General features: G+C 41.0%; 59 protein-coding genes and 1 pseudogene (1 of these 60 running past the window's edge). 38 read left to right on the plus strand and 22 right to left on the minus strand.

The features are described 5' to 3' along the window. Window positions 1-398 precede the first annotated feature (398 nt). The 3 genes from ACQKL5_RS18370 to ACQKL5_RS18380 all read left to right on the plus strand — a co-directional run bounded on the left by ACQKL5_RS18370 (window position 399) and on the right by ACQKL5_RS18380 (window position 2983). A complete protein-coding gene (locus tag ACQKL5_RS18370) occupies window positions 399-1322 on the plus strand; it encodes a hypothetical protein (protein ID WP_427610322.1) in 924 nt (307 codons plus the stop codon). 104 nt (window positions 1323-1426) lie between these two features. Continuing rightward, entirely contained in the window at window positions 1427-1996 is a 570-nt protein-coding gene (locus ACQKL5_RS18375) for a TetR/AcrR family transcriptional regulator (protein ID WP_427610323.1), read from the plus strand. A 51-nt stretch (window positions 1997-2047) separates the two neighbouring features. Then, entirely contained in the window at window positions 2048-2983 is a 936-nt protein-coding gene (locus ACQKL5_RS18380; RefSeq protein ID WP_427610324.1) for an SDR family NAD(P)-dependent oxidoreductase, read from the plus strand. A gap of 41 nt (window positions 2984-3024) precedes the next feature. Here the strand turns inward: ACQKL5_RS18380 and ACQKL5_RS18385 are convergent, their stop codons facing one another. Together ACQKL5_RS18385 and ACQKL5_RS18390 are read right to left on the minus strand one after the other, a co-directional pair. Continuing rightward, window positions 3025-3810: a glucose-1-dehydrogenase gene (locus ACQKL5_RS18385; RefSeq protein ID WP_427610325.1), complete on the minus strand. Its 786-nt coding sequence runs from the start codon at window positions 3808-3810 to the stop codon at window positions 3025-3027. Between the two features lie 25 nt (window positions 3811-3835). Further along, window positions 3836-4687, minus strand: coding sequence for a GRP family sugar transporter (locus ACQKL5_RS18390; protein WP_427610326.1), 852 nt, complete (start codon window positions 4685-4687; stop codon window positions 3836-3838). Between the two features lie 206 nt (window positions 4688-4893). Here ACQKL5_RS18390 and ACQKL5_RS18395 point away from each other — a divergent pair, with 206 nt between their 5' ends. Then, a complete protein-coding gene (locus ACQKL5_RS18395; RefSeq protein WP_427610327.1) occupies window positions 4894-5454 on the plus strand; it encodes a thioredoxin family protein in 561 nt (186 codons plus the stop codon). A gap of 43 nt (window positions 5455-5497) precedes the next feature. On the opposite strand, the gene ACQKL5_RS18400 is transcribed toward ACQKL5_RS18395, so the two are convergent. From ACQKL5_RS18400 to ACQKL5_RS18415, 4 genes are all read right to left on the minus strand, one after another. Beyond that, window positions 5498-6715 (minus strand): MFS transporter, encoded by a 1218-nt coding sequence (locus ACQKL5_RS18400; RefSeq protein ID WP_427610328.1) that lies wholly within the window; start codon window positions 6713-6715, stop codon window positions 5498-5500. Window positions 6716-6870: 155 nt separating this feature from the next. Beyond that, the gene (locus ACQKL5_RS18405) at window positions 6871-7461 is read right to left on the minus strand and encodes a TetR family transcriptional regulator C-terminal domain-containing protein (RefSeq protein WP_427610329.1); all 591 of its coding nucleotides are present in this window, start codon (window positions 7459-7461) and stop codon (window positions 6871-6873) included. Between the two features lie 168 nt (window positions 7462-7629). After that, window positions 7630-9039 (minus strand): hypothetical protein, encoded by a 1410-nt coding sequence (locus tag ACQKL5_RS18410; RefSeq protein ID WP_427610330.1) that lies wholly within the window; start codon window positions 9037-9039, stop codon window positions 7630-7632. Window positions 9040-9302: 263 nt separating this feature from the next. After that, window positions 9303-10133, minus strand: a complete 831-nt coding sequence (locus ACQKL5_RS18415) for a TetR/AcrR family transcriptional regulator (protein WP_427610331.1) — start codon at window positions 10131-10133, stop codon at window positions 9303-9305. A 95-nt stretch (window positions 10134-10228) separates the two neighbouring features. Between ACQKL5_RS18415 and ACQKL5_RS18420 the strand changes: the two genes are divergently transcribed. The 3 genes from ACQKL5_RS18420 (at window position 10229) to ACQKL5_RS18430 (ending at window position 16268) form a co-directional block, all read left to right on the plus strand. Then, window positions 10229-13312, plus strand: a complete 3084-nt coding sequence (locus ACQKL5_RS18420) for an efflux RND transporter permease subunit (protein WP_427610332.1) — start codon at window positions 10229-10231, stop codon at window positions 13310-13312. Window positions 13313-13793: 481 nt separating this feature from the next. Beyond that, window positions 13794-14858: a C45 family autoproteolytic acyltransferase/hydolase gene (locus tag ACQKL5_RS18425; protein WP_427610333.1), complete on the plus strand. Its 1065-nt coding sequence runs from the start codon at window positions 13794-13796 to the stop codon at window positions 14856-14858. 240 nt (window positions 14859-15098) lie between these two features. Then, window positions 15099-16268, plus strand: a complete 1170-nt coding sequence (locus tag ACQKL5_RS18430; RefSeq protein ID WP_427610334.1) for an MFS transporter — start codon at window positions 15099-15101, stop codon at window positions 16266-16268. A gap of 65 nt (window positions 16269-16333) precedes the next feature. Here the strand turns inward: ACQKL5_RS18430 and ACQKL5_RS18435 are convergent, their stop codons facing one another. Beyond that, window positions 16334-17092: a CPBP family intramembrane glutamic endopeptidase gene (locus ACQKL5_RS18435; protein ID WP_427610335.1), complete on the minus strand. Its 759-nt coding sequence runs from the start codon at window positions 17090-17092 to the stop codon at window positions 16334-16336. Between the two features lie 298 nt (window positions 17093-17390). Here ACQKL5_RS18435 and ACQKL5_RS18440 point away from each other — a divergent pair, with 298 nt between their 5' ends. The 6 genes and pseudogenes from ACQKL5_RS18440 to ACQKL5_RS18465 all read left to right on the plus strand — a co-directional run bounded on the left by ACQKL5_RS18440 (window position 17391) and on the right by ACQKL5_RS18465 (window position 21736). After that, window positions 17391-18572 carry an LL-diaminopimelate aminotransferase gene (locus tag ACQKL5_RS18440; RefSeq protein ID WP_427610336.1) on the plus strand — a complete coding sequence of 394 codons (1182 nt, stop codon included), beginning with the start codon at window positions 17391-17393 and terminating at the stop codon, window positions 18570-18572. 66 nt (window positions 18573-18638) lie between these two features. Continuing rightward, on the plus strand, window positions 18639-19667 hold the full coding sequence (locus tag ACQKL5_RS18445) for a DUF2332 domain-containing protein (RefSeq protein ID WP_427610337.1): 1029 nt from the start codon (window positions 18639-18641) through the stop codon (window positions 19665-19667). A gap of 53 nt (window positions 19668-19720) precedes the next feature. Continuing rightward, a pseudogene (locus ACQKL5_RS18450) lies at window positions 19721-19915 on the plus strand (site-specific integrase); the annotation flags it as partial. A 64-nt stretch (window positions 19916-19979) separates the two neighbouring features. Then, complete coding sequence (locus tag ACQKL5_RS18455; RefSeq protein ID WP_427610338.1) at window positions 19980-20627, plus strand: uridine kinase family protein; 648 nt, start codon at window positions 19980-19982, stop codon at window positions 20625-20627. 150 nt (window positions 20628-20777) lie between these two features. Further along, entirely contained in the window at window positions 20778-21215 is a 438-nt protein-coding gene (locus tag ACQKL5_RS18460) for a MarR family winged helix-turn-helix transcriptional regulator (RefSeq protein WP_427610339.1), read from the plus strand. Between the two features lie 95 nt (window positions 21216-21310). Next, the gene (locus tag ACQKL5_RS18465) at window positions 21311-21736 is read left to right on the plus strand and encodes a DoxX family protein (RefSeq protein WP_427610340.1); all 426 of its coding nucleotides are present in this window, start codon (window positions 21311-21313) and stop codon (window positions 21734-21736) included. Window positions 21737-22091: 355 nt separating this feature from the next. On the opposite strand, the gene ACQKL5_RS18470 is transcribed toward ACQKL5_RS18465, so the two are convergent. Continuing rightward, complete coding sequence (locus ACQKL5_RS18470; RefSeq protein ID WP_427610341.1) at window positions 22092-22331, minus strand: hypothetical protein; 240 nt, start codon at window positions 22329-22331, stop codon at window positions 22092-22094. A 175-nt stretch (window positions 22332-22506) separates the two neighbouring features. Here ACQKL5_RS18470 and ACQKL5_RS18475 point away from each other — a divergent pair, with 175 nt between their 5' ends. The 4 genes from ACQKL5_RS18475 (at window position 22507) to ACQKL5_RS18490 (ending at window position 24972) form a co-directional block, all read left to right on the plus strand. Continuing rightward, window positions 22507-23223: a hypothetical protein gene (locus ACQKL5_RS18475; protein ID WP_427610342.1), complete on the plus strand. Its 717-nt coding sequence runs from the start codon at window positions 22507-22509 to the stop codon at window positions 23221-23223. 24 nt (window positions 23224-23247) lie between these two features. Continuing rightward, window positions 23248-23655 carry a GntR family transcriptional regulator gene (locus tag ACQKL5_RS18480; RefSeq protein ID WP_427610343.1) on the plus strand — a complete coding sequence of 136 codons (408 nt, stop codon included), beginning with the start codon at window positions 23248-23250 and terminating at the stop codon, window positions 23653-23655. After that, window positions 23652-24503, plus strand: coding sequence for an ABC transporter ATP-binding protein (locus ACQKL5_RS18485; RefSeq protein WP_427610344.1), 852 nt, complete (start codon window positions 23652-23654; stop codon window positions 24501-24503). Before ACQKL5_RS18480 ends, ACQKL5_RS18485 begins: the two co-directional genes overlap by 4 nt. A gap of 196 nt (window positions 24504-24699) precedes the next feature. After that, window positions 24700-24972, plus strand: coding sequence for a phage holin (locus tag ACQKL5_RS18490; protein ID WP_427610345.1), 273 nt, complete (start codon window positions 24700-24702; stop codon window positions 24970-24972). Window positions 24973-25053: 81 nt separating this feature from the next. Here ACQKL5_RS18490 and ACQKL5_RS18495 read toward each other — a convergent pair whose 3' ends face one another. Continuing rightward, window positions 25054-25491, minus strand: a complete 438-nt coding sequence (locus tag ACQKL5_RS18495) for a DUF5391 family protein (protein WP_427610346.1) — start codon at window positions 25489-25491, stop codon at window positions 25054-25056. A 188-nt stretch (window positions 25492-25679) separates the two neighbouring features. Here ACQKL5_RS18495 and ACQKL5_RS18500 point away from each other — a divergent pair, with 188 nt between their 5' ends. Continuing rightward, window positions 25680-26162 (plus strand): C40 family peptidase, encoded by a 483-nt coding sequence (locus ACQKL5_RS18500; RefSeq protein ID WP_427610347.1) that lies wholly within the window; start codon window positions 25680-25682, stop codon window positions 26160-26162. Window positions 26163-26219: 57 nt separating this feature from the next. On the opposite strand, the gene ACQKL5_RS18505 is transcribed toward ACQKL5_RS18500, so the two are convergent. Next, complete coding sequence (locus ACQKL5_RS18505; RefSeq protein ID WP_427610348.1) at window positions 26220-26768, minus strand: GDYXXLXY domain-containing protein; 549 nt, start codon at window positions 26766-26768, stop codon at window positions 26220-26222. After that, window positions 26758-27819 carry a DUF2157 domain-containing protein gene (locus ACQKL5_RS18510; RefSeq protein WP_427610349.1) on the minus strand — a complete coding sequence of 354 codons (1062 nt, stop codon included), beginning with the start codon at window positions 27817-27819 and terminating at the stop codon, window positions 26758-26760. The genes ACQKL5_RS18505 and ACQKL5_RS18510 overlap by 11 nt, the downstream gene beginning before the upstream one ends. 211 nt (window positions 27820-28030) lie before the next feature. On the opposite strand from ACQKL5_RS18510, the gene ACQKL5_RS18515 reads away from it, so the two are divergent. The 3 genes from ACQKL5_RS18515 to ACQKL5_RS18525 are packed head-to-tail and all read left to right on the plus strand — an operon-like array spanning window position 28031 to window position 29683. After that, complete coding sequence (locus ACQKL5_RS18515; protein WP_427610350.1) at window positions 28031-28351, plus strand: PadR family transcriptional regulator; 321 nt, start codon at window positions 28031-28033, stop codon at window positions 28349-28351. Beyond that, a complete protein-coding gene (locus ACQKL5_RS18520) occupies window positions 28348-28902 on the plus strand; it encodes a DUF1700 domain-containing protein (RefSeq protein WP_427610351.1) in 555 nt (184 codons plus the stop codon). Before ACQKL5_RS18515 ends, ACQKL5_RS18520 begins: the two co-directional genes overlap by 4 nt. Then, entirely contained in the window at window positions 28895-29683 is a 789-nt protein-coding gene (locus ACQKL5_RS18525; RefSeq protein WP_427610352.1) for a DUF4097 family beta strand repeat-containing protein, read from the plus strand. The genes ACQKL5_RS18520 and ACQKL5_RS18525 overlap by 8 nt, the downstream gene beginning before the upstream one ends. Before the next feature lie 924 nt (window positions 29684-30607). Here ACQKL5_RS18525 and ACQKL5_RS18530 read toward each other — a convergent pair. Together ACQKL5_RS18530 and ACQKL5_RS18535 are read right to left on the minus strand one after the other, a co-directional pair. Continuing rightward, window positions 30608-31957, minus strand: a complete 1350-nt coding sequence (locus ACQKL5_RS18530; RefSeq protein WP_427610353.1) for a hypothetical protein — start codon at window positions 31955-31957, stop codon at window positions 30608-30610. 273 nt (window positions 31958-32230) lie between these two features. After that, the gene (locus tag ACQKL5_RS18535; RefSeq protein WP_427610354.1) at window positions 32231-32680 is read right to left on the minus strand and encodes a GNAT family N-acetyltransferase; all 450 of its coding nucleotides are present in this window, start codon (window positions 32678-32680) and stop codon (window positions 32231-32233) included. Window positions 32681-33007: 327 nt separating this feature from the next. Between ACQKL5_RS18535 and ACQKL5_RS18540 the strand changes: the two genes are divergently transcribed. Both ACQKL5_RS18540 and ACQKL5_RS18545 read left to right on the plus strand, forming a co-directional pair. Next, entirely contained in the window at window positions 33008-34201 is a 1194-nt protein-coding gene (locus ACQKL5_RS18540) for an MFS transporter (RefSeq protein WP_427610355.1), read from the plus strand. A 452-nt stretch (window positions 34202-34653) separates the two neighbouring features. Beyond that, window positions 34654-39375 carry a hypothetical protein gene (locus ACQKL5_RS18545; RefSeq protein ID WP_427610356.1) on the plus strand — a complete coding sequence of 1574 codons (4722 nt, stop codon included), beginning with the start codon at window positions 34654-34656 and terminating at the stop codon, window positions 39373-39375. A 66-nt stretch (window positions 39376-39441) separates the two neighbouring features. On the opposite strand, the gene ACQKL5_RS18550 is transcribed toward ACQKL5_RS18545, so the two are convergent. After that, the gene (locus ACQKL5_RS18550) at window positions 39442-40368 is read right to left on the minus strand and encodes a hypothetical protein (RefSeq protein ID WP_427610357.1); all 927 of its coding nucleotides are present in this window, start codon (window positions 40366-40368) and stop codon (window positions 39442-39444) included. Between the two features lie 292 nt (window positions 40369-40660). Here ACQKL5_RS18550 and ACQKL5_RS18555 point away from each other — a divergent pair, with 292 nt between their 5' ends. The 6 genes from ACQKL5_RS18555 (at window position 40661) to ACQKL5_RS18580 (ending at window position 45844) form a co-directional block, all read left to right on the plus strand. Continuing rightward, window positions 40661-41665 carry an Ig-like domain-containing protein gene (locus ACQKL5_RS18555; protein WP_427610358.1) on the plus strand — a complete coding sequence of 335 codons (1005 nt, stop codon included), beginning with the start codon at window positions 40661-40663 and terminating at the stop codon, window positions 41663-41665. Between the two features lie 136 nt (window positions 41666-41801). After that, window positions 41802-42035, plus strand: coding sequence for an excisionase family DNA-binding protein (locus ACQKL5_RS18560; protein ID WP_427610400.1), 234 nt, complete (start codon window positions 41802-41804; stop codon window positions 42033-42035). A 203-nt stretch (window positions 42036-42238) separates the two neighbouring features. Next, window positions 42239-43267 carry an AI-2E family transporter gene (locus ACQKL5_RS18565; protein ID WP_427610359.1) on the plus strand — a complete coding sequence of 343 codons (1029 nt, stop codon included), beginning with the start codon at window positions 42239-42241 and terminating at the stop codon, window positions 43265-43267. 306 nt (window positions 43268-43573) lie between these two features. Then, complete coding sequence (locus ACQKL5_RS18570) at window positions 43574-44392, plus strand: basic amino acid ABC transporter substrate-binding protein (protein WP_427610360.1); 819 nt, start codon at window positions 43574-43576, stop codon at window positions 44390-44392. A gap of 76 nt (window positions 44393-44468) precedes the next feature. Further along, a complete protein-coding gene (locus tag ACQKL5_RS18575) occupies window positions 44469-45125 on the plus strand; it encodes an amino acid ABC transporter permease (protein WP_427610361.1) in 657 nt (218 codons plus the stop codon). Continuing rightward, a complete protein-coding gene (locus tag ACQKL5_RS18580) occupies window positions 45122-45844 on the plus strand; it encodes an amino acid ABC transporter ATP-binding protein (protein WP_427610362.1) in 723 nt (240 codons plus the stop codon). Before ACQKL5_RS18575 ends, ACQKL5_RS18580 begins: the two co-directional genes overlap by 4 nt. Window positions 45845-45901: 57 nt before the next feature. Here ACQKL5_RS18580 and ACQKL5_RS18585 read toward each other — a convergent pair whose 3' ends face one another. The 3 genes from ACQKL5_RS18585 to ACQKL5_RS18595 form a co-directional block, all read right to left on the minus strand. Beyond that, complete coding sequence (locus tag ACQKL5_RS18585) at window positions 45902-46273, minus strand: hypothetical protein (RefSeq protein WP_427610363.1); 372 nt, start codon at window positions 46271-46273, stop codon at window positions 45902-45904. A gap of 147 nt (window positions 46274-46420) precedes the next feature. Then, complete coding sequence (gene cidR / locus ACQKL5_RS18590) at window positions 46421-47308, minus strand: cidABC operon transcriptional activator CidR (RefSeq protein WP_427610364.1); 888 nt, start codon at window positions 47306-47308, stop codon at window positions 46421-46423. A 166-nt stretch (window positions 47309-47474) separates the two neighbouring features. Further along, window positions 47475-47900 (minus strand): universal stress protein, encoded by a 426-nt coding sequence (locus tag ACQKL5_RS18595; RefSeq protein WP_427610365.1) that lies wholly within the window; start codon window positions 47898-47900, stop codon window positions 47475-47477. A 162-nt stretch (window positions 47901-48062) separates the two neighbouring features. Here ACQKL5_RS18595 and ACQKL5_RS18600 point away from each other — a divergent pair, with 162 nt between their 5' ends. The 6 genes from ACQKL5_RS18600 (at window position 48063) to ACQKL5_RS18625 (ending at window position 53567) form a co-directional block, all read left to right on the plus strand. Continuing rightward, window positions 48063-48443, plus strand: a complete 381-nt coding sequence (locus tag ACQKL5_RS18600; RefSeq protein WP_427610366.1) for a MerR family transcriptional regulator — start codon at window positions 48063-48065, stop codon at window positions 48441-48443. A gap of 15 nt (window positions 48444-48458) precedes the next feature. Further along, a complete protein-coding gene (locus tag ACQKL5_RS18605) occupies window positions 48459-49250 on the plus strand; it encodes a 3-hydroxyacyl-CoA dehydrogenase (protein ID WP_427610367.1) in 792 nt (263 codons plus the stop codon). A 55-nt stretch (window positions 49251-49305) separates the two neighbouring features. Next, window positions 49306-50451 (plus strand): acyl-CoA dehydrogenase family protein, encoded by a 1146-nt coding sequence (locus ACQKL5_RS18610; protein WP_427610368.1) that lies wholly within the window; start codon window positions 49306-49308, stop codon window positions 50449-50451. 29 nt (window positions 50452-50480) lie between these two features. Then, window positions 50481-51632 carry a thiolase family protein gene (locus ACQKL5_RS18615; RefSeq protein WP_427610369.1) on the plus strand — a complete coding sequence of 384 codons (1152 nt, stop codon included), beginning with the start codon at window positions 50481-50483 and terminating at the stop codon, window positions 51630-51632. A 96-nt stretch (window positions 51633-51728) separates the two neighbouring features. After that, window positions 51729-53294: a fatty acid--CoA ligase gene (locus ACQKL5_RS18620; protein ID WP_427610370.1), complete on the plus strand. Its 1566-nt coding sequence runs from the start codon at window positions 51729-51731 to the stop codon at window positions 53292-53294. Window positions 53295-53375: 81 nt separating this feature from the next. Next, complete coding sequence (locus tag ACQKL5_RS18625; protein WP_427610371.1) at window positions 53376-53567, plus strand: hypothetical protein; 192 nt, start codon at window positions 53376-53378, stop codon at window positions 53565-53567. A 284-nt stretch (window positions 53568-53851) separates the two neighbouring features. Here ACQKL5_RS18625 and ACQKL5_RS18630 read toward each other — a convergent pair whose 3' ends face one another. The 3 genes from ACQKL5_RS18630 to ACQKL5_RS18640 all read right to left on the minus strand — a co-directional run bounded on the left by ACQKL5_RS18630 (window position 53852) and on the right by ACQKL5_RS18640 (window position 55228). Further along, a complete protein-coding gene (locus ACQKL5_RS18630) occupies window positions 53852-54034 on the minus strand; it encodes a YfhD family protein (protein ID WP_427610372.1) in 183 nt (60 codons plus the stop codon). A 109-nt stretch (window positions 54035-54143) separates the two neighbouring features. Beyond that, window positions 54144-54266: a YfhE family protein gene (locus ACQKL5_RS18635; protein ID WP_427610373.1), complete on the minus strand. Its 123-nt coding sequence runs from the start codon at window positions 54264-54266 to the stop codon at window positions 54144-54146. 53 nt (window positions 54267-54319) lie between these two features. After that, entirely contained in the window at window positions 54320-55228 is a 909-nt protein-coding gene (locus tag ACQKL5_RS18640) for a TIGR01777 family oxidoreductase (protein ID WP_427610401.1), read from the minus strand. Window positions 55229-55353: 125 nt separating this feature from the next. On the opposite strand from ACQKL5_RS18640, the gene recX reads away from it, so the two are divergent. Next, window positions 55354-56151 carry a recombination regulator RecX gene (gene recX / locus ACQKL5_RS18645; protein WP_427610374.1) on the plus strand — a complete coding sequence of 266 codons (798 nt, stop codon included), beginning with the start codon at window positions 55354-55356 and terminating at the stop codon, window positions 56149-56151. Window positions 56152-56225: 74 nt separating this feature from the next. After that, window positions 56226-56537 (plus strand): YfhH family protein, encoded by a 312-nt coding sequence (locus ACQKL5_RS18650; protein WP_402966175.1) that lies wholly within the window; start codon window positions 56226-56228, stop codon window positions 56535-56537. Between the two features lie 44 nt (window positions 56538-56581). Here the strand turns inward: ACQKL5_RS18650 and ACQKL5_RS18655 are convergent, their stop codons facing one another. Beyond that, on the minus strand, window positions 56582-56737 hold the full coding sequence (locus ACQKL5_RS18655) for a small, acid-soluble spore protein K (protein ID WP_402966173.1): 156 nt from the start codon (window positions 56735-56737) through the stop codon (window positions 56582-56584). Window positions 56738-56853: 116 nt separating this feature from the next. Here ACQKL5_RS18655 and ACQKL5_RS18660 point away from each other — a divergent pair, with 116 nt between their 5' ends. Beyond that, window positions 56854-57120 carry a YfhJ family protein gene (locus ACQKL5_RS18660; protein WP_427610375.1) on the plus strand — a complete coding sequence of 89 codons (267 nt, stop codon included), beginning with the start codon at window positions 56854-56856 and terminating at the stop codon, window positions 57118-57120. A gap of 56 nt (window positions 57121-57176) precedes the next feature. On the opposite strand, the gene ACQKL5_RS18665 is transcribed toward ACQKL5_RS18660, so the two are convergent. Continuing rightward, window positions 57177-57671 carry the 3' portion of a metal-dependent hydrolase gene (locus tag ACQKL5_RS18665; RefSeq protein WP_427610376.1) on the minus strand. 483 nt of this gene lie beyond the right edge of the window, so 495 of the gene's 978 nt are visible here — the last part of the coding sequence; its start codon lies off the right edge, out of view; its stop codon occupies window positions 57177-57179.

Raw genomic sequence — 57671 nt, forward strand, 5'->3', positions numbered from 1 at the left:
TTACAAGAAAAGACGGTTTTTTTGTATGCTTTTTTCAATAGAAAAAGGGCTGCCCTCAAAAGTCATTTTCCTGACTTTTGGGACAGCCCCTTTTTTGTTTTGTTTGACCGATATAGTAAGAGAAATGACCGATAAAAGCGGCATATAGACCGATATATTCCGCAATTTGACTGATAAAAAGTTCAAACAGACCGATAAAGCAAGAATTAACCTGGAAGACTACATTTATAATCTATAGCTCCCATTTTCTTACTCCAAATCAGTTTGTTTCCTCTATAATAAGAAGATGAATATCAAAATATTGGACGGTCTGTAAGTCTATAGAGAAGCTATACATAAATATCAAAAAGAAGGTGATTTGATTGAGGAAAGTGGAGAGAATTTTTAGCATTAATTCCTTGGTTAAGGAGTTATGGGAAAGCCAGCCGGATATGAGATTTTTTCAATTGTTGGATTGGATAGAATCTGAGTACTCCAAACAGAATGATAGATTAGAGCAACAGAACTTGTTCAAGCGAGATTCTTATCATGTGGAAGAGCCTTTTTCTTATATTGATTTATTTTACCTTGAGGATGATCAGTTGGAGAGCTTTCTAAAGCGTTTTGTTGAGGAGAATAAGACGAGACAAGTACTTGAGATGGGCCAGGCGAAAAAGGGAAGTCAATATTGGCTGCAGGAATATGTGAATAACAGGCAAGAGGAGTTGAACAACCTTATTTTGATGAGTTCGCCTTCCTTATTGACATTTCTTGATAAAGAACGGTCCATACAGTGGAAATCCCCATTACGGGAAACGGGCTATCAAGAGTATAGAAATGAATTTTTAGAGCTTGAAAATGTGAGGAAGGGTAGAAGGATAGAACTTGAGAAATATTGGCCAAGGATGGGACCCCAATGGGATGGATACGCTGCGGCGGTAGGGAAAAATGGCCAAAAAGGGTTCGTGCTAGTGGAAGCGAAAGCCCATGTCAAAGAAATGAAATCCTCGATACGGGCAAAGGACCTGGAAAGTAGATTTATGATAGAGAACACGATGAAGGAAACAATGGAGGCAATGGGATCCAGGGCTCCTATAGAAGTATGGCAAAATCGCTATTACCAGTTGGCCAACCGTTTGGCTTATTTATATATACTGAATGAGAAGATGGGGATTCCAACCTGGCTTGTCCTTGTGAATTTTCTAGATGATGGCACCCACATTCCTACTGGTTCTCTGGAATGGGTCGAACATTATCAAGAAGTCTTTAGTGAGATGGACATTAAATCTGAATTGAATCACTTATTTGATCGAATCGTCACGGTTTTTCCGAAAGGCCATTGAAAGGGAGGGAGAGCTTAAACCATGGCTCTCCTATTTTTATATATTGACAATAAAAGGAAGATTGCGTATATTATAATTAACCAGTGGTCAATAAGGAGGAAATCATGTCACCTAGAAAATCCGTAAAACAAGAATTAACACGAGATATGATCATGGATGCTGCCCGGAATCTCTTTGTGGCAAAAGGGTATCAGCATGTTTCCATGAGGCAGATTGCAAAAGAACTGGAGTATAGCCATGGCGCCCTTTATTACCATTTCAAGAATAAAGCGGAGTTGTTTTACGCGTTAGTGGAAGAACATTTCTCCATGCTTGATCAAAAGTTAGAGGATATAATGCATCAAGACATCCCCAATAGAGAAAAACTGGAGAACATTCTTTTGGGCTTCATTGAATTCGGGCTTACAAACCAAAATCATTATGAAATCATGTTCTTGATCAAGGATGAAGAAGTCCAAAACTTCATCAATCAAGGTCCACACAAAACCTATGAAAAATTCGCCCACATTATTTTTAGTTTATGTGACAACAAAGTCTCCATCCAGGATGTTTACAGCATTTTTTTATCATTGCATGGTTTTGTCACGCATTATTGCCGACATGTCACTACGTATGAGGAAGTAAAGGGTCTGGCTGAGTTGCACGTGAAATTTTTAATCAAATCGATCGAATGATTTTTTTTACGATATATTGACCAGTGGTTAATTAAAAGGGGGATGTCGAGTATGAAAAAAGCATTGGTAATAGGCGCTTCAGGTGGAATGGGGTATTCGGTCGTAAAGGAATTATCAAGCAGGGGAATTTCTGTGACGGCCTTCGCACGCACCCGTGATAAGCTGGAAAAGCTTTTTGGGAACGATCATAATGTGACCATCCATGCGGGAGACCTATTTAAGGTGGAGGATTTAGAAGAAGCAGCCCAAGGAGTCGATGTGATTTTTCAGGCGGCGAACATTCCCTATTCGGAGTGGGAAACGAAATTGCGAGAGATGATGTCCAATATTATGGAGGCGGCGAAAAGGAGTAAAGCGAAACTTGCGTTTGTCGATAATATTTATGCCTATGGACGCAGCACGGGGACAACCGTGAATGAGAAGTCCCCTAAAAATCCACACACGAAGAAAGGGAAGCTTCGTCTTCAGGTTGAAGAGCTGATCAAAACATCCAACGTTCCTGCACTGATTGCCCACTTCCCTGACTTTTATGGCCCCAATGCGGAAAGTTCGCTACTGAATTATACGCTTGTAAATGTCATCAAAAATAAGAAAGCAAGTTACGTGGGCGATCAAAGCATTGCCAGGGAATTCATATACACCCCGGATGGTGCAAAGGCCATCGTTGAATTGTCCCTTAACGAGCAAGCCTACGGACAGACTTGGAATATACCCGCACATGACGTGATTTCAGGAAAAGAGATCATCAAGACGATACGAGACATAACGGATTATCAAAAAGGCGTATCCACCGTTTCAAAGAAGATGATTCAATTTCTTGGCATATTCAACCCCCAGATGCGCGAAGCGGTCGAGATGTTTTATTTGAATGAAGAACCGGTTGTGTTGAGTGGTGAAAAATACGAAAAGCTTATAGGGCCACTGCCTCGGACTTCTTATCGTGAAGGGTTGACCGAGACGATGGAGTACATGAAGAAGCAGGCATAAAAAAAACACGGCGTTAAACGCCGTGCCGGTAATTCTTATAATCAACCTTTTCCAGCTTGGAATCCAGGATACTTGGTCATGCCGCCATCTGCATATAGCGTCATGCCTGTCACATAGCTTGATTCTTCGGAAGCCAGCCAAACAGCACATGCAGCGATTTGTTCTGGTTTTCCGATATAGCCCATCGGAATGAGGTCGATGACTTCTTGTGTCGCTTTTGGATCATTGAATTTCTCTGCGTTGATTGGTGTATCGATTGCTCCAGGAGAAATGTTATTCACGCGGATTCCTTTTGGTGCATATTCAAGAGCAAGCGTTTCAGTCATCATCTTGACGCCGCCTTTACTTGCTGCATAGTGAACGAAATGAGGCCAAGGAATTCTGTCATGAACGGAAGACATATTGATGACATTACCTTTGATATTATGTTCTAGCATATAGCTGATTGCTTCACGACTGGCTAAAAACATGCCCGTCAAGTTTACGTCGATGACTTTTTGCCAATCTTCCAGTGTCAGTTTTTCACTAGGCACTTCATTTTCAATGCCGGCGTTATTGATCATGACGTCGATGGTGCCGAATTTCTCCACGGCATATTCCATCAATTTCTTCACATCTTCTTCTTTTGTAACATCTCCTTTAATGGCTACGGCTTTTCCACCAGCCGCTTCAATGGTTTGGATGATTTCCTGATAGTCGCTGTCATCTTTAAGGTAATTTAAAACGACGCGCGCCTTTTCCTTTCCAAAACGTTCGGCCATAGCTTTTCCTAATCCTGTTGAAGCTCCGGTAATTACTACTACTTTGTTTTCTAAGTCTTTATACATGTATGTTCTCTCCCTTGTTTATTATTTATTCTTTTGTAAATCCGATCATGACGCCACCGGCGATGACAAAGACACAACCGATGATGACAAATATCATTTGTTTTTTTGATTTTTTCTCTCCTAGAAGGAAGATTCCTCCTAACGTGGAGATGACAATTCCCATTTGCGAGAATGAAAAGGCAATCGCGACGCCCACTTTCGGGTTAGCGAGCAGGAGACCGATATTCCCGGTCGCCCACATGATCCCGGTAAAGATATTACGTGCAGCATATTTGTTGAACGGTTTATGCTTGATGGATAATAGAAAGGCTGCGATAAACATCCCGATGGCTTGAGGCAGGATCGCTGACCAGCCATCAATGTCAAACCATCTGACGACGATGACATAAGTCACAAAACCGGCAGTCGAGATAATCAGGTAAACGATCCCTTTCTTCATGCTACCTTCATTTTTTCCTTTACTACCCTCATAGCTTGTCAGCAATACGCCGGCAATCAAGAAGATGATGGCAATCACGCCAAGGATGATCGTTGATGTAGTATTCCACTCTTTAAAGACGACAACCGCAAAAACCGTATTTCCTAAAATCTGTAGGCCGGTTGAAATGGGAACGGTTTTAGAAACTCCCATTTCCTTGACACTGTTGAACTGAAAGAGTTGTCCAAATGCCCAGCCAATTCCTGAAATGATACCGACAATCCAGATAAGTGCACTCCATTCAGGAGGATTGATGGTCGACATGACAATCGCAAATAATAAAGAACCGATGGTAATGCCCAGCGTTTGATTATAAGAATTGCCTCCAAGTTTTTCGGAAACAAGCACCAAGCTTCCCCAGGTCAATGCGGGGATAAGTGCATAAAGAAAACCTTCCACAAAATCCATCTCCTATGTTAAAAACATTTTTATTTTAATAAATAGTAGTTAATTAGTTAGCTCTTAATAATTTCCCCCTATTTTCAAAAATGAAAACATTTTTTTAATATATTAATTAAAAAATGTAAAATATTATTCCTAATTCAATTGGCTGAAAAATAAACCTGTTTATGGTACTTTTAATTAAATTAGAGAGGAGTGGGAGTATGACAACATTACAGGAATGGTTTGAAAAGGGGATTCCTGCAAAGGAATTTATAGAGACGATGAAAGTGAACAAGGAAGGTTTGCAATCCGTTTATGAACGGTTTTCCGTTTCAGAAGAAGATCGGGCATTTTTCCAAGAGGTAGAAGCGAAAGAGCTTCGTGCGATTGTCATTACCGAAGATTGGTGTGGCGACGCAATGATGAATATTCCGATTCTACTGAACATCGCAGAAGCAACGAATATTGAAACGCGCATGGTTTTACGAGATCAAAACCTTGAACTGATGGATCAATACTTAACGAACGGTACGGCGCGTTCGATTCCTATCTTTATCTTTATCGACAAGGAAGGAAAAGAAAAAGCGGTTTGGGGTCCAAGAGCTCCTAAGGTACAGGAGTTCGTAATGGAATTGCGCAAGGATCTGCCGGCCAAGGATGACGAACATTTTGAGGCGGCACAAAAAGAACTGTTTAAGAAAATAGGGCAATCTTATTCAGAAAATGAAGAGCTTTGGCATGAAGTGTACGTCAGCATTAAAGAAACATTGGCAAAGGCCTAAACAAAACCATCCCCTTTTTTTTTCGCGGGGATGGTTTTTTATCTTACAAAGTATGTGCCATATCTTCTTTCTTTTTAGTGGGTGGTGCGACCACCATCCCGAATACAGGAATGGCGGCTAAAGCGATGATGAGGGCGGACAACCCGAAAACGATGAACAGTGAGGACATTTTCAGCAACAGACCTGATACTGCCGTCCCGATTAAGAGAAATAGGATGAAAATGGGTGTGATAATGCCGTTTGTGCGGCCAATGAATTTTTCCTCGACGAGCTTAATCATCATGGTGCTTAAGAGGATTTGCATGAATGCCATCATGAAAGCTGTAATGAATCTCATTGAAGCTGTTAAAAGAAAGGAAGTGGACATCACCTCGATTACCGTAGAGAGAGCCAACAAGACGAATGTACCAACAAACGTCACCTTCACATGTAGCCGATTAACGAAAGTGGCTGCAAGGATTCCCCCTATGAGCATCCCAACCCCCGCAGTGGAGGTTAACCATTGCAAAGACTCTTTCGGCAATTGTAGCCTGTCAGTGATCAGGAAAACCTCGAGCGGTTGCACCAGGCCTGATCCGAGTCCCAGAAAACAGAAAATCACGGCAATTCTTTTTAAATGGTGGTTGCGGAGTACATAGTGAAAGCCTTCTTTAATTTCTATTAGGACCGTAGAGTGAACCTGCTCTTGCTTTGCGGCTTTCGGTAAAAACAGCGTGATGGCAGTGGATATACCGAATGTGACAATCAATAACGTAAGTGAAGCGGTAATGCCGAAGTTCGAGTAAACAGCCGTACCGATTACCGGTCCTAGAATCAAGAAGAGGGAACCTAGACTCTGTATGATACCGATTGCCGGGCCGACTTGATTCTCTTCTATGTGCCGTTTGAAGACCTTTGCGGAAGAAGGCTGTGAAAATTGGGAAACGATTGCTGATGCGAATGTGGCAAAGAAAACGGCTTCCCACATCCCGAATGAGATGAAGATGAGGATGATCATGATGGACGCCATGCTCAGTAGTCCGCCACTTATGATGGTTTTCCTCGGATCCAAACGGTCGGCAAACATTCCGCCTATGAACGAAAACAAGAAGATGGGAGCATATTCGATGACTGTGATAAGTGATATTGCGATGGGATCTTGATTCGTTTTTTCAATGATGTAAAACAAAACGGCCATATTTCGGATCCATATGCTGATTTGATCAAGCAAATCCGAACTTAAGATGATCCAAAAAATCTTATTATTCAATAATTGCTTCATTCGTACCCAGTCCCTTCTTTAATAATCTGACCGTTCGGTTTACAAACTTGCAAAAAAAAATGGTTCTAACCGAGGCAAACGAAAAAAGCATAGAGAGCGGAGATACATCCTTTCAGCTTAAACAGGCTAAGCGTGAAAGGGATTGTATGCTCCTCTTACTGTTTGGAGATGCCTTTTAAAAAGACATCCACGCTTTTATGATACAGTCTCCTGATCTCAGGAAAATCCATCTCATAATAAGCGGCATTTAACCCGGCGTGCATGCCAAAGAGAATGTACATAAGATCTTTAGGGTTATCTTCGATGAAGGCGCCTTCTTTTATCCCTTGATCTATTACGGCTTCATACGTGTCATAATACTGACTCCGATAAATCTCTAAAATATGGGCAAAAATTTCTGGGTCAGCCGTTTCGCTCCCGCCAAATTCTTCAGCAGCTCTGATTAAAGGACTCTGCAAGTCTTCAAGATAATGGTCTGCCAAGGCATATAACTTCTCTACACTCGTTCTGTAGTTATGTTGCTTGATGTTCCAGGCACGCTTCCACTCGTTGGCGTTATTCTCGACTATGTACAAAAACAGTTTTTCCTTGCTTTTGAAATGATAATAAATGCTGCCTTTACTGCTTTCGGAGACATTCGTGATGTCCTCCATCGAGGTAGCGGCGTATCCCTTTTGGGCAAACAATTTTTCTGCTTCTTTAGCTATCTTAAGCTTAGTGGGAGAGGGGGTACTTTGTTGATTCATGTCAGATAAGCCTCCAATATATAAACTGAACGTTCGGTCTATATTTAGGATATACGAATTACCTTTAATTGTAAATGCTGCATTTTCATTTTTCTTAATGAAAAAATGTCAGCGTGCACTAGGACTAAGCCTGAGCTCGCTGACACGGGTATGTTTTTTTCTTAGTAGTTAAATCAGGAACATCGCCACAATCGTGGTCACGAACAATCCAATGCATACCGGAAGCAGGTTTCGACGGGCCAGTTCGAAGGGGCTGACGTTGCAGATGGCCGCCGCTGGAATGAGTGCCCATGGAATTAAGGTACCGCCTCCCACCCAGATGGCCGTGATTTGCCCGAGTGCAGTCAGTGTCGCAGTGCCACTTCCAATCGCCGTTCCGAATAGATTTGCGACCGAACCGGCCAGGGAAATACCAGAAAACCCGGAACCATCCAATCCGGTGATGGCACCGATGCCTGTCAGGGTAACGGCGGCGATCTCTTTCGTCAATGGAACCGTGACAGCGAGTGCAGCGCCAAGATCGTTGACGATACCGAGCGAGGCTTTCGGTAAGTAGTCTCCAATGATCTTAGTAAAGCCCGAATCGCCCAGATAAAAGAAAGCAGCAATGGGGATGACCGGTCCGAAAACCTTGAAGCCGAATTGAAAACCTTGAATCAAGTAGCTCGTTGACTTTTCAAGACCGTGATGGCCATGGGCAACGAGAGATAAGATCAGCAAGATAAAAACCGCAGTCCCACCAACCAATGCTGTCGCCTCTCCGCCTTGTAGTTTTAAAACCGAGAGTGCGACAACATCCAGTAAAAAGGCCAATGGGATGAATAAGGCGAAAAACTTCTTTTGTCCCATCGTCAGTAATTCTTCATTCATTTCATCATCGTCCTGGTTGCTTTCTTCTTGTTCCGGAGGCAGGATTCGTCCAAGCCGGATATCACGTTTTAAAAAGAGGAATGCGGAAACCGTGGTCACGACGCCCATTGTAATGACGAGCGGGATACTGGCTGAGATGACGTCACCGACTGGAAGCGAAGCGGCATCGGCCGTCAGTTTGGGTGCCGCCTGAATGACAAAATCGCCCGAAAGAGCGATGCCATGACCGAATAAATTCATCGCCATCGCCACGCCAAGTGCCGGTAGCCCAGCCCGTAATGCGACCGGAAGCAGCACGGCCCCAAGTAAAGCGACTGCAGGAGAAGGCCAGAAAAACCAGGAAATGCCCACCATTACGATTCCAATGATCCAAAAGGCGAGCGTGGGGTTTTTTATGAACCTAGCAAAAGGGGTAATCATGACATCATTGATACCGGATTTCGTCAAGACCGTGCTCATGGCAACAATGATGGAGATAATCAAAATGGTCGACATTAATTCTGTAATGGCAAAAGTAAAACTATTGAACACTCCGCTGATGGAGGAAGCCAAACTGCCTGTAGAGACAAGCGCCAAAATGAAGATGCCAACGATGCAAATGAGGGTGGTATCCCGACGCTTTACCATAAACCCAATGATCAATACGATGAATAATACATAAATCCAATGGAGAGCCGTCAATCCCATGCCATAATCCATCTCCCTCATAATCTTCCTCATACAGATTATGAAGGGGAGCCCAATTTGTGAGTTGTTTTAAAAAAGTCATAAATTGGACTTGTGGGTTAGCTGTCCAAGCCATTGTTGAAAAAATGACAAGAATGGAGAACATTCAAATGAAAGAAAATTGGAAACACATGATAAAATAAATAGAGGGTATTAATAATTGCACCTAAGGGTGAATATAAAGAGGAAGTGCATAGAAAAAAGGCAGGAGAGCTTCATTCAAAGCGTTCCCACCTTCTTTAGAGTTAAAAATTATAATACTGACGTAGTAAATAGGCTAGGTACTTGCAATGTGGATGAGCATGAAGGTTCTCCAGTAATCCTTTTATGATGGCCGGTCCGAAAGTTTGTTCAACCAGTTGCTCCTTAAGAAGAAGTAAGGATTCTTTTTCAATGGATTCTTCGATTTCCTCCATCTTATTTTCCATAAGATCGAGTAGCTGCTCCTTTGTCATTTCTTCGCACATGACTGGACTGATTATTTCCGTCAATTCTTGTGAAATGAAAGGAATGGTCGTATGTCTTGCCAGTATATCTGTTTTTTCTACAAGGGATTGTGAGAGTCGGACTAAATCCAAGGGTATATTATAGAATAAAAATAAAACAGAGTATTGTTGCAAAAACCCTTTTATACAGTAAGTTAAATCATATTTCGTTTGGATGATATCGTTCCCGTACAGCCGCTCGACCAACGAAAGAATATTCTTTTCATTAATTCTTTCATAGTATTGGATTTTTTTTATGAGCTCTTCATTTAAGGATTGTGCTTGTTCTTTAAAAATGATTTTAGCGAAGTCTGAATGGTTTAGATAAGATTTAAATGAGGTGTAGTAGAATTCATATAAAAGGTCTTCGTCTGCTGTATTTTTGACTACATGGTCAATATCCGAAATGAGTTGCATCATAAAATAATCGACCAGTGCTATAATCAATTCATCTTTTGATTTGAACGATAAATAAAAGGCACCCTTTGAAATGCCGCAATGATCGGTGATCTGTTGGACGGAGGTGGCGTTAAACCCTTGTTTTGCAAAGAGTTCAATTGCCGTTTCCATTATTAATTCCTTTTTAATCATTTCATTCGCTCCTAGGTCATATTGTTGACAAATGACTAATTAGTCATTAGTATAAGTAAATATGTTTGATAAGTCAATTAAGGGTAGGTGTAAAGGTGAGAGGTTTAGTCAATTTTGTTCTAAGGAATAAACTAGCAGTGTGGTTACTCACAATTATTATTACGGTATCTGGTATTTATTCTGGTACACAAATGAAAACGGAGACAATCCCAGATATTACAATTCCCTATTTAACAGTGATGGGGGTATATCCTGGCGCAACTCCAGAGAAAGTGATGGATGAGGTCTCGATACCATTAGAGGAAGCGGTTGAGGGGCTTGAGGACGTGAAAGCCGTTTATTCCAATTCATATTCCAACATGGCCAATCTTCAAGTGGAATACGAATATGGAATTGATATGGATGAGGCGAAGCGTGCTCTAGAATCGGCAGTTGACGGAGTAAAGTTACCGGAGAACGCGGAAGAGCCGACAATTACAGCCATTAGCTTAAACATGATGCCTGTTGTGGCACTGAGTGTAAGCAGTACAAAAGAAGATATTGTTGAATTAACGTCAACCGTTGAAGACAGTTTAATTCCGAAAATCGAGAAAATCGATGGAGTTGCTTCGGCCACTACCACTGGCCAGCATATAGAAGAAGTTGAATTAACGTATGACGAAGCGAAAATGGCTAAACTGGACCTTACGGAAGATAAGGTAAAGGAAATGATTCAGGCAAGTGATTTAGCTGTTTCATTAGGCCTTTACGAATTTGAAGAAGGGGAACAGGCCGTTTCAGTAGACGGTAAGTTCATGACACTTAAAGAATTGAAGGGAATGCTTATTCCTGTAACACCATCAGCTAGCAACCCAGTACCATTTGTGAAACTTAGCGATATTGCTAAAGTGGAGCTAGTTGGGAAAGAAGAATCGGTATCACGTACGAACGGTGAAAATGCAATTGCCATTCAAATTGTCAAAGGGCAGGAAGCGAACACAGTTGACGTGGTTAACGATGTGAAAGATCTAATTAAAGAGGAAGAGAAAAAAATCGATGGCCTTGTTGTCGATGTCAGTCTTGACCAAGGGGAACCCATTGAGAAATCCGTTTCGACGATGATAGAAAAAGCGTTATTCGGCGGTTTAATTGCGATATTAATCATCCTTTTATTCTTGCGGGATATTAAATCGACGATCATATCGATCATTTCGATTCCTGTTTCAATCTTTATGGCCTTCCTAATCTTACATGGTTTAGGAATCACCTTGAATATCATGACATTGGGTGCGATAACGGTTGCCATCGGGCGTGTAATCGATGACTCGATCGTTGTTGTAGAAAATATATATCGACGCATGCATTTAAAAGATGAAAAGTTAACGGGGCGTGCATTGGTGCGCGAAGCGACAATCGAAATGTTCAAACCAATCATGTCATCAACTTTAGTAACGGTTGCGGTATTCGCTCCGCTTATCTTCGTTGGCGGTATGGTAGGCGAACTGTTCACGCCGTTCGCATTAACCATGACATTTGCCCTTTTGGCTTCGTTAGTCGTCGCCATAACGATTGTTCCGGCATTATCTCACTTCCTGTTTAAGAAAAAGTTATACGGTGAGAAGACCGAAAGCAATCATAAAGAGGCTGGTAAATTAGCCAATGGATACAAACGTGTTCTTAGATGGACATTGAACCATAAAGTGATCACATCCATCATATCCGTGGTTCTTTTAGCCGGCAGTTTGGCCTTAACGCCATTAATCGGTTTTAGTTTCCTAGGTAGCGAAGAAGATAAAGTGATGTACTTAACCTACACGCCAGAACCTGGGGAGCTTAAGGACGAAACATTAGCGAACCTAGAAGTGGTGGAAGATAAGTTATTAAAACGTGACGACATTGATATTGTTCAGTTATCCGTAACAGAGAATGGTAATTCCATGGCCGCCATGATGGGTGGGGGCGGAAGCGGTGCTCTCATGTACCTAATCTTTGACCCAGACATGGAAAACTTCCCGGAAGTACGAGAAGAGATTGAAGAATATGTCTTCAACATTGGCCAATCAGGCGAATGGAAGAGCCAGAACTTCTCGTCTATGTCTGTGGCGAGTGATGAAGTCAGCTACACGTTCTACAGTGAAGATTTAGGTAAATTAAATGACGCTGTAAAAACAGTAGAAGGCGTTATGAAGAAAAATGACGGCTTAAAAGACGTTTCTTCTAGTACAGAGGATGCCTATGTTGAATATACATTCAAAGTAGAACAAGATGAATTATTGAAGTATGGATTAACCACAGCCCAAATCGTCGGGATGTTAAGCCCTTCTACTAAACAAGAAGTTTTAACAACCATCGAAAAAGACGGTGAGGCAGTAGAAGTCATCGTTCAGCAAGATCAAGATGAACAGCCAAAATCAATTGATGATATGTTAGCCCAAAAAGTGCCGACAGCAACAGGCACGACGATGAAACTATCTGATTTGGTCACGGTTAAAAAAGGAACCACATTGAATACATTGGCCCGTAGTAAAGGTGAATACTACGCTACTGTTTCAGGAACAATCACAGATAAAGATATTTCAAAGACTACTTCTGAAGTAGATAAAGCCATTGATAAATTAGACTTACCAAAAGGCGTGACAATCGATGTAGCTGGTGTAGCCGCGGATATGTCAGAAACATTTACCCAACTTGGTTTAGCCATGATTGCGGCAATCGCAATCGTGTACTTCATCCTTGTAGTCACATTCCGTGAGGGTGTCGCACCATTTGCTATCCTGTTCTCCTTACCGTTTACGGTCATTGGTTCGTTTGTAGGTTTACTAATTGCTGGTGAAACGATCTCGGTATCAGTCATGATGGGACTTCTCATGTTAATCGGTATCGTTGTAACAAATGCCATCGTATTAGTAGACCGGATTATTCATATGGAACGTGATGGTATGAATATGCGCGAAGCCATTCTTGAAGCTGGCGCAACACGACTCCGTCCAATCCTTATGACGGCCATTGCAACCATCGGAGCACTAATGCCATTAGCACTTGGCTCAGGCGGCGGCGGTTTAATATCCAAAGGTCTTGGTATTACAGTAATTGGTGGATTGGCAAGTTCAACATTATTAACATTGCTTATCGTACCAATCGTTTACGAAGTATTATCAAAACTTTTCAAGAAAAAACGCAATGAAATAGACGAAAACTAACCAAAAGCCCTGCAGGATGATCATCATCCTGCAGGGCTTTTTTGTGGATATATATGACACTCCCGTTACTCACAGGAGCATCGGGTGCTTTGTTAGAGATGCTGAGAGTAGGTTAAGAATATCTAAAATTAACCACAATCATAAAAGCATTTTATGTTTCTTGAAAAGCGAGTTAGATATGGCACTTGTTATATTAATGAGGCTCATGATCATCATAGATAAGTCTTTAGAATTAAAGTCTCCACTAAATTACGATTGTTCAGGGCGAAGTACCATCCTTGTGAAGGTGCTTTTTATTTTGCGCAAGAGAGATAAACGTCATGAAAAATAGGATAGCCGGGAACAGTAATAATATAGGCATAAAACCATATTATGCCTAATGGTGAACGCTTTCAAAATAAAAAGAATTAGTTCCTTTATTTTCAACAATACATCGAGTATTCTTAATGGATATAAACCTAGGATAAAAGAGGGATAATTCGTGAAACACCTATACAGTGAAATCATACAATTTAGGGGTAAGCATTATGATTTTGGTTACATGCAAGGGGAGATCTTCAAGGATTCCCTGACCCTTAAAAATCGTGAAGATCAGTGGAAAGTAAGGCAGCCACGGTTTACGGTTGAAGAGGGAGAGGTCAAAAAAGCGATTACTTCATTCGCGCCGGGTATATGGGAAGAAATACTCGGGATTCAAGAAGCATTAAAATGGCCGATGGAACGTGTCCTTCAGGAGTTCGGGGGCTATAGATTGGATTATGTTCAATCAGGTTGTTCGATCATGACCGGAGATTCGTATATGGTTCGTAATTACGATTACCATCCAAAGACCTATGAAGGCCGCTATGTCCTATTCCAGCCAACCGAGCAAGGATATGCCAGCATCGGACCGAGCCAACGGGGCACGGGCCGGATGGACGGGATGAATGAAAAAGGGCTAACGATCGGGTATAACTTCATGAATCGGAAAAAGCCGGGAGATGGATTCATTTGCTGCATGATTGGCAGACTAATTTTGGAGTCTTGCGCGAATGTCGAGGAAGCTGTAGCGATGTTGAAGGAAATTCCTCATCGTCATTCATTCACGTACGTCGTCTATGATGGAAGTGGGAAGACCTATATCATCGAAACGTCCCCAAGAAATGTGGAAGTCCGGACTGCGACGGCCTGTACGAACCATTTTGAGATCCTGAAGCATGAAAATCGTCACCATCTTGTCGATTCTAAACGCCGATTGGCCACTATCCACCAACAACAAGAGAGCATTTCAGATGCATACGAAGCATTTCGTTTGTTTAACGACACCAATCAGGGCGTTTTTTCAGAGTTATATAGCAGCTGGGCAGGTACGATTCATACGTCCGCCTATCTGCCGGACGAAATGAAAGCTTGGATTGCGCTTGGTGGCAATCAAGAGCCTACGGTTTTGGATTTTGCAAAGTGGCTAGCGGGAGAAGATATAAAACAAGAAAGAATTATGGGTGTGATTGATACAACCATCCCATTTGTACATATGGATGAAGGGGCGAATTGGTTCCGTGAGTAAGAAGGGAAGCTCAATCATTGATTGGGCTTCTTTCTGATTTGTGAATGTTTATTGAGTGTATTTTTACATAACAGGGGATAATAGGAAAAAGTCAGCAGCTATAATTCTTAGATTACCTAAACGAGCATAGAAATGAGTTAGTGCTGTTTTGGAAAACGTTGTATGATAAACTATTTTTAACTTGTTTGTATTCAGGTGGTAAATGAAAAAGAATCTGCGAAATAGGGAATAGGTGAAAGTATGGAAACAAAAAAGGTATTACCTGTTCTATTTTTAGTGATGTTTTTGGTCATGGTCGGTTTTGGCATCATCATTCCCGTTATGCCTTTCCTGGCTGAAAAGGTTGGGGGCAGTCCGACAGAATTAGGACTGTTAATGGCGGTCTATTCGTTCATGCAATTGATATTTGCGCCAATGTGGGGCCGGATATCTGACCGGATTGGCCGTAAGCCGGTGATGATGATCGGTATCGCAGGCTTGGCTGTTTCTTTTTTCATCATGGCATCGGCGGATTCTTTACTCGTCCTATTCATTGCCAGGATCATCGGAGGCGCCTTATCATCAGCCAATATGCCAACTGCCATGGCATATGTAGCTGACATTACGACGCCCGAAGAACGGGGAAAAGGAATGGGTATCATTGGGGCCGCTACAGGTCTTGGTTTTATCTTTGGTCCTGCCATCGGGGGCATATTCTCGGAAACGAGTTTGAATATGCCATTTTATATTGCCGGGATTTCTTCCATCATTACGCTTTTATTAGTCATGGTATTACTGAAAGAGTCACTCACTGAAGAAAACAGATCGCATCGTACGGAAAAAAAGGCATCTATGTGGAAATCCTTTAAAGGGCCCATGAGCATCATGTTTATCCTTCAGTTGATCATTACACTTTCCATGGCAGGATTAGAGACGACGTTTGCCTATTTTGCAGCGCAAAAGGCCAATATCAGTCTTGTTCAATTAGGTTATATCTTTATGATCATGGGTTTCGGTAGTGCGATTGTTCAAGGTGGATTAATCGGTCCGATGACCAAGAAATTTGGGGAAGGGAACGTCATTCGAATCGGGATTGTTGTCTCGGCGATTGGATTTGTGCTTATCCTGTTCTCGACTAACTTCTGGACATCGGCGATTTTCCTGACGATATTCGGATTGGGTAACGGTGTCATCCGTCCCGCCATTTCGGCACTGGTGACAAAAAATGCAACCACAGGACATGGTGGTGTCACGGGGTTGCTATCTTCCTTCGATTCTTTCGGCAGGATTGCGGGTCCTCCAATAGGTGGCTGGTTGTTCTCCATCTCCATCGGTTTACCTTTTATATCCGGTGCGATCCTATCGCTGTTTGCATTGGCGCTATATCAGGTTTTCCATGCTCGGAAACAACCGGTGGAAGCAACTATGTAAAGTCATCTCAGAAAAGTTCAGGCCTTTCCAAGGTCTGGACTTTTTTGTTTTCACGATTCTTTTTGCTAGAGGATAAATCCGCTATATACCATGCCAAAGTTGATGACCAGATGAAACAGCATACTCGGATACATGCTGTTTGTTTTAAGCGTGATTACTGCATAAATGACTCCTGCAACAGAGATCAATAAACTGAAAGACATAGATAAACCGATGGCTAGATGGAGAAGTCCAAAACCGATACTCGTTACGATCATGGCATAACCTGTGGATGTGATTTCCTTAAGGGCCGAAAGCATGATTCCTCTCCAAATCACTTCCTCAAAAACTGCATTAATCAGTGAAAAAAATAAACAGAATAATAATAGCGACTGGATATCCTCTACATCCTTTCGAACAATCAAAAACGAATAGACCATTACATTTATGAAGATTCCAATCAACCAAAACCAAAGTATATTAAGTGTATGAAACGGGAAAATGATGGGGTTATTCCAATCAGGTTTTTCATTATACCAAGAAACTTTCTTTTTGAAGATTCGGTGGTTGAAGACTAGCCCTATAATGATAAAAATAAGAAAGAGACGGTTAAGAATAATCTTTGTTTCCTTTGAAATGTCAGCCATTTCAGTGATATGGTTAGAAACCATGAAAATCAGAAAACCGATCAAAAACGATAACAGTAGCGAAGTGAGAAATCGTTTTTCTTTATTAATCCATAATAAAATCGCTAATCCGATAAATACAAAAGTCGTAAAAACGCCTTGTTGATAGGAAATAGAAGCAATTCCCGTGAAAAATAGAAGCGCAAGAACAAGTAACATGAATAATCCTCCTTTCCAAATCGTGCGAACTGATAATATTAAAAGAAGTCTGGTTATATTTTTATATAATCTTACAGTAAGTGGAAAAAATCGTAAATTCTAAATGGCTTTATGATATACGTAATCTACTAATTAATGTAATTAAATGGTAAGATACTTGTAAAATATAGGTGAAAATCATCAAGGGTCTGGAGATCAACTATTCAGTTGGATACATAAAGAGGATTTATTCAACACCATATAAATTGGTGTTAACTATTCTACTAGATAAAAAAAACATGAATGAAGGGGAATGACTATGATTATCACTCCATCCAAAAAAATCGGAAAATTCGAAACAGGAATCTTTTCGGAGCTGGCGAGCCGGAAACAAAAGGCGATGAAGGCGGGCAGGGATGTCATAGATTTGAGTGTCGGAAGTCCGGACATGCCTCCTCCTGAATTTGTAAGAGATACACTGGCGAGATATGCAAAAGACCCGACTGCATATGGGTATACATTGAAGGGCATACCAGAGTTCCATAATGCTGTTTGTTCCTTTTATCAGCAGCGTTACGGGGTGGAATTAGAACCGGAAAGGGAAGTTCTGCAGCTGATGGGATCTCAGGATGGTCTAGCACATTTAGCAACTGCGATGATTGATCCCGGTGACTATGTGCTAGTGCCAGATCCGGGTTATCCCATTTATGAAGCAAGCGTAAAACTCGCGGGTGGAGAGATGTATCCGATGCCGCTTACGGAAGAGAATCATTTCCTGCCTCAGCTGAATAATATTCCGGTGGATATCTTGGACAAGACGAAAATGATGATTCTCAGTTATCCAGGAAATCCGGTTACGGCCCTTGCAGATGAATCCTTTTTTACCGAGGTTGTCTCCTTTGCAAAAAGGAACGAAATTCTGGTGGTCCATGATTTTGCCTATTCAGAGCTGATTTTCGATGATCATCTCCAAATTAGTTTTCTATCAATTCCGGGTGCGAGGGAGATTGGAATAGAATTCAATTCGCTTTCAAAAACATTCAACATGGCTGGGTGCCGCATCGGATATGCAGTAGGAAATCAGGATGCCTTGAACATTCTCGGGACAATGAAGTCCCATATCGACTATGGGGTCTTTTATCCTATTCAAAAAGCGGCCGAAATGGCACTTACATCGAACCTATCACAGTTGTCTGATCAGGTGAAAGTGTACGAGGCCCGTCGTGATGCCTTGATATCAGGGCTGGCAAAAGGCGGCTGGCACGTGCCCAAAACCGTTGCGACGATGTTTATTTGGGCGCGTATTCCTGATGGATGGAAGTCACGCGATTTCGCCTATCAACTAATCGAAAAAGCCGGGGTTACGGTCGTCCCAGGAGATGCGTTTGGAAAACAGGGTGAAGGGTTCGTTCGAATGGCATTGGTTCAGCCGGTAGAGAGATTGACTGAAGCGGCAGAACGGATAGGGGCGTTTCTAGTATCTAATTCAAATAAAGTCTGATTTTTATAAAAAGGAAGGTTATCAAGAGGCAGCTGTTCAACTAACAGTCATAAAAGGAGAATGGCAATGGATAAATCACAATTATCTTTACGTTTTAAAAATTTTGCTGAATTGGAGTGTAAGGATTCAAGTAAATTATATGAATTCTTATCTGTGAATGTATCTGAAGATGATGAATTGCTAGAATTATGCTCGGAAATTCCAAGTGGACAACCTGTGCCTAATCTATTATTAGGAGCTGTTCATTATCTCTTATTAAAAGGTGAAGAACATTGCTTAAGGGAGTATTATCCGAGTATTAATAAACAGGCAAGAAATATTGATGATGAAACATTTGTTTATTTTAAGGGGTTTTGCAAGTCTTTTAGAGAAGAAATTGTTACACTCTTAAAAAGCAAGTTGGTTCAGACAAACGAAGTCAGGCGTTGTGGTTATCTCTATCCAGTTTTTTCATACATTTATAGTAGAGTAGAAAAGCCTTTAGCTCTTATTGAAATTGGAACTAGTGCTGGACTTCAACTTTTATGGGACAAGTATAGGTATTCATATGGAACTGACGTAACGTATGGTGATGAAGATTCTAGTGTCCAGATAATATCTGAATTTAAAGGAGAAAATCCTCCCCCATTTCTTTCTGACATTCCTCCCGTAGCATCAAAAGTGGGAGTGGATCTGCATATAAATGACCTAAGAAATTCAGAAGACTATTTATGGCTTAAATCATTAATTTGGCCAGAACACCAAGATAGAATGGAGTTATTTGAGAGTGCTGTTAGGTGCTTCAAGGAGAACCCAGTCGAACTCATTGAAGGAGATGGGGTAGCCTTACTTACTGGACTTGTCGATACAATTCCTGAGGATTCGGTTATTTGTATTTTCCATACGCACGTTGCCAATCAAATGTCAGAGGATATAAAGTATACACTCTTAGAGAAAATCAAAAAAATTGGAAGTCAAAGAGATATTTTTCATATATATAATAATATGTGGGATAGAAAACTACACCTTGATTATTTTATGGATGGTTTGAAATATAATGAAACTGTTGGAGACACTGATGGCCATGGAAGGTGGTTTGAGTGGGATATTCAATAATATCAATTTGATAAGCACAATAAATTAGAAAAGCCTCACGGGTTCACAGGCAGTTTGCTGGCGTGGAACCCGTCGGCAATCATACCTATCGTAAAACGTTTGGATACTGGTTTTATAAGGCCACAAAGGATATGGCGATGTTGCAACGAATCTTGCATTATTCTCATCCTTCCGTTACCCTGCGTTATATCGGAATTACCGAAGAAGAAACGAATATCGTTTTAAAATCCTTTAGTGTATTTCACTAAGACACTGATTTGGCAATTAACTTCGTTGAAATAAGGACCGTATATAAGTAAAAGGGAGAGAGTTATGGATAAGCTTTTACAAAAAATCATAAATTGGGTCAGTATGACTGATGAGCAGATTGTTATTGGCATTTCAGGACATGGTGCTGCTGGAAAAACAACGTTTGCAAATAGACTCGTAAGCCTACTAAATCAGAATGAAGTAAATTATATCAATGCAGATCCATATATTGTTAATTCAAATATACGAAAGCATGCAATGATTGACTATACATATCAAAATGAAAATCATCGTTATAAAGTGACGGCTTGCCATCCATCAGCGCATCATTTGCCTTCTTTAGAAAGAGATGTCCAGATGGTTAGAGATGGTTTAGATTTATATACGATAGATACGCATTATATGAAAAGTGAGTTGATTTCTTCAAAAAACAAAGTAACGGTTATAGAAGGAATGAGTGTCGCATTTATTAATCCAGATTTATTTGATTTAAAAATTTACTTCTATACAGATGGTGAAACGGAATTAATGAGAAGATCGAGCCGTGATATCATTGAAAGGGGAACCAATATCAATTATTTAAGGCAATCCCATGAAGAACGTCGGATTCAGTACGAACTCTTTATGCATCCGTACAGCCAGCGTTTTGATATTATTTTCAAAACTTCTGATGAAGCAATATGTCTAGAAAAAAATACATTTGAATTTTAATGTAGCTTACATAAACCTCATTTATTTGAGACCTCAAAAAAGAGTTTTTTTACTTCAACTAACATCGATAAGGTACACTTAAAAGTAATGATATTTATGCACCATAGAGAAAAACAACTAGAATACGAAGAATGATAAGGATGTTGCTATATGAAAATTTCAATTAAAGATTACATGAGCATAATGATTCACCAAACCGATTTAACATTAACACGTTATATCAAAGCTAAGTTAGCACCCTTAAATATTGCGCCTGAACAGAACTTAATTTTGTTACTTCTTTGGGGAAAAGATGGCCGGAGTCAAAATGAAATTGCAAAGAGTCTGCTTAAAGATAAAACAAATATCACCCGTATGTTAGATAATCTAGAAAAAAAAGAATTGATTACCAGACGTGTTAATGAAAGTGATAGTCGATCTTATAACGTGTACCTCACTGAAAAAGGCATAAAATTAGGTGAAGAAGTGTATCCTATTACGGAAGAATTCAATCGTATTGTGTGTTCTGGAATTACTAGTGAAGAATTACAAATAGCGAATAAAGTTCTTTTGAAAATCCAAAAAAATATAGAGTCGAATACCAAGTAAAATGTACCAAGTAAAATGGGTTGCAAAGAACAACGAACTCCTTTATTATATAAATCATCAACATTTAGTTGCTATAGCAACTAAATGTTGAATTTATGGAGGTGTTTATATTGGAAGGACTCGGTCTTTTAATTATACGAGTAATTGTTGGTCTATATTTTGCTGCACACGGAACACAAAAAGCATTTGGATGGTTTGGTGGTGGCGGACCTGCAGGAACAGGCGCATTTTTCGAACAAATTGGTATAAAACCAGGCAAACCGATGGCTGTATTAGCTGGGTTAGGTGAATTGCTTGGAGGAGTACTTTTCTTATTGGGACTCCTTACCCCTTTAGCTGCCCTATTTATCATTATTCCGATGATTATAGCTATTAAAACCGTTCATGGAAAAAATGGTTTGTTTTCTGATAAAGGCGGAATTGAATATAACTTGGTATTGATTGCTGTTGCATTAGGAATAGCTTTGTCAGGTGCAGGATCTATATCACTAGATGCTCTCTATGATATCAAGTTTTGGTAATTGTACCCAGGTACCTTGGTAACATGCTTCAACTTACCGGTTTATGAATTCTTAAATTTTGAAGCCATTTATATCGTTGCCATACACTTTAGAGAGGCTTGCCATACATTTGCCATACGATCCTAATAGCGTATGGCAAATGTATGGTACCAGTAAAATGGCTTTAAAGCACATGGAAAAAAAGAATGTACTGGAGAATAACCCTCCGTTGCTTTAAGGTAAAATAGAGTTTTACCTATTCTAATTAACGGAAAGTATTGCATAAGAAAACCAGAAATCAAGGTATACGTGTTTTAATTTCCATACCTAATCGAAGAAAAGACCGTTCATACACGTGAACGGTCTTTTCTTGTTTTTATTTTTTTGCCCATTTCTTTGGGACTAAATAAGCCAATGATGCAGCCAGTGTCGCAATCAATAAAGTGGGGATTTGTGAAGGGGCACCAAACGTTACTTCTTGTGAAAGAGAGTGGCTCATGTCTCGTGCATTGATTGATTCAGGAGTATATGTAGCGGTAAGTAGTATTCCAGCTAAAATTTGCAATAAGTTAAATAGCAATAAGAAACTCAAAATGAATAGCAAATATTTTTTCATGGTTCACCTCCTCTTGTATATACGACCTGTATTCTAAAAAGTTCCAAAAAATGCTTTTATTCGGTGCATCAACCTTCTTATAAAAAAGTAAATATATGGTTGATTAATGGATTTTTTTAACATATAGTGTGTATATAGATATTAACACCATAACAATTTGAAAGGGGATTAGAACATGAATACATGGAAAGATGCTTTTTGGATTGCCAAAATCGAATGGAGGAAATCTTGGTTTAAGATATTATGCTTATTCTTATTTCTGAGTTTCCTGGCTGTTTTGCGGCCAACGATTTGGGAGGGGAAAGAACAGGTTCCACCTCTTTTTACTGACGTTTTTTTTCTTCTCATTTTTGGTTGTGTGGCCTTTATAGTAAGGGCGAAAGATTTGCAGGTTCAAAGGGTGGATGAAGAAATATGGGTTTCCCCATTTTTCATGATGTTAAATATGCTGCCTATCAAAAAAGACGTATTGGTTAAAAGTCGGTTTATCCACATGTTGTTTCCAAGTCTGCCCTTTCAAATCTTATTCTTGGTATTGTTTTCGCCTAGATATCTAGAATCAATGGCTGTTATGGAATATGTTGTTTTTTCGATTATCTGGCTTGCGTTTGGAATTTCCTCTTCTTTTATCTTTGCAGCAAGCGATGCAGGAGACCGATATACTCAAATCAAGCTATCCATATATAGTGTAGCCTTCTATGGTGGAGTAACGATCGGGCTCGTATGGTTAACCAAGAAAACAGGTATGGGGATTGTTGGTTGGACGACGATAGCCGCAAAGAATTTCCCAATCTGGTCGATACTCATTTCGGCAGCAGTAACGGTTGGACACTATTATTTCTCGAAGTATTATATGAAAAAGAAAATGATTCAAATAGATTATTTAAAATGATGATAGCCAGGGAGGAGAAATAGAGTGGAGCTGCCAGTTCGCTTATCAAAAGAATCACGAGTGCCTATTTATCATCAAATCACGGCTCAAATCCAAGCGATGATAGCAAGCGGACAGCTGACTGCGGGTTCACCCTTACCGTCAATCAGGATGCTTTCGAAAGACCTGGAAATCAGTGCGATCACTACCCGCAGAGCTTATCAGGATTTAGAAATGGAAGGGTTCATCAGGACGATTCAAGGAAAAGGTACATTTGTTGCAGATGTAGAGGAAAGCCTCATTCACGACGTGAAAATGAAATCCGTCCAACAAGCGATGAAAAACAGCATTGAAGCTGCACTCCAACAAAACTATTCATTCAAGGAAATCGAGGGAATTTTTATGGATTTAATGGAAGAGCTCAAAGCGGAAAAAGGGGAGGAAAAACCATGACTTGGTCGCTTGAAATGCAGTCTGTCAAAAAGAAAATCGAGGATTTTATGCTGGGACCGATTGACCTGAAGCTAGAGTCAGGAACCGTCACGGCTTTGATTGGGAATAATGGCGCCGGGAAAAGCACGCTGCTGAAGATGGTCATGCAAATGGCGCGACAAGACGCTGGTGATATTTTTATTTTTGGTTCAAATACGAATCAGGAAGATGAAGCCTGGAAGAAACAAATTGCATATCAGCCACAGACTTTGGTTGCCTGTGATTCTTTTACGGGGAAGGAATTATTGCAGCTATTTTCTAGATGGTATCCAACTTGGGATCAGGAATTATTTGAGGAAATGATCGGAACTTTTGAGATTTCCCTGAATAAGAAATATGGAAAAATGTCGCAGGGAAATCAACAAAAGCTACTTGCAGCCCTGACTTTAGCGAAAAATGCCAAGCTATTAATCTTGGATGAACCCACGGCTTCCATGGACATTCTCTCTAAACAGAGATATATGGACTTTTTGATCAAATGGATGGAAAGGGAAGGAAAAACAATCTTGATTTCGACCCACCAAATGGAAGATATCCGTAAACTTGCTGATTATCTGGTCTTTATAAATCATGGTAAGTTGATTGGCCATTTCGAAAAGGACCAGTTGGGGAAACAGTATAAACGGTTTTGGCTAACAGGGGACCTGCCGGCATTCCCTATACCCGGAGAAATGGAGAGGAAAGGGACACGATCGGTTATTTCACACTCACCACTTGAAACAGAGGCCTTTTTCCAAAGGGAAAACATCCAGTGGCATACCGATGAATTTGTGGAACTGGGAGAAGCAGTTTCCTATTTATTGAAATAATCTAAATTCTGAATTCTGTTTCTATAAGTCTATGAGTAGAAGTTCTGTCTATGGATGGAACTTCTATTTTTAATTTTAAGATAAATAGTCATTGAAAATCCCAAACCTTAAAAGGACAAGTTGCATATTATATAGCAAGTCCGCACCATAACACGATGTACCGTGGACATCAAATAGAATTAGGGGGCAGGGAATCTTGATTAACTGGAAAGTGCGCTTTAAAAATCCTACGTTTATTTTCACAGTCTTATTGCCGGGAATTTTAATGCTCACACAGATGGTTGCTGCGTTTATCAATAACTTCATCCATCCGATTGGCTTTAGTATCACCGACAATGCGCTGACCGGAGCAATGGGGATTATTAACTTCATTGCGCTTACCTTTTTTGGGATCGGTGGCGTGATCGATCATACCACTCAAGGTTTGAGCGATAGCGAACAAGCTAAGAATTACGAGGGGCCAAAATAATAGGATAGAGAAACCTACTGAAAATGTAATGAACCAGATGCCACTTTCTATTTATGGAATGGTGGCATCTGGTTTTTTCTTTTAATACTGGATCGTATCCTCCATACTTCGATTCAATGGCTTCTTGGATCCTTTAGAGAAGGTCGTGAAGAACCAAAGTGTATTGACGAGCACATTCATCCCACTAACGATGATGACACCGATGAGTGATAGAGTGAACCCATCCATTGCACCAATAACTAATACGATGCCAATCATGGGTAACAAAACCACTAAGCCTAACGAGCAGAATATGGCCATGAGATACTTCATCCACTTCAAGCCAAACCCATACAGAAGCACTGGGACGATATATAGCGCGAACACCAAAGCAATGGAAAGCCACATGCCAATAGAGTTGAATTGATTGGCGTTTACACTCGTTTCCGATAATGGTGACAGGGAACACATCACGATTACCATACAGAAAAGCAAAGCGGAAAATAAGGTCATTCCTATTATCTTATTTTTATTCTTCATAAAAACTCCCTCCATCGTTACATCATCCACTTTACCATTATACATAAATTACCATTTTAATAACATGCTTTTTCTTTGAACAATCGCAGGATATAGCTTTTTGAAAAAAAGGGGAAAGAAGGAATGAAAGCGAATGTACTTCATATATTTAAAATTGTGTTTCATTTACAGATTGGAGGAGAAAAAAGATGAGTCTTAGATTACCTGTTTCAAAATGGCTTGTTGCTGTACTTGCACTTGCAGCATTGCTGGTCGCGTTTGTTTTTAGTCCGGCAAATGCGTCGGCGTCGATTAATTACGGAGATGAAGTGGCTGCCGTGGCTGAGAAACAAGTGGGAAGCCCTTATAAATATGGCGGAACGACACCAAAAGGATTCGATGCAAGTGGACTCACTCAATATGTATATAAACAGGCGGCAACAGAGATGAAAATACCTAGAACAAGTGCGGAGCAGTATAAAAAGGGGAAAGCCGTAAAGCAAAAGAACTTAAAAACGGGTGATTTAGTGTTTTATGCTACCGGTAGCAAGAAAGGCAAGGTCTCCTTTGTCGGCATTTATAATGGGAACGGGACATTTGTCGGAACCACGACAAAAGGAGTGAAGGTCGTCAAAATGAGCGACAAGTACTGGAAAGATCGTTATGTCGGGGCTAAAAGGCTCATCAAGTAAAGTCAGAAAAACTACCATAAGCATAGGGGGCGCTTCAATGCTCCCTATGCTTACTTTTTATTTATCTTTTGGGACGATGATCTCTTTCAAAACCGCATGGCCATTTTTCACTTTCACTACGGCCCAAGCTGGTTTTGCGCTTGCGGATGTTTCCAGATCCATTGCCTTTTCTTTTGGGGCGTAGAAATTATCCAAGCCATATTTAATTTGAATGGATGAAGCACTTTCTAACTCATAGGGAATTTGTACTTTCCCTTTTAGATACAAGCCTTTTTCCGGTTTTTCCTTCGATACATAATCGACGGTATACTGACCGTCCTCACCCTGTTGTAAAGCTACATATACGTTTTTATAATCTCCGACATACTTGCTTTTGAAGTCTGTCATCATCGTTTCATCTAGTTGGTCGGGAGAAACGGACTCGATCTCATAACCTAATGCTACATAGCTCCCCCTGAACAAATCCGTCGGGTCGATTGGAGCGGTCTTGATTTTGATCTCCTCACCAAACATAGTCGTCCAGAAAGGAGGGAACGCCAAGGCTACAAGAAGTAAAACGGGTATGGCAAATACGATGAGCGGGCGAAAAATAGTATTAGGGTTCAATGGATTCTCCTCCTTTTTTGCGTTGTTTTTCAAAGAAGAAACCAAAAACAAGGAGCAAGAGACCACCGATGATGAATAGTAGTGATTTTGGCAGGAATTCAAAGGAATCGGTATAGTATCTGAATATCAGCGCGCATATGATGACGATACTGGTCAAGCTTCCCTTTTGTATCAGGTAAAGCAGAAAAACAAAATAAGCTAAAGGAAACCATATGGAAAACTCGTAAGTTAAAAAAATAGCTGTAATTCCGTGTAGGATATGTCCTTGGATGGCAGTGATTTTCTGCAATTTAAGCGGAACACGAATGTAAGTGAGCGCGATTCCCAAGATGAAAAGAATCGAGAGAACGGTTGTCCTGCTGTTATCCTCCACAAGCTTAGGCACAATTTCCATGAGGAAAAGGATGATGGTATTGATCGCTAAGACGTTCATGATAAAGGATAGAAATCTAGGATAATCGAATTGCTTCACTAGATAATATAAAACGGGTAAAAAGATTAAGATGGCCAGTGGATAAGACGTTTCATCCAGGAAGATGCTGCCATTTAGGTAAATCAAAAGTAAGAATGAAGTGAATAGAATGATTGTTCTATCCTTTAAGAAATAACCGATGCAGACGGTTCCAATCGCCCATAATAAAAAGGAACTATTAAAGTTAATGCTGATATTATACATTTGCTCAATTAAAAATATACCTGCTCCGAATATGAGAATCCCAGCATAATGCATACTTCTGGAGGTCTTCGGAAAGCGGGTCTCAAATTTCACCCCTGCAAAGTTCACGCCAATCAAACAAACGATGATCAATAGGAACTTGAGGCCTTTACTTATATACATCCAGTTGCTCGCTACGAATGTCAAGATTCCTAGACCTAAAAGAAGAGCACCAATCGCTAATAAAATCGTGATGAAACTTAAACCGTCCTTTACATCATAGGAGGCTAGCATTCTTCCCTTTTCTTCCTCGGAAATGGTTCCGGCCCTTTGAAGATAGGTAAGTTCATGTTCAAGAAATTCATATTGCTTTTTTGTGATTACTTTTTTAATCAAGTCTATTCCTCCTTCCACATTTATCTATTATACCGTTGGAGTTGGCGGAGATGATTGTGAGGGAAGGAAAAAAATACAAAAAAATTCTCACAGTACCTTGCATTAAATAGTAGCGTATGGTAAATTATTGAATAAGATGTATTGTTCGCTGTTAAGTACTGTTTAATAAATAGTACTAGGGCGAATGATTGCTGGAAGGAGTGATGGTACATTGAATGTACAATTTAAGAAGGGCGTATTGGAGCTTTGTGTGCTCGTGTTGCTCGATAAGCAAGATCGATATGGCTATGAGTTGGTCCAGAAGATTTCGGATCAAATCGAAATATCGGAAGGGTCCGTTTATCCACTATTACGAAGATTGACGAAGGAAGAGTATTTTACGACATATTTGCAAGAATCAACAGAAGGTCCACCGCGTAAATATTATAAGCTGACCGACAAAGGCCGGGAATACCTTCACGAATTGCTGACAGAGTGGAATGAATTTTCTAATGGAGTCAATCAATTAATCGAGGAAGGTGTAGGTCAATGAATAAAGAACAATTTCTAAAGCAGTTGGAAGCTTCTTTAAAAAGGCTTTCATTAGAGGAACGACAGGATATCCTCCAGGATTATGAAGAGTATTTTGCCATTGGAATAGACAAAGGAAAATCGGAGCAAGAGATATCAGCATCCCTTGGAAATCCAAGACAAATTGCCAAGGAGCTACTGGCATCCTATCACCTTCAGCAGGTCGAACAAACGACATCTGCCGGAAACATCATTCGGGCAGTCTGGGCGGTGATCGGGCTGGGATTCTTTAATCTCGTGATTGTCCTTGGTCCTCTCATTGCATTGCTGGGACTTGTATTCTCCGGGTGGGTGATGTCTGTTGCTTTCACTCTTGCACCATTCGGTATCCTTATTAACCTATTTATAGGGGAATTTAGACTATTTGATTTGTTCGCTTCAATTGGACTTTGCGGAATTGGTATATTCATTGCGATGGGGATGAATGTCGCGACAAAGGCTTTGTTTAAAGGGTTTATTCGTTACATGAAATTTAATATTTCTCTTGTGAAGGGTGGTTTAAAGCATGGGTAAAAAATTATCTATACTTGCATTGCTTCTATTAATAGTTGGTGGCATTGGCAGTTTCTTTACTTTTTCTCAAACCAATCAGGAAGAAATTAAAACAGAGAAAACAGTGAATACAGAAAATGTGAAGGATGTCGAGATACGCTCGGACAATGCAACGGTAGAAGTTCTTCCGACATCAGATAAAGAGACAAAAGTTGAGCTTGTCACAAAAGGAATGGATGTTTCTAAGTTGGATTTTACTGCCGACGTGGAAGGAAAGAAGCTTACCATTACACTAAAGGAACCCCATACGTTCACTATCGGCTTTAATTTTCAATCCGCTCATCTATACGTATATATCCCGCAAAAATCATATGATTCCTTTGTCGTCGATAATGATAATGGAAAACTGAAAATGTCTGAATTGAACATAAAGGATCTGCAATTGAAGACGGATAATGGACGTATGGAGTTAAATAAGATTGTAGCAGAAAACGTTGACGCAAAAAGTGAAAATGGCAGGTTGGATTTTAATGATGTGGAAGGGAACCTCAAGGGCTCTTCGAATAATGGGAAAATATCGCTTGTTACAAAGGACTTAGATCGGAACATTCAATTAGAAAGTGATAATGGAAAGATTACGATTAAAACCGAAAAGGAACCGACCAATACGACCTTTAAAGTATCCGTAGATAATGGGGATATCAATATCCTCGATAAATATGAGGGGAATACCGTCATCGGCAAGGGAGAGAACCTGATTGATTTGGAAACGGATAACGGGAAAATCGAAGTGACTAAATAAACGAAATGATGAAAAAATACGTGGTAAAACAAGCGTCCTCCATTTGGCAGCATTCCTGCTAGGCGGGGGGCGCTTGTTTTTGTAAATCATCCAACTGAAAAGGGTATTGTATCCTTGGGGATGGATATACCTGTTCATGAGAGAAGCTTGGCCTTTCAACCGATCAGTTGGATGTCTTTCGTGTCAGCAACATGATAAGGGTAGTTGCTAAAGAATTAGAAAATCGTGAACCATGGTAAGGTTTTTTTGATGTCTTGTTATTATTTTGATTCACTAGGCTACTCTACCTGTCATCTCCTTTCAATAATTAGCGAATCTTCTTCTTCCTACTAGTACCCAAAACAGAAAGGGATTTGTCCGATTTTAAGAATTAAAATAAAAATCGTTCACACCTCCTAGAATGGAAATATGCTGAAATGTCTAATTTATCTGATCATTGCTACTTGCTACCCATCTAAGGATTGAAAAAGGTGGAGAGTGATGAAATATCTTGAACCCGACGGTATCCTAAGTTGTTAATCATGCTGTGGAAGCTTGCAGCCTGCACTGGGGGAGGGTGTCCGGTTCATTCCCATATTCATAACGATTATCAAATCCTTTTTAAGAAAAATGATTGAGACCCTTTCTTTAGACCCTTGTATAACTTTTTTGGCAGATTCATTGGTATGACTGGTTTTCCCGTTAGGCGCCGGGAAAAAGTAGAGACGCCATTTTTTATTCACAGACAGGTAGGGGATATTTACAGCGGGTTATGGATTATCCACAGCTGGATATAGGTTGTTTACAGGTGGAAAAAGACAATTTGAGGAAGGCTTATTGCCTCAGTAAAAGCAGTGGCACTTGCGGGAGAGAAAGCGGGAGTTGACTGCATGACAAAAAACACTCGCCCAAAAGCCAGTGTTCGCCAATCTATGTTTTTGGTTTTTATTTTTTTATGCGGTCTTTTTGGATCGCGAAATAAGAGTGCATGGCTTCTTTTTTCTGACGTAACACGTTCAGGACATGCTCACCATGATGGACATGTTGATACACAGCCATATGTTGCTCTAGTTGGTCATATGTATGTTTTTTCAGATAGTTGAGATATTCGGAGATGGTTTGACCGTTTGTTAAAACTCTCTTTTGGGCCATTTCCATTTCATTCGTTCCGGTTACGGATTTCACCCGGGAAATCACCCAGTCTTCACACCATTTATTCAGCGTTTTATAGATGTCCAATGCGAGGGCATACTTGGCTCGGATGGGCTCAATCTGCTCATGTACCTCACTGTAATCCACTTTTCGCTCCAGAGTTTTCTCGGATATTTCACGATGGAAATGCTCCCGCTCTATCAGGTCTTTTATGCAGGCGGCTTGGTGGGCATATGTCGCCATTTGTTTCAGTGCCTCATTATAAACGATCGTACTGAAATAAGCGGATGCCTCTTTCGGCTCAGCTAATAAATGTTTATTGCTGTTCAAAGCACTGCCCAATTTTTGTAGGGAAGAGTGATACACGAAGCGAGCCAGTTTCAAGAGCTCTTCTTTGATGGGCGCCTCTGCTATCTGAATGAACGAGCGGAAAATGTACTTTCCGACCCGTTCGAGTTCGACACATACTTTATCTTCTATATGTTCAAGGTACCCCGCTTCATAGATGGTTTTTCTCAACATCAATCTTTCTGTACGATTTTCAAGGTACTCCTTTAGCGTTCCTGTCCTGAAGGAAGCTATAAGAATTTCCTTGCGGGTGAAGGTGGAGGAGGCCACGGTAAAAGTCATGATGTCACCCAAGGCTTGGTTAATGATGTTCATCATGTCAAGAATCTGGTTTCTTTTCGCCAGGGAACTTCCTAACTGAATGATATCCTCATAATTAAGTGAGAGGTCTTCGGATTTATTCACGGACATCTTGAAAGCCGCCATGAGTACAAGTCTTTTGGCGGGTAGGGGTAGATTGCGGAAGGCATCACTATAGAAGAAACGGTATTTCTTGCAATATCGATCTTTGCTATTGGTGAAGCTGCCTGTAGGTCCCAAGTTAAATTGATACTTTCCCAGTTCCTGTTCAACTGGAATGAAGATTCGACGGCCGCCGCCCATCTGTGATGATGAAGATTTCTTGAAGATTTTTTTTAGGTATTTTTCAGTCGTTCCCATTCCTTTGGCCATTTGGTGAATCGGGCTCTGAATTACGCCATCCCAATCCATATGCAAAACGGAATATAAGCATGCGTCGAATTCAGTCGAGTTCACATGGCGTAATAAATAGCGATACGTTTCTTCATAGATCATCAGTCTTCGGCTCCTTTTTAGCTCATCAAAAGTTTATTTTGGGTTCACTGTCTATATAAACTTTCAAAAGGAAAAAGTAGCATGCCGGGGAAAAAAATTTAAGATAATCGAACAATATGAGAAAAGAGAAGGGGAAGGTTATTAAACTTGAACTGATTTTTTTATGTACTAAACACCTGTTAGTTGAAGTGCAGTTTTCACAAGCTAGTATTTATAGATAAAAAGAGGACCAGAAAATGGCCCTCTTTGAATTTCTTATAATTTTTCACTCATTTATATATATTTAATAACTGCCATTTCTTTACCGAACCTATCGCCATTATCAATAAATCCTAAATTGGAGTATAAGTTATGTGCTTGCAAATTTCCAGGATGATAACCTACAACTATTTTTTTCGCATTTGGTAATTTAGCCATCTCTGTAATCATTAATTTAGTTGCCTCTTTACCAATTCCCTTGCCTTGGAATTCCTTATCTACCATTATTCTATATACCCAATAACCATCAAGTTCCTCTGGAATAGAATTGTACATTAAAAAGCCAACTACTTTATCTTCAAAATATATTGCATAGGGTTTTAATGTATGTTCAAACTTTGACTGAGCTATTGATATTGCATTTGGCTCAATATATCCTTCTTGTTCTGTTGATACCTCTAATTCACAGCAGTCGTACCAGTTATCTGCATGTAATTCTACAATTTTCACATTCTCTGTATACATGATTTTCCCCTTTCAAAATTCGGGGAAACGCTAAAAAACTTTGTTAATTAGTCATAATCCCCTTAAAATTAAAAACGATAAAACTTCTTTTGTTTGTCATAATGAACCCCTCCCTTAATAATCACTGTCTGAAATATTATTAATATTCAGATTATTTAATTGTATCATGGTTTTCTTTTTATTTACATTTTTTGTTAAATCTCCTTTTTGAAAAATCTGCCTAAAGAACATTTTGATTCCTATGGCACTTCAAAATTCAATTCGTCGCTTATTTTTTCCTTTTTTAGTAAACTGGATATAACTATTTTGGATAGAAGGTGAAGGCACATGGGGGAACCATTAGCCGAAAAACGGGTAAAAGGTTCAGATAAAATATGGACGCGTGACTTTGTCATGATTTGTTTGGCGAATCTATGTATCTTCATGGGCTTCCAAATGACCATGCCAACGATTCCGCTGTTTGTCGAGCAGCTTGGAGGGGACGATCGCCTCGTGGGGGCAGTCCTTGGGATTTTCACGTTTTCTGCTTTGCTTGTAAGGCCTTATGCCGGAAAGATGTTGGAGACGAAAGGTAGAAGAATCGTTTTCCTTATCGGCTTGGCGATATTCGCTTTCTCTGTTGGTTCTTTCGGATTCATGGGGAGCATCGGTTTGCTCTTTTTGATGCGTATCGTTCAGGGAGTTGGCTGGGGATTGTCTTCAACGGCGTCAGGGACGATCGCTTCCGACATCATTCCAGCCAAACGGCGAGGCGAGGGGATGGGGTATTACGGATTATCTGGTAACCTAGCACTTGCACTTGGGCCCACCCTTGGATTGTTTCTTGTGACAGTTCTTCCATTTCAACAATTGTTCCTGATCTGCTCGTTGTTGGGGATATTAGCGATGGGTATGGCGTTGCTGATTCGCTATCAGAAAGTGGCAAAAGATCCGTTAGCAGTCGTGACAGCCAAGCGGTTTGATATTTATGAAAAAAGTGCGTTGCAGCCGTCACTACTGATTTTCTTTATTTCCGTGACATTCGGAGGAATAGCGACATTCCTTCCGCTTTATACGGCTGAAAAAGATGTCGGCGGCATTCAGTGGTACTTTTTACTGTATGCCTTGGCTCTCATGGTTACGAGGTTATTTTCGGGTCGCCTATACGATCGGAAAGGGCACCGTGCCATATTCATTCCCTCCACTTTGCTCATCATGACAGGAATGGTGCTGTTGGCGTGGATGCCCGGTGAAGCGGTTCTATATGTCGCCGCAGTGCTTTATGGGATGGGGTTTGGTTCTGTGCAGCCGGCCTTGCAGGCATGGTCGATTGAAAAAACGGCTCCCCATCGTAAGGCGATGGCGAATGCCACTTATTTTTCCTTTTTTGACCTTGGAGTCGGAATCGGGGCCATCGTGTTCGGACAGATCGGGTATCTATTAGGTTACCGAAGCATTTATGTGACGGCAGCATGTTCGGTATTGATTTCAATCATCGTCTATTTATGGATTGTGAGAAGTGAGAATAAACTAAGAGCCTGATAGATAAAGGGTGACTTGTATTTTCCCAGAAGGATGATTAGAAGTACGGCGGTGAAAAAGATGAACAAAGCGATAGGTGAGTTTTTGTCGAGTTTTACACTCATTATAAGCTGGATATTATTCGCGATAAGCGGTGTCTTTTTAGTGTTTTCCTTTTTAACTCCTTTTGCACTTCCCATTTTCATCGTGATAGCAGCAACGGGGTTGTTTTGTTTCTATATTTCTAGGAAATTAAACACATGGAGTGACCTTAAATAGTAAGGTACCGACCGGGAGGGCTGTCATATGGACAGCTCTTTTTTTCATAGTGGTTATTCTTTCATCACTAGGAGAAGGGATGATTCTTACTATTCATTTAGTTTAATATTCTATAATAAGGTAAATTTTGTTATTATCAAAAAGAGATAGTTACATAATATGGGAAAATCCATTGTAAGGAAAGGGGTTTCTGGATGGTCGATTCTTCAAATGAGGAAATGGGTGTAGAAAGAAGACGGCAGATTTTCCATGAAGAGCTTGAAGCTTTATGGGAAAAGCGGCTCATTCCTAAATCGGAATATCTTCGGATCAGCAGGACATATGACCGGCATGTTCAATTAGCCCTCTATCAGGAAAAACGTAGGAATCATGCAAGAAAGCAAGCTGAATTTGAAAGAGAATCGTCTTTGAAAAGTCAGGAGCTTGGGAATAAGGAAACATCCGTTCAACCTAGCGTCAAAGGGGACCGAAAGGAAGAGAAATCATTCCCACAAACACCTATCATAAAAGAGGATTTTACCGAACAACTGGGTATGAAAAACCTTTCGAACGCCGAGGAACCGGCTGTAGGAAACAAAGGTGAGAGCCCTATAAAGGAACCTGTTGCTCCAGGTAGATTAGAACTAGTTAGGGCAAGCACACCAATGACAAAGCCACAGGCGATTCCCAAGAAAAAGGTGGTTCGACCGGAAAAACCGAAAAAGACGCCGGAGCAACTACGGGAAAGGAATATTTCCGTCGTTCTCCTTACCGGGGTCATATTGTTCCTGTTTGGTGGGTTGATTCTGGCAACCAGTTCATGGGGGAACTTGAATGCGGTATGGAAGGTTATCTTCATCGGGATGGTGTCTGTCGTATTCACAGGCATGGCCTATATCGCGTCCAAGCTGAAAATTGAACAAACCTCTTTTGCTTTTCTGACATTGGCCAGTTTATTTATTCCGATTACGATGTTATCAGCTTCCTATTATCAGATCTTCGGAGAGTATTTGTCGCTGGATGGTGGGGGGAGAGGGCTGCTTGGATTCCTTGGCGGTGTCCTTTGCTTAGGAATCTATTATAGAATTGCAGCGTACTTTAAGTCGAAAATATTCATATTTATTTCCATATTTACGTTTGCAATCACCTGTTATTTCGGGTTTGCCTATTTGACGCCGACGATCGAGTGGATGTTATTGGCGGTCAGCGTATTTAATTTATTATTGGTATGGAACGTAGAGCAACTGAAGAATCGCGGATTCCTGAACCTGTTCAAGCCATATGTTTTTCGATTCGTTCAGTTTAAGATCATCGTGGAAAGTTTTGTCGTGTTCACGTTATTTTCAAGTAACTTGATCTATTCGATTACATTATTGGTCATCTCCATCTTGTTCTTGATACTGGCAGTGAAGTTCTATAAGAAATATCATGAGCTTGCGTTTCATTTCATCTTCACTTATGGATATATCCATTTTGTCTATAACTCCGTATTAAGTGATTTCACGGTCATTGCTTATGCGAGTATCCCGCTCATCTTCATGGCGCTTTCGGCTTATATGGACAAAAAGAAGGAGTTTGGGCTGGCCAAGAACTTTAAGGTAACAAGCTTGATCGAGTGTGGAATCGTTTTTCTGTATATAAATGCAATGGCGTTTCAGGAAAACTACGCCCAGATTTTTTTCGCTCTGATGATTCTGAGTGCCCAACTTGTTTACGTTGCCCTACAGACGAAAAACCAGAACTACACCTATCCGGCCTATGCGGTCTTTAATTTGGCGTGTTTTTATCTTTGTCTTGCCTTTTCACTTCCTTTTTCTACTGTTCTGAATGTGATGTTCATCCTTCAGGTCATCTTGTATCTTGGACTGTATGTATATAATCGACATGCAAGGTACAGTTTGTTTAAGCAGAGTGTCTTACTTATTTCTTCCTTTATTACGGCGGGAATATTGACAAGTAAATTTAGTGAGATGGCCTGGCTAGAAGTAGGCACCGGTCTTGTGGTTTTATCCGGTCTTTTCTTCCTTACTTATCTTAAAGACGATGCGCAGCCAATTAAGGAAGCCAGTGTCTATGGATTTCCGATTGCTCTCAAATTGGGGCTTGTTGCCTTTTACCCGTACTTAATGGAAAGAAGCCATTGGTTTCAGATTAATGTAACGATCAGCATGCATGTAATGGTGGTGGCCTTGGTCTCTATTGGAGTGGGATACGCACTGAAGAAGTCATTTGGGATGTTCTTTCCCTTCTTTTTCTATAGTGGGCAGATCCTGTCCTTCTTGTCTTTCGTTTTGGTGGGATATGGCATGACGAGTCCTTTGGAAGTCACCGGTTTAATGGTGGTTGCGACGGCTATAAATGGATGGTCGGTCTATTTACACCGTACATCTTTCTATTGGCTTCCGGTCATGTTAACGAGTGCTGGATTGTATGGGTCGCTGTATGAGGTATTCAATTTTAGCGAGACATCATACAAGATAGCGTTTGTGTTATTTGCACCATTCATCTTTTTCCTTATTGGAGAAGTGATCGGGAGGTATTCGCAAAATGGAAGGCGGTATTTCCTTTATTCCAGCCATCTGGTCAATACTATTGCCATACCGCTAGGATTTATCTTAATCATGAGTACTGATCGTTCACCGTTTCTGTATATTACACAATTACTCATCTACTTGAGTGTACTGCGTACTCATGTGAAATGGGAAAGGTTCGTCTTTACGTACCTTGGGTTTGCCGTTCTGTTCCTTCAAGTCCGGTTGTTCTTTACGAATGTCGAGCAAACAACATTCGTTTATTCGATTTGCTTGATGATCACGGCGGGTATCATTACGGTTTTATGGGTGGCCGCACAAAAACAATGGAAAGATATCATCGATTTTTACCTGATTCCATTTCTTCATATCACGGCTGCTGTTTCGATTTGGGAGACATCTGTTTATGGTTTTTCACTCGATTGGGAAATCATTTGGGTCGGATTGGTGACAGTACAGTTACTCTTTGCTTGGTATCTGCTCATGAACAGGAACTGGCAAAACTATGTGGCTGTGCCACTTGGTATGCTTTTCATCTGGTATGGGATGTATGCGGACACTTTATCGTTGATTTCAGGAATGATCGTCTTGTTTGCCTGCGTTGTTGTCATGGCGCTTTTGAGTAAACGCTATTTTACTAGCTTGGTCAAGCAAGCGGGAAAAGGGATGTTCATCGATTTTTACAGGATATTCGGATTGTTATTTTTACTTGATATGAACTGGAATGTCTTTTGGGGTGAATCAGAATTTGAGATTTTGAAAATTATCGTATCAATATTGCTTCCTGTTTACTTTTTCTTGATGAGAAATTTTACGATAGGCAGACAGGAAAGAGGGATCTATTCAGGCATAGCGGCGGTTATTGGTCTGTATCCGTATTTCACCATATGGGATTATGTCCACTCGCTGCCGCTCCTGAGGGGTTCAATTGTTCTTTTCTTCTGTATGGTGGTAGTGCTGTTACTGAGCAGGCACTATTTCAACGGGTTGTTTAAGAAGGACGAAACGGGGAAGGCCATCGATGCATTCCGGATTTATGGATTATTATTCTTATTGGCCATAAATGTGGAAGTGGGTACGAATGAACCATCTTATCCACTTATACAAGCCCTTGTGGCGCTAATGATTCCAGGGTATTTCGTTTTAGTTCGAAGCTTTACAAGTGACCGGAATGAAAGGAAGATCTATTCGGCTCTTGCAATGATCCTCAGTCTGTATCCGTTCCAGAGGATCGTGGATTATATTCATACGGTTTCGCTTTTGACGGGTGAATGGGTTCTTTTCGCATGTGTGCTAATGATGGTCCTGTTGAGCAAGTACCAGTATAAGGGATTGCTAATGAAGGACGAATCGGGAATCAAGGTGGATGTCTACCGAATTTATGGGTTGCTATTTTTGCTGGCCATGAATGTGGAAGCATTGACGAATGAAGCGACGTATTGGCTGCTTAAGGTTTTCGTGTCTTGCTTATTGATTGGCTATTTCCTCTTGATGAGAAGCTTTACGGTTTCTGCAAAAGAGAGGGAAATCTCCGCATTGCTGACGGGGATTCTCGGATTGTATCCGTACTTGATTATCACAGCCTATGCAAGCACGTTAGACCGTTTCATTGGCACCGTGGTCCTTTTCGGATGTACGGCCGCACTGGTAGGGGTAAGCAGAAAGTACTTCGGTGGAATCGTGGAAAAAGGCGGAATGCTCATACGAATAGACTTTTACCGGATGTACGGTTTCCTGTTCCTTTTAGCGATGAATTTAGATATTCATCAAAGTGAACAACAATCTATTATTCTAGAATGTTTCGGTTCTGTTTTAATTCCGGTTTATTTCATCCTGTTGCGGGGCATGACGGCTGGTTTGCAGGAAAGGAAATTATATGGGGCAGCTTCCATTGTGCTCATTCTATATCCCTATTGGGTCATCATCGATAAACTTTCGATTCCGGATGTCCTGGAGGTAGAGGCAGAGATATTGCCACTCTTTATCGTCAGTACCATTTTGTTACGGAAAATTTTTAATAAAGGGAAGCTAACACAGTATATCGAGATGGGTGTTGTTTTTGCCCTATTCATTGTCCTGATTGTTGACGCAATGGCAAGCAACACCCTAAATGACGCGCTCATCATCGGAACGATATCTTTAGCGGCCATACTGCTTGGATTCACGATGAAATACAAATCGTATTTCTTGGCAGGGACGGTAACCATATTGTTCAACATCTATATGAATACGAATTCGATGTGGGGACAAATGCCATGGTGGTTATACTTAATCATTGGCGGAGGGCTACTCATCACCATCGCCTCTTTCTTTGAATGGAAAAAACAAAAAGACAATCGAACATCGAAGGAAGTGCTCGAGAAGAATAAACAACGAATTAAAAATTGGTTCAACCGTTGGAACTAATAGGCCAAAGCCTATTAGTTTTTTTCATGACTGGTCCCAATAAAAAAAGCCCCGAAGGACTTTGAATCAGGATGAGCATGAGCTGCAAGAAGAGCAGCTGGAGGAATCGGATCCACTATCGTAACCGCCATGATCACTGCCATGGCCATTAATATGGTAGGCATCATTTTGCGATTTGGCGAAATCATCACCGAATAAATACTTGAAGTCTAAATCATGATTATCGGAACTTGCATAAGTGAAGTAAGCAGGAGCAGCATAGTCTGTTTGATGGTAACGTTTCTCCCAATCGACAATCAACTTTGTATGATCTTCTTTCATGAAGGCCGTGAACATTTCAAAGGTCTTTTCCGCCTCCGCACTCGTCGGGTTTCGCATGTATTTCTGCTTCAATTGTTCCAGTTCGAGTGTTTTGAAATCGTGGAGTGAGGCAGTCGCCTTATCATGCTTGAAGAACTTCCCCCATTTATGAATCGAAGTGGAATCAACCGTAAACAGCTGTACATAGTAAAAATCGAACAGAGTACGTTCTACCGGCTTAAAGACAGGTTCCGAGTGAGGGTGATGTTGGATCCTTTGGCCGAGGAAGTTATGGCAAAACGCATCATATTTCGCTTTATCATGTAGCATGATATGCCAAAGCTCATCGACGGTGGCATGAAACATTTCAATTTTTCCGAACACGGCAGTCATGATGAAATACCGCTTCAATTCCCGCCATAGCTCGTTGACTTGATGCTGTGAATACCGAGGATGGTGCATCCGGAAATCTGTATTGATCCTTTCCATATACTCGGTATCCATAGCTTGGTTAAGCTTTTCGATTAGTGCTTCCGAGACGATTTCCGTCTGCTCGACGTTCAATGTCTCTTCATACTTCCGTCGAAACTCCTGTTGATACCGTTCCATCCGCAAGGGTTCACTTCTCCGTTTGACCAGGATAACCATAAGGATCGTGAGAATGGCTGCAAGCAATACATAAATGAAGGTCATTTTTTTCACTCCTCCTACTCTATAGAACTACTACATTACCATTATTTTACACGTAATTGATCGGATTTATAAGAGGTTACCAATTTATATTTTCCATTGAAAAACACCGGGAACAAGGAGGATATATCATTCTTTAGTCCCTTTACGAACAATAATCATATTTAGTATATTTTGGTAAAAGAGGGTTTATTTTCTTTAATCATGAGGGTAAAGAAGTGAGGTAAAATTCTTATCTTTATCTATTCGGGGGAAGGAGAAACGGGAAAAATCTATAGTAAAAAAGGAGCGAGTTATGAAAAAGTCATTTATCTTGATTTTGGCAATGGTATTTGGACTATTTACGGTTCATTTAGGGGCTGTTGGAGCTGCAACGGGTTCATTTGAAATGGGATCAGGACTAAAAAATCCTTTTGAGGGTGCACATAAACAATCATACAAACGGCTGGCAAGTGAAAATGTCATTGAAAAGGAACCCAATAATACGACTAAAAAGTCCAACTCTATAGGCATGGAGCAATTGGTTGTCGGGATTTTCGATAAAGCGAATGATGTGGATTATTATAAAATTAAAGTGAAGCATTATGGACTCTTAGTTGTAGTCGCTGCGACAGAATTCAATAGTTCCCTAGATTTTTCTTTATATAATGCGAAGAACAAAGCAGTTAGTATGGAGAGCTCCAATCGTATAGATAACGCGGATACTAAACTATACTCCGTATCTCCCGGAACGTATTATATTAAAGTGAAAGATACAGGGTCTTTGAAAAACCAGGAAGAATATGCAGTAGGAGCTGTCATGTCAGGGCCTACAATCAAAAAGGTTGGCGATAAGGATACGAGGATAACGGGGGAAGCAGAACCGAATACTACGGTGTTCGTGCAGCTAAACAATAAAGTTATTAATAAAAATGGTACAAAAATCAAAAAGGACGGAAAATATTCGGTCAAAATCGCTAAACAAAAAGCCGGTACGAAAGTGTCTGTTTGGGCAACAGGAACGGTTGGAGGGCAAGATTTTCAGACTACTCCGGTCAAAACGACGGTAAAAGACGTGACGGCACCTCAGACACTTACAGTCAGCAAAGTAACGAGTTCAAGTAAGTCGATTACTGGAAAAACCGAGGCAAAAGCAAAAGTAGAGGTTAAAGCGGGTTCCAAGGTTCTTGGAAAAGCGATAGCCGATAATAACGGCAAGTATAAAGTGAGCATGAAAAAGCAAAAGAAAAAGACAAAGCTAACGGTTGTATCAACCGATAAAGCAGGGAATAGCAAAACGGTCAACGTGACCGTTAATTAAAATGAGGGCCTTTCTCAACCGGGAAAGGCCTTTCCATTCGAAGATAACGGATAATCGAGCAGGGAAGGAAAAAGCAAAAAGAAGAAACTACTGCTATAATAGCTCTATAAAGATATTAGTAGGAGTGACGAAATCAGTGTATTTAACTGTAGAGGAAACGGCTGATTATTTATCAGTGTCCATCTCATATGTGGAAAATTTAATTTTACAAGGGAAAATACGAGTTGTGGATGACGGTGAAGGTGTACTATTGGTCTACAAAGACCAGTTCAAGACACACTTTGAGCAGCTTGAGAAATATAAAATGCTAGTGGAAGAATTGGCGAATGAGCCCATTCCGGAAGATAAAGATATTAAAGATGAAGATTAAACCCTCTTTAGTGAAATGGAAGAGAAAACACGTCTTTGACGAAAAAGCATCTGCTTAAAATGCAGGTGTTTTTTAGTGTTTTAAAGTATATCCTTCCTAATTAATATTTTTTGGAAGCTAAGTGTAGTAGATTTCACTAATTCCGTGTAAAATAATATATACAAAGTTAGATTACGGCTAAATGGTAGATAGGAGATAGGTAAGTGGTAAAAGAGTATTTACAGAGCGAAGGATTTTCAAGGTTCATTACCTTACTTGTGCTGTTTTTATTTCTCGTAAGCATCGGAAGTATGGTCAATATCGTTTTATTCACATTTGTTTTCACTTTTTTAATGGGAAGGCTTGAGCAGTTCATCATGGTTCACCTGAAAAAAGTGATGCCCATCAATTCAAAAGTAGTCATAAGTTTTATATATGTAGTCGTCATTGCTTGTTTAGCTATCGTCCTTTACAAATATTTACCGGTAATTACACTTCAATTTACGGAATTAGTTACACAGATTGTCTTCTTCTTTCAACATCCGCCCGATAGCCGGGTCATACAATATGCCATCAGTTTAATAAATGAACATGAATCACCAATTGATCTTCAAAAGCAGATGAACACGCTCTATCTTTATATATCTGATTTTGGAAAACTGGCATTTCAAATCTTCATTTCTATACTGCTTAGTTTATTTTTCTTGTTGGAGAAAGATAAAATCATTTATTTCACTTCTAAATTTAAACGGGGTAAGTTTAAATCCTTCTTTATAAATATTGGTCATTTTGGTGTGAAGTTCATTAACTCATTTGGAAAAGTCATTGAAGTTCAATTCCTAATTGCCATCACGAATGCAATCTTGTCGGTAGGGTTCTTATGGATACTTGGTTTCCCACAATTGATTGGCTTGGGGATCATGATTTTCTTCCTTGGCTTAATTCCGGTTGCAGGGGTTATCATTTCCCTGATTCCTCTAAGCATGGTTGCCTATAGTATCGGTGGCTTGCCAAAGGTCATTGCTGTGTTGATCATGGTTGTCGTGATTCATGCGCTTGAAAGCTATATTTTAAATCCGAAATTCATGTCGGCCAAAACGAATCTACCAACGTTTTTCACGTTTATGGTCCTCCTGTTTTCCGAACACTTCCTTGGGATATGGGGATTGATCATCGGTATACCAATCTTTATCTTCTTATTGGATATGTTAGATATTGATGAAGAAGCCAAAATGCCTTTAGATAAAACATAAATGGAGCAGCGACCTTTTTAAAGGGTCGCTGCTTATTTTTATTTAAACTGTTTCCAATATAGTTTCTATTTTTAAGGATAAAAGGAGCCGGGCCAGTTGTTCATATGTTTATAGTCTATTTGAATCATAGGTGTTTTCATTATCGGCATGATACTTATATTTAGATAAAGTAAATATATACTTTATATTGCATAAAAACCCAATAAATCGTATACTATTTTTAAATAAAAATACTGAATAGTCGTTAAAATCTAAATTGTTTGACTCTTTTGAAATGAGAGTTTGCGAGAGAAATGAGGGGTTATGTTGAAAAAAGTATCAGTAATCATGTTAGTCGCACTATCATCTTTGCTTTTGGTTTTGACGGGATGCGGTAAGGACAAGGAAGTTTCCACTACAGGTGATGAAGGTTCGAAGGAGAAAACACTTAGAGTCGTCACGGATGCAGCATATGCTCCTTTTGAATATCTAGAAGGTGATAAAATTGTCGGATTCGACGTTGATTTTATCAATGCCGTAGCGGAGGAAGCTGGGTATAAAGTCAAACTGGAACATGTAGGATGGGATCCGATTTTTGTGGAAATCGAATCAAAAAGAGCGGATTTAGCCGTATCGGCGATTACAATGAATGACGAGAGAAAACAATCGTATGATTTCTCGGTGCCTTATTTCCTTTCCACTAACAAAATCTTGGTTCCTAAAAAAAGTGATGTGAAATCGGGAGCAGATTTGAAAGGGAAGAAGATTGCCGTCCAAACAGGTACAACGGGACAAGAAGCGGTAGAAGCACTACTCGGGAAAAATCATAAAGATATTAAAAAATTCGAGAATAATAACTTAGCCATTCAGGAGTTGCTTAAGGGCGGGGCTGATGCTGTCGTAGCAGATAACACGGTGGTCGAAGAGTATGTGAAAAATAATCCCGATCAAAAGTTGAAAGTCGTGGAAGATAGCAAAAGCTTTGAAGAGGAATTCTATGGAATACTATTCCCGAAAGGCAGTGAGTTAAAGGCCGATTTCGATAAAGCGCTCAATGCCATTCTCGATAATGGGAAGTACGCGGAAATCTATAAAAAACAGTTTGGAACGGATCCAGATATCGAGACAGTAAAAGCACAACAATAAAATAGTTATGGAGGAAATTGCGTAACTTTACGTGTGAAGTTACGCAGTTTTTTTGGACTTTTAGGAGGTACATAGAATGAGTTTTCGCTGGGATATAATTTTTGAATATGCTCCTTTTTTATTGAAGGGGACGTTGCTTACAATTGGTTTATCCGTTTCCTCCATTCTCATCGGGACATTTCTCGGATTGCTGATTGGACTAGGGAAGATTGTAAGAAACAAACTGCTCGCCTTTCCGTTTTATTGCTATGTCACGGTTTTTCGGGGGACCCCGCTACTGGTTCAGATCTTTTTAATCCATTTTGGGGTGGTTCCTTTCTTTACCGGTGAAACGAATGCCGTCGCAGCGGGTGTCATTGCATTGTCTTTGAATGCAGCGGCCTATATTGCTGAAATATTCAGGGCCGGAATACAATCCATTGATAAAGGACAAATGGAAGGAGCCCGTTCTTTAGGGATGACACACACACAATCCATGATATCTGTTGTTCTTCCACAAGCATTCAAACGTATGATTCCTCCACTAGGTAACGAGTTCATCGTACTATTGAAAGATTCGTCCTTGGTATGTGTCATTGCCGCTCCGGAATTGATGTATTGGGGAAAAGCGATGGGCAGCCAGTATTTTAAAGTATGGGAGCCATACTTGGCATGTGCCTTCATCTATCTTTGCCTGACTCTTATTCTAAGTTTCGTATTAAATAGACTCGAAAGTAGGTTGAAAACAGAATGATCAAGGTGGAGAATTTAAATAAATCATTTGGTGACCATGAGGTGTTGAAGAATATTAGCGCAACCGTCGCTCCAAAGGAAGTCGTCGTGGTCATCGGGCCTTCGGGATCCGGAAAATCCACATTTCTACGATGTATTAATCAATTGGAGACAATAACGGGTGGCCATATTTATATTGAGGGACTTGATACGACAGATAAGAAGGCCGATATCAACAAAATCCGGACGGAAGTCGGCATGGTCTTTCAGCATTTTAACTTATTTCCGCATAAAACGGTCCTTCAAAATATCATGCTTGCGCCCATAAAAGTGCGGAAAGTTTCCAAGGAACAGTCAGCAGAGACTGCCATGGAGCTGCTTAAGAAAGTGGGTCTTTCCGATAAGGCGAATGCTTATCCAGACTCTTTATCAGGTGGACAAAAACAGCGCGTTGCCATTGCAAGGTCTTTGGCAATGGGTCCTAAGATCATGTTGTTTGATGAACCCACTTCGGCACTGGATCCGGAAATGGTCGGTGAAGTGCTCGAAGTCATGAAGCAACTGGCGAAAGAAGGGATGACGATGGTTGTCGTGACCCATGAAATGGGATTTGCAAAAGAAGTCGGGGACCGTGTGATATTCATGGACGAAGGGCTGATCATAGAAGAAAACATTCCAAGTGAGCTTTTTGACAACCCTCAGCAGGAAAGGACTAAAGCATTTTTAAGCAAAGTCCTATAATACATACGCAAAAAAGAAAGAAACCTTCCGAAATCGGGAGGTTTCTTTTTAGGGACATTACTTAATGTATGAAGCACCTAAAAGCGATTCAGGGCTTTTACCGAGCACCAGCATACTGATTTTCGCGAATCCGGTATTTTCATTTTGGGAGAAGGTTTGTCGAAGAACCTCGATATTCGGATCATCCTTTAACTTTTGAACTTCATCTTTATATAAATTGATAACGGAGGGCATAACGAATTCAGGGGTGTATTCGTTTGGGTTTTCATCCATGATTAATGTGCCCATATATTGATATTTAAATTGGAAAGCTCGTGTTAAGGCAACGACATGAAGAAGTTTTTTAAATAATTCGGGGTATGAATATTCAATTTTTTCTAACGCTTCTTCCGCTGCTTGTAACTCATCGACACTAGATAAAGTGATCATGAATATCTCCTTTCTGAAAATATGAATATATCAGCGTTGCAGTGCTTTTTACTCACTACCAAGTCTAACTCGGCATGTAAATAAAGTAAAATGGTTAGATGTTATCATGAAGATAACCTATATCTATGACAGTGCTTACATTATTTTCTAACTATCTTTTTTAGCTAATGCTTCTTTGGTATATTTCAGCCATTCCTTTGCAGCGTATGAAAGGTATTGATCCTTGCTCCAAATGAATGCCAATTTCCAACGAAGAGATGGACTTTTTATCTTGATGGCCTTCACGCGACTATCCGGCCGGCATAGGCCTTCTGGTAAAAGGGAAATGCCAAGCTTGCAGTAGACCATTTCTTCTATAAAGTCCCAACGTGAGCTTTCCGTTACAATATGCGGTGAGAATCCGGACTCTTCGCAAGATGAAATGATGAGGTCACGCAGGACATAATCTTTGTTGGAAAGAATAAAAGACTCATTTTGAAGGTCACTTAAACTGATTTCATCCTCAGAAGCAAGGGGGTGGGAGGGATGAACGATCAACTTGATGTCTTCTTCTAAAAAGGCAAAATGGTGAAATAAAGCGGTGTTAGTCGGCAGGACGATGACGCCTATATCCAGCTGGTCATTTTGAACGGATTCTTCAATTTTTTTTGAACCAGCTTCGACTAGTTGAAAGGTGATATTGGGATAATCTTCATGAAAACGGCTAAGAATTCGGGGGAAGAAAGAGGCATTGATAATCGGTGGTAAGCCGATTCGTATGTGTCCCTTTTTCAGGCCTAATAAATTATCCATTTCGGTTTCTAAATTATGAAAGGCTTTATCAATTAATTTTGCCTGTTCCAATACGACTCGACCGGCATCGGTCAGAGCCAATTGCTTACGGGAACGATCGAAAAGTTCCACCCCGAGTTCGGCCTCCAGATTTTTAATCATTTTACTGATGGTCGGCTGAGTAATGAACAAGTGATCGGCTGCCCGAGTGAAACTGTTAAAATTATTCACTTCTATAAAGTATTGTAAATGCTTAATATCCATCACATCACCTGCTTATTTCTCTAAAGTACTTTCATTTTACCTGTATACAGAAGGGTTTGTAAAATAAGATTCGCTTGGAAACAGTGTTTCGCCCGTTATATCCTCAACCAACAGAAAAGCTGGTCTCAAAGGAGCCCAGCTTTTCGAAAAAATGATGATGATGTGCTTATTTAACTAACAGGACAGGGACCGGTGAGTTCTGCACGATATAGTGACTGACGCTTCCGAGGAATTCCTTGAATCCGCTTAAACCACGGCTGCCCATGATGATAAGGTCACAGTTATGAGACTCGGCATGGTCCAATAAAGTATGGATGGCCGACCCCTCTACTACAAAAGTCTGAGTTGGATTCGGGATTTCTGATAATAACGCATCCGCTTTTGAAATGACTTCATTTCCATACTTCAGCATCGACCCCTCGATTTCCTGAAAAGCATTTCCATATATGCTTGGATGAATTGGAAGCGTTACAGCGTGCAGCACATGTATTTCGATGGCTGGTTCCAATTTGGCTAATTCAATCGCTTTTTCTAAAGATTTTCGGGCTAAATCAGATTCGTCATAGGCAACTAATATTTTCGAGCAAATCATGTTGATCCTTCCCTTCATTTTCAAGAATATACTTTTATTATAGCAGGTAAAAGGACTTGTATCTTTTCATTTTATTAAATTTTGTGAATATTTGTTGAAGTTTACGTTAACGTCAATGGTAAAATAAAGGTAAATAATCCCTTTGTAAGGTGTGGTTATAGTATGTACACAATTTCTGAGTTAGCAAAAGAGTTTGATTTGACAACGAGAACGCTCCGGTACTATGAAGAATTAGGTATGCTTAGGCCAAATCGGACCGAAACGGGAAACAGGGTTTATGGTAAGAAGGAGTATGCCCAACTTAAAATCATCATGCGTGGCAAGAAGTATGGGTTTTCCTTAGAAGAAATTAAGGATATTGTCGTGCTGTTCGAACAGGACAGAACTGGTGTCAAGCAACTGGAAAGAACGATTGAAAAAGCCGGACAGAAATTATCCGAAATAAATGTACGCATGAAAGAGCTTGATGAATTGAAACAGGAGTTTGAATATATGATTCATGATTTTACGGAAACCCTTTACAGCTTGAAGGTTAAATCATAAGGAAACGTCAAAAAAATGAAAACGAAAGAGGTGGAGGATTTGAACATTCAAGAATCGGTTGCGGTAGTGACAGGCGGGGCTTCAGGTCTAGGGGAGGCGACAGTTAGAAATATCATCCATAACGGTGGGAAAGCAATCATCCTTGATCTCTCCGAAGAAAAAGGGGCCAAGCTGGTCGCAGAGTTGGGGGATTCCGTCCTGTTCGTTAAAGCGGACGTGACGCAAGAGGATAGTGTCACATCCGCACTGGATCAAGGAATTGAAACATTCGGGTCGATTAACACGGTCGTCAATTGCGCGGGGATTGCCATTGGTCAGAAGGTGGTCAGTCGGAAAGGTACACATGAATTGAAAGCGTTCTCAAAAGTAGTGACGGTCAATTTGATTGGTACATTCAATGTCATTCGTCTCGCTGCTGAAAGAATGGTCCATAACCAGGTTAACAAAGATGGAGAACGCGGAGTGATCATCAATACGGCTTCGGTGGCTGCTTTTGAAGGCCAAATCGGCCAGGCTGCCTATAGTGCCTCCAAAGGTGGCATCGTCGGCATGACGTTACCGATTGCCAGGGACCTTGCCTCTTATGGCATTCGAGTCGTTTCGATTGCACCCGGTTTGTTTCATACGCCGATGTTCGACTCGCTCCCTGAAGAAGCGAGGACTTCCCTAGGGAAAACGGTACCGTTTCCTTCAAGGCTCGGGTATCCGAACGAATACGCGAAGCTCACGGAAAGCATAATCACCAACCCGATGCTGAACGGGGAGACGATCAGGCTGGACGGGGCAATCCGGATGTCCCCTAGGTGATGATAATCTTTCGTAATATGAAATAAGAATAGAAAAGAAAGAGGAGAGAGAACAGATGAAGCATCCCTACTTAACAGAAGATCATGAGATTTTCCGTAAATCATTACGCAAGTTTTTAGAGAAAGAAGCCGTTCCGAATTATGAACAGTGGGAAGAAAATCGAATCATACCCCGTTCATTCTGGGAGAAGATGGGTGAGCAAGGCTTTTTATGTCCGGATCTTGATGAAGAGTTTGGTGGTTCAGGAGTGGATTGGGGCTTTCCGGTCATCATCAATGAAGAACTGGAAAGAGTGGGTTCCGGCCTGATTGGTTTCGGGCTTCATAGTGATATTACGGTACCCTATATATCAGCATATGGTACCGAGGAGCAAAAGCGGCGATGGCTTCCTGCATGTACGACTGGGGAAAGGATTACAGCCATTGCCATGACGGAACCGGGAACGGGTTCGGATTTGGCCAATATTAAAACTACGGCGATTTTGGATGGAGATCATTACGTCATTAACGGACAAAAAACATTCATCACAAATGGTATACATGCTGATCTGATTATCGTTGCTTGTAAAACCGATCCAAATGCGGTTCCCAAGCATAGAGGTGTCTCATTAGTCGTAGTTGAACGAGATGCACCTGGATTTTCCCGGGGAAGAAAGTTGAAAAAGCTTGGGTTGCATTGTCAGGATACGGCAGAGCTCATTTTTGAAGATTGTCGGGTGCCAAAGGAAAACCTGCTTGGCGAAGAGGGCAAAGGATTTACCTATTTAATGGAGAAGCTGCAGCAGGAACGCCTTGTGGTCGCAATCTGTGCACAGGCGGCATCCGAGGACATGCTGGCGGATACGATCGAGTACGTGAAAAGCCGTGAAGCGTTCGGGAAATCAGTGAGCCAATTCCAGAATACCCAATTTAAGATTGCCGAAATCGCAACGGAAATCAAAATGGGACGTGCTTTCCTTGATCAGTTGATTGCAAACCATATGGCCGGGGAAAATGTGGTCACCGAAGTGTCAATGGCTAAATGGAGATTGACGGAAACGGCCAGGAAAATTTCCACAGAATGCATGCAGCTTCATGGTGGGTATGGCTTTATGGAAGAATACAAGATTGCTAGACGATATAGAGATATACCTGTAGCGAGCATTTACGCCGGAACGAATGAAATCATGAAGAAAATCATAGCCAAGAACCTTGGTCTATAAAAAAACAGGAATAGAAGGGAAGCGATTAAATGCGCGAAGTGGTTATCGTCGAAGGGATTCGTACTCCGGTTGGTAGAAGGAATGGTGTCTTGAAAGATTTCCGTCCAGATGAATTAGCCGGTGAGGTGTTACGAAATCTGGTAGAAAAAGCAGGAATTGATCCAGCCATCGTTGAAGATGTCATTTTAGGCTGTGTAACTCAAGCAGGGGAGCAGGCTGGAGATATTGCCCGCATCGCTGCCTTGATTGCCGGTTATCCGATTGAAGTGCCTGGAACGACCATCGACCGTCAATGTGGATCGAGCCAGCAGGCTGTTCATTTCGCTTCCCAAGCCATTCTATCAGGGGATATGGATGTGGTTGTAGCTGGTGGTGTGGAAAATATGTCCCGTGTTCCGATGGGCTTCAACTACCAAGGAGCGACAACCAGCCAAAAGTATTTGGGTAGGTATGAGGTGATCAATCAAGGCCTTTCAGCCGAACGAATCGCCGAAAAGTGGGAAATATCGCGTGAGGAATGTGATGCATACTCTGTTGAAAGCCATGAAAGGGCCTTGCGTGCCCAAAAAGAAGGCTATTTTGACCGGGAAATCATTCCTGTCACAGGGACGGATAAAGAAGGAAACTTGATTGATGTGACAGCCGACCAAGGGCCAAGGGCCGGAACGACGGTTGAGGTCCTTTCTGGACTGAAACCCGTTTTTAAAGAAGATGGACTGATTCATGCCGGGAATTCGAGCCAAATCAGCGACGGGGCTGCGGCTTTACTGTTAATGGAAAGAAGCAAGGCAGAAGGGCTTGGTCTGAAACCACGTTTTAAAGTGCATACACGGGTGGTTGTCGGTTCAGATCCGACCTTGATGCTGACAGGACCGATCCCGGCCACGCAAAAAGCTTTGGAGAAATCGGGCCTTTCCATTGAAGATATCGATATCTTTGAAGTCAATGAAGCATTCGCCCCCGTTCCGCTAGCATGGTTGAAGGAAACGGGTGCTGACCCGCAGAAGCTGAATCCAAACGGAGGCGCGATTGCCCTGGGGCATCCACTTGGCGGAAGCGGTGCCCGATTGATGGTTTCCATGATGCATGAATTAGAAAGGACAGGCGGCCGATATGGACTGCAAACCATGTGTGAAGGACATGGAATGGCCAATGCAACGATTATTGAAAGGTTGGATTAATCGGTAATTTCACGTGAAGGTAAAGGCTTGGAAAAGAAGAAGCTGTCATCATCAGGCAAGTGCTGGATGATGCAGGTTACTTGAGGAGGAAAAGAGATGTCAGTTACGATTAACACGCTATTCGATCAGACGGTTCAAAAATTCCCCATTAAAGAAGCTATCTACGACGTGAGAAGAAATATCCGATATACATACATCCAGTGGAATGACCAGGTGAATAGGTTGGCAGCGGCGCTCCAAGCAGAAGGTGTCCAAAAGGGGGACCGGGTCTCGACCTACCTTTATAATAATGAAGAACTGGCCACCGCATTTTTTGCCTGTGCCAGGATTGGGGCGGTCTTTAATCCGATTAACTTTCGATTGATGGCCGAAGAGTTAGCCTTCATCATAAGTGATGCAAAGCCAAAGGTCCTCCTGTTCGAGTCTGCGCTGCAAACGTCCGTGGCGGCGATTGAAAAGCGTTTCCCAAGCATTGCTTTTTGGTTTATCGATGAGAAAGTGCCTAGCTATGCCACAAGTTATCGGGAAAAACTAATCCATACCTCCTCCATGCCAGTAGAGGTCGATATTCATGAAAATGATGTCTATGCCATCATGTATACGAGTGGGACGACAGGCAGGCCTAAAGGAGTCGTCCATCTTCATAAGGACATGGTCGAGCAGTCAGCGATTTTGATAGAGGCGATGAAATATGAAAGTAGAGACAGCGGGTTGATTACCGCACCCATGTTTCATTGTGCTGAATTGCACTGTTCGTTTTTACCGCGCGTGCAGGTCGGCGCTAAGAATGTGATCATGCATCAGTTCCATCCTAAACAGGCATTGGAACTAATTGAATCAGAGGGAATCACCAAACTGTTTGCGGCCCCGACGATGTGGAACATGCTCCTTCAGGAGAACCTGGAGAACTATAATATTCAAAGTCTGAACCTCGGGTTGTACGGTGCAGCCCCCATGGCACCAGCGCTCGTTCGCACTTGTCAGGAAAAGCTTGGCATTCAATTCATCCAGGCTTATGGGATGACCGAAATGGGCCCTGCCATCACGTTGCTGTTAGAAGACGATCAAATCAGGAAATCCGGTTCAGCGGGACAGGCGTGCCGTGGCCATGAAATCATCATTGCCCGTCCAAGTGAAGAAGGCCCAGCGGATCCTGAAGATATGATGGGCCCTGGGGAAACAGGCGAAATTCTTGTGAAAGGACCCTGTATCATGCAAGGGTACTTCCAAAGAGAGGGAGAGACGGAAAAGGCCCTTCATAAAGGCTGGTACCATTCGGGGGATATCGGATTCCTTGATGAAGACGGTTTTTTATGGGTCAAGGATCGCGTGGATGATATGATCATTTCAGGCGGTGAAAATGTCTATCCACGTGAAGTGGAAGATACCCTTTATGAACATCTTGGGGTCCTCGACTGTGCGGTGATCGGTCAACCAGATGATAAATGGGGAGAAACGGTAACGGCCTTCATTGTTGCGAAAGACCCCTTGTTGACAGAGAGCGATTTAGAGAAATGGTGCAAGAGTAGCGTGACACTGGCGAACTATAAGCGGCCCCGGCGATATATCTTCTGTGATGAGTTACCGAGAAACGCCAGCGGCAAAATCCAAAAGTTCATGCTTCGCAAACAGTTAGAAGAAAACGTCATGAAGGAACAATAATTTTGAAAGCCCCTAAAAAGCATAAGCGAATAGCCGATAAAATTAGGGACAACATGAGAGAACGATAATGGGGGGAACAAGTTGAGTAAGTCATTTCGTATTGCATGGCATGCAGTAATCGATGAAGAATCCATTCTTGAAGGACGTAGTTTAGTGCAAGCTGATAGCGATCAAGCTGCAGCCAGTAAGTTAATTTATGAAAAATCCACAGAATATCGTCTAAGGCAACAATGGGTCATGATCGATTCATTGATTGAATTAGTGAATGAATAAAATGTAAAAGGAGACTCCGTTTTTTATAGGAGTCTCCTTATGTTTGTATATTTAGGGCATTGTTATCCACATGCAAAATATAAAAGAATCAAGGATTTTAGCTCCTTATCCACACTATCCACATAGTTATCCATAATTTACATTATTTTCATGTGAGTAAGACGAGTCTTAATGCCTATATTTTATCTGTGTATTCAGAAAATATCAACAATATCCACAGGCTTGTGGATAAGACGATGTGGATAAAAAGAGGCTGAAACGAATCAGCCCCTTAAAGCATGTGATTATTTACGATTGTGTGCACGACGATCTGCGGCATTGGCTCGTGCTTGAGCTTCCATATCATCTTGGTCGGCTAGTTCGGTAGAAAATTCTACATCAATTCCGTCACTTTTGAGGTTTTTCGGTACCTGTGGAAGTTTTTGTGTATTTTTGTCCCGATTATGGTGAATGTTATTTCGTCCCATGTTAGCGCCCCCTAGATGAAATATAAATAAGCAGGAAATGATATTAAATCATTTCCTGCTTATTTTGTACGCAATGGTCGATCAGCATGTACGGAAAAATGCTCCAAACTTAACGGCGTGATTTCTTTTGCGTAAAACCACCGGCACGGTCTGCCTGCTTGAATTCTCGTGAGTAAGTGACCGCTTGCATGCTCGATAAGTTACTTCTTTCTTTATCCGTTTTCTTTGCCATTGAGATCATCTCCATTTCGCGTGATAATCCTATTTTTTCCCAAAAACACTCAATCATACATGTAAAATATCTTCTAGCGCCATTTTAAGAGTAGGAAATGAAAATGTGAATTCCTCTTGTATGAGTTTGTTGGGCAGGACCTTTTGGCCCTCTAGGACGAGTACGCTCATTTCGCCAAGGGCAGCTTTTAAAAGGAATGGAGGAACAGGGAACCAGTGTGGCCGGTGCATGACGGTGCCGATCGTTTTACCGAACGTCTCCATCTGAACGGGGGTAGGTGCAGTGAAATTGACTGGACCTTGCACGGTTTGGTTTTTCATGCAAAAAGTGATGGCACGTGCGACATCCTGAATGTGAATCCAGGAAAGCCACTGGCTACCCTTGCCAATTTTTCCGCCTCCGAAAAGTTTGTAGGGAAGGGTCATCATCGGGAGCGCCCCTTCTTTTTCCCCAAGGATAACACCAAATCTTGTTAGAACGACCCGTTCACTGTATGAACTGGCCTTCATCGCTTCTTTTTCCCATAACTTGACCGTACGGGCGAGAAAGTCATCCCCGATGGAATCCGATGCTTCGGTAAAGGTTTCTTGATCGGATATGCCATAGTAGCCCACTGCACTTGCATTGATGAGGCACATTATTTTCTTTGGGAGCTTCGAGAGGATGCGGTTCATTTCTTTGGATGACTCGACCCTGCTTTCAACAATCCTGCGTTTCCGTTCCTGCGACCAACGACCGCTGTTTAAGGACTCCCCAGCGAGGTTAATGAATACATCAAGGTCCTCCAACTGTCGTTCAGGGCTTGCCCCTGCACTCAGCCAGCCCACATACTGGATCTGCTTTTGTTTTTTATGTTGATCGGGGTGTCTTGTCAATATATATAATTCATGATTTTCTTTTAATAATTCATCGATAAGAGCAGTTCCGACAAAACCACTTCCACCGGCAATGGCTATTTTCATGAAAATCACATCCTTTTTCTTTCTTTCCTTCACTTTAACATGCTCAAGTTCTTTTTTCATTTTTGGACGTGCTTGTCTAGAAAAGGTCTACGGAAACGGGTAAAGTAAAGAAGGGGGTGGAAAGTATGCCGAACATAACAAAAATAACGACCCAAAAGAAACGGACAGACCGTTACAACATATTTGTCGATGATAAATATGCGTTCAGTGTGGACGAAGAGGTCCTGCTGAAATTTCAGTTGAAAAAAGGGACGGTACTCGATGACTTGCTACTTGCCGAAGTGCAGTTTCATGACGAAATCCAAAAGGCGTTTACCGATGCCCTCAATTATTTATCCTACCGCATGCGTTCGGAATCGGAAGTACGCCTGTACCTAAAAAAGAAGGATTACGAAGAGCCTATTATAAAAGAAGCGATACATAAGCTATATAGCTTTCACTATTTAGACGATCTTGAATTTGCCAAGGCCTATGTCCGGACCCATGTGAATGGTGGCAATAAAGGGCCGATAACGCTAAAGCAGGAACTGAAGGAAAAAGGGATACAAGATAAGCTGATTGAGCAGGCTTTGATGGAGTACCCTCACGAGATCCGAGTCGAGCATGCAAGAAAGCTTGCTGGAAAATCAATAAAGAAGGAAAAGAACATCTCGGAACGGGCATTACGGCAGAAAGTGGAACAAACGTTAGCACGCAAAGGGTTTCCCCGGGATATCATTAATGAGGCATTGGAAGATGTGGCTGTGGAAAAAGATGAGGATGAACAATTTACCTCACTTTCGCATCAAGCCGAAAAGTTTCAACGCCGTTATCGGAATTATGAAGGCTTTGAATACACTCAAAAGATGAAGCAGGCCTTATACCGTAAAGGCTTTCCGCTTGAATTGATCGACCGCTATTTAAATGATTCAGAAATGGATTAAAGTTCCCTCATAGCCAAAACGCATAATTTTGTTTAAAATAGAAATATCTATTATTTCATGTAAGGAGCCTACATATGAGCGAGGTAAGATATAGCACCATGTCGGATTACGAACTGCAACAAGAAATTGCAACACTGACGGAAAAGGCGAGAAAAGCCGAGCAACTGGGTATGGTGAATGAATATTCCGTACTGGAACGTAAAGTAACCATGGCTAAAGCGTATCTGTTGAATCCGGATGATTTCAAAAAAGGTGAAATTTATCAAATCGATGGGGATCCAGGTGTCTATTTCAAAATAGACTATATGAATGGCGTTTTCGCCTGGGGATATCGTTTGGGTGGAGATGGGAAAGAGGAAGCGTTGCCCATTTCCATGTTGAAATAAAAAAGGAATCGTCAACGAACCGATTCCTTTGCTGATTGATTATTCTATTCCGTTCTTTCGTTTGAAGCTTTCATCCGTTCTTGTGGATGTGTATTAATGCTGCCATCCGCTCGTTTTGATGCATATCTCGCTTTTGCGCGAGGTTCGCCTTGGAATTTATTATTGTTTTGGTTAGGAAAACCTTTTTGTTTATTTCTCAAGTTTTTCTCCTCCAAGCATTAGAATAAGTAAAAAAATTGTTTCTGTTCTTTACTAGTATGGGTAAGGAACAGTAAAATTCAGTCTGTAAAAATATTGGCAACGGGGTGGTGGTTAAATGAATGATTACCATGAAAGATTAACCAAGATTTTGCTCGAGAAAAATGATCACATTACGTATGAGCAGGCTTTGACTTGGGTTGAGTTATTATGGGAAGATTTCGAGGCGACCTATGCGAAAGCAGGACATGAGTATGCAGGCGAAGAAATGACATCACGTGTTGTCAGAACCTGGATCGATAACTATGGAGAACGATTCCACGAATTCATTGCACAGAATCCAAAATATAAACATTTATTGGATCAACAGAATCACCTTCATTAAAAAAAGCTGATTCCATCGGATTTTTCTCCCATGGAATCAGCCTTTCTTATTTAGTCCTACAAAATAATATTCAATTTCTTCTTGAGTTTCGCTTCACTGAAAATCCATCCGGTAAATGAATTCAGGATGTTTAAGTCATCGTCCAGATGAACAACAGCGACAAAAGGGTAATATCCGTTGCTACGGTATCTTAAATCAATGAAACGGACTTCGTAATAGTCCTCATTTTGCTCAATTTCCCATCTATAAACTGGGGAAAAAGAGAGAAAGGCTGCCAAATTGATATCATGCTTGGCGGCTTCAAGAATTTCGCTGTCCGGAAGCGGAATTCGATTGAAGGTATCAAGAATGGTCACATAGCCGCGATCGGCACGGGCGACATAATAATGCTTTTCGGCAATCACGGCTATTCGCCAACGGTGATAACTCATGGTTGGTGATAAGAGGATTTTTCTCGCTCCCGGAATCTGTTGCCTGACTGCTCTCTTCACGAAGGCTCGTTCCCGGAAACGGGCGAGATAATAAAGGATGAGTATGGCATACATCGTAAG

The sequence above is a fragment of the Peribacillus sp. NPDC097675 genome, from assembly GCF_050277655.1.
Classification (GTDB): domain Bacteria; phylum Bacillota; class Bacilli; order Bacillales; family DSM-1321; genus Peribacillus.

Coding starts and splice junctions, on each gene's coding strand:
- ACQKL5_RS18465 (WP_427610340.1), top strand. CDS start 21,311: ATGGAGGTGTTTATATTGGAAGGACTCGGTCTTTTAATTATACGAGTA.
- ACQKL5_RS18550 (WP_427610357.1), bottom strand. CDS start 40,368: ATGACCTTCATTTATGTATTGCTTGCAGCCATTCTCACGATCCTTATG.
- ACQKL5_RS18455 (WP_427610338.1), top strand. CDS start 19,980: ATGGATAAGCTTTTACAAAAAATCATAAATTGGGTCAGTATGACTGAT.
- ACQKL5_RS18440 (WP_427610336.1), top strand. CDS start 17,391: ATGATTATCACTCCATCCAAAAAAATCGGAAAATTCGAAACAGGAATC.
- ACQKL5_RS18580 (WP_427610362.1), top strand. CDS start 45,122: ATGATCAAGGTGGAGAATTTAAATAAATCATTTGGTGACCATGAGGTG.
- ACQKL5_RS18495 (WP_427610346.1), bottom strand. CDS start 25,491: ATGAAGAATAAAAATAAGATAATAGGAATGACCTTATTTTCCGCTTTG.
- ACQKL5_RS18400 (WP_427610328.1), bottom strand. CDS start 6,715: ATGAAGCAATTATTGAATAATAAGATTTTTTGGATCATCTTAAGTTCG.
- ACQKL5_RS18650 (WP_402966175.1), top strand. CDS start 56,226: ATGAGCGAGGTAAGATATAGCACCATGTCGGATTACGAACTGCAACAA.
- ACQKL5_RS18595 (WP_427610365.1), bottom strand. CDS start 47,900: ATGATTTGCTCGAAAATATTAGTTGCCTATGACGAATCTGATTTAGCC.
- ACQKL5_RS18405 (WP_427610329.1), bottom strand. CDS start 7,461: ATGAATCAACAAAGTACCCCCTCTCCCACTAAGCTTAAGATAGCTAAA.
- ACQKL5_RS18540 (WP_427610355.1), top strand. CDS start 33,008: ATGGGGGAACCATTAGCCGAAAAACGGGTAAAAGGTTCAGATAAAATA.
- ACQKL5_RS18660 (WP_427610375.1), top strand. CDS start 56,854: ATGAATGATTACCATGAAAGATTAACCAAGATTTTGCTCGAGAAAAAT.
- ACQKL5_RS18615 (WP_427610369.1), top strand. CDS start 50,481: ATGCGCGAAGTGGTTATCGTCGAAGGGATTCGTACTCCGGTTGGTAGA.
- ACQKL5_RS18640 (WP_427610401.1), bottom strand. CDS start 55,228: ATGAAAATAGCCATTGCCGGTGGAAGTGGTTTTGTCGGAACTGCTCTT.
- ACQKL5_RS18630 (WP_427610372.1), bottom strand. CDS start 54,034: ATGGGACGAAATAACATTCACCATAATCGGGACAAAAATACACAAAAA.
- ACQKL5_RS18525 (WP_427610352.1), top strand. CDS start 28,895: ATGGGTAAAAAATTATCTATACTTGCATTGCTTCTATTAATAGTTGGT.
- ACQKL5_RS18380 (WP_427610324.1), top strand. CDS start 2,048: ATGAAAAAAGCATTGGTAATAGGCGCTTCAGGTGGAATGGGGTATTCG.
- cidR (WP_427610364.1), bottom strand. CDS start 47,308: ATGGATATTAAGCATTTACAATACTTTATAGAAGTGAATAATTTTAAC.
- ACQKL5_RS18475 (WP_427610342.1), top strand. CDS start 22,507: ATGAATACATGGAAAGATGCTTTTTGGATTGCCAAAATCGAATGGAGG.
- ACQKL5_RS18610 (WP_427610368.1), top strand. CDS start 49,306: ATGAAGCATCCCTACTTAACAGAAGATCATGAGATTTTCCGTAAATCA.
- ACQKL5_RS18385 (WP_427610325.1), bottom strand. CDS start 3,810: ATGTATAAAGACTTAGAAAACAAAGTAGTAGTAATTACCGGAGCTTCA.
- recX (WP_427610374.1), top strand. CDS start 55,354: ATGCCGAACATAACAAAAATAACGACCCAAAAGAAACGGACAGACCGT.
- ACQKL5_RS18530 (WP_427610353.1), bottom strand. CDS start 31,957: ATGATCTATGAAGAAACGTATCGCTATTTATTACGCCATGTGAACTCG.
- ACQKL5_RS18605 (WP_427610367.1), top strand. CDS start 48,459: ATGAAAACGAAAGAGGTGGAGGATTTGAACATTCAAGAATCGGTTGCG.
- ACQKL5_RS18460 (WP_427610339.1), top strand. CDS start 20,778: ATGAAAATTTCAATTAAAGATTACATGAGCATAATGATTCACCAAACC.
- ACQKL5_RS18375 (WP_427610323.1), top strand. CDS start 1,427: ATGTCACCTAGAAAATCCGTAAAACAAGAATTAACACGAGATATGATC.
- ACQKL5_RS18395 (WP_427610327.1), top strand. CDS start 4,894: ATGACAACATTACAGGAATGGTTTGAAAAGGGGATTCCTGCAAAGGAA.
- ACQKL5_RS18555 (WP_427610358.1), top strand. CDS start 40,661: ATGAAAAAGTCATTTATCTTGATTTTGGCAATGGTATTTGGACTATTT.
- ACQKL5_RS18520 (WP_427610351.1), top strand. CDS start 28,348: ATGAATAAAGAACAATTTCTAAAGCAGTTGGAAGCTTCTTTAAAAAGG.
- ACQKL5_RS18585 (WP_427610363.1), bottom strand. CDS start 46,273: ATGATCACTTTATCTAGTGTCGATGAGTTACAAGCAGCGGAAGAAGCG.
- ACQKL5_RS18415 (WP_427610331.1), bottom strand. CDS start 10,133: ATGATTAAAAAGGAATTAATAATGGAAACGGCAATTGAACTCTTTGCA.
- ACQKL5_RS18470 (WP_427610341.1), bottom strand. CDS start 22,331: ATGAAAAAATATTTGCTATTCATTTTGAGTTTCTTATTGCTATTTAAC.
- ACQKL5_RS18445 (WP_427610337.1), top strand. CDS start 18,639: ATGGATAAATCACAATTATCTTTACGTTTTAAAAATTTTGCTGAATTG.
- ACQKL5_RS18410 (WP_427610330.1), bottom strand. CDS start 9,039: ATGAGGGAGATGGATTATGGCATGGGATTGACGGCTCTCCATTGGATT.
- ACQKL5_RS18575 (WP_427610361.1), top strand. CDS start 44,469: ATGAGTTTTCGCTGGGATATAATTTTTGAATATGCTCCTTTTTTATTG.
- ACQKL5_RS18430 (WP_427610334.1), top strand. CDS start 15,099: ATGGAAACAAAAAAGGTATTACCTGTTCTATTTTTAGTGATGTTTTTG.
- ACQKL5_RS18435 (WP_427610335.1), bottom strand. CDS start 17,092: ATGTTACTTGTTCTTGCGCTTCTATTTTTCACGGGAATTGCTTCTATT.
- ACQKL5_RS18600 (WP_427610366.1), top strand. CDS start 48,063: ATGTACACAATTTCTGAGTTAGCAAAAGAGTTTGATTTGACAACGAGA.
- ACQKL5_RS18500 (WP_427610347.1), top strand. CDS start 25,680: ATGAGTCTTAGATTACCTGTTTCAAAATGGCTTGTTGCTGTACTTGCA.
- ACQKL5_RS18635 (WP_427610373.1), bottom strand. CDS start 54,266: ATGGCAAAGAAAACGGATAAAGAAAGAAGTAACTTATCGAGCATGCAA.
- ACQKL5_RS18545 (WP_427610356.1), top strand. CDS start 34,654: ATGGTCGATTCTTCAAATGAGGAAATGGGTGTAGAAAGAAGACGGCAG.
- ACQKL5_RS18485 (WP_427610344.1), top strand. CDS start 23,652: ATGACTTGGTCGCTTGAAATGCAGTCTGTCAAAAAGAAAATCGAGGAT.
- ACQKL5_RS18620 (WP_427610370.1), top strand. CDS start 51,729: ATGTCAGTTACGATTAACACGCTATTCGATCAGACGGTTCAAAAATTC.
- ACQKL5_RS18535 (WP_427610354.1), bottom strand. CDS start 32,680: ATGTATACAGAGAATGTGAAAATTGTAGAATTACATGCAGATAACTGG.